Genomic DNA, 57,671 nt, shown 5'->3' on the forward strand with positions numbered 1-57,671 from the left:
CCTTCGGTCTTGCGTTTCCGACTCTATCAGATCTTTTCGATCCGATTTCCTCGGTGCTTTCCAGGTTCCCGCTTCCGCGTTTCCCTTTCCGGCGGCTCCGACTTTATCAGAAGTTCTGAGCCGGAATTCCACCCCGCTCGGGCGGGGCACGAGGCACCCGGGTTCCCTGCGAGGCGAGCCGTAAACGTACTGGAGCGGAGCGCCCCGATGCAAATCGAGGGGCCCCGCTCCGTCGGACCTCAGACCTCCACGACCACCGGGAGGATCATGGGCCTGCGACGGTAGGTGTCGGAGACCCACTTGCCCAGGGTGCGGCGGATGAGCTGCTGCAGCTGGTGAGGTTCGACCACGCCGTCCTGGGCCGAGCGTTCCAGGGTCTCCGTGATCTTCGGCAGGACCACGTCGAAGGCGGAGTCCTCGATGCCGGAGCCGCGGGCCTGGACGTGCGGGCCGCCCGTGATCTTGCCGGTGGACGAGTCCACGACGACGAAGACCGAGATGATGCCCTCCTCGCCGAGGATCTTGCGGTCCTTGAGCGCCGGCTCGCCGACGTCACCGACCGAGAGGCCGTCGACGTACACATAGCCCGCCTGGACCTTGCCGGAGATCTTCGCCCTGCCCTCGACGAGGTCGACGGCGACTCCGTCCTCGGCGATCACGATGCGGTCGTGCGGGACGCCGGTGAGGGCTCCCAGCTCGGCGTTGGCCCGCAGGTGGCGCCACTCTCCGTGGACCGGCATCAGGTTGCGCGGCCGGCAGATGTTGTAGAAGTACAGCAGCTCGCCCGCCGAGGCGTGACCGGAGACGTGGACTTTGGCGTTGCCTTTGTGGATGACGTTGGCGCCCCAGCGGGTCAGGCCGTTGATCACGCGGTAGACCGCGTTCTCATTGCCGGGGATCAGGGACGACGCGAGGATCACGGTGTCGCCGGAGACGATACGGATCTGGTGATCCCGGTTGGCCATCCGCGACAGTGCCGCCATGGGCTCGCCCTGGGAGCCCGTGCAGACCAGGACCACCTCGTGGTCGGGCAGGTCGTCGAGGGTTCTGACGTCCACCACCAGGCCGGGCGGGACCCGGAGGTAGCCCAGGTCGCGGGCGATGCCCATGTTGCGGACCATGGAGCGGCCGACGAACGCCACGCGCCGGCCGTACTCGTGCGCCGCGTCCAGAATCTGCTGGATGCGGTGGACGTGACTGGCGAAGCTCGCCACGATGATCCGCTTGCGGGCGCTGCCGAAGACCTGGCGCAGGACGTTGGAGATGTCGCGCTCGTGCGGCGTGAAGCCGGGGACCTCGGCGTTCGTGGAGTCGGAGAGGAGAAGGTCGATGCCTTCCTCGCTCAGCCGTGCGAAGGCGTGGAGGTCCGTGAGGCGGTTGTCCAGCGGCAGCTGGTCCATCTTGAAGTCGCCGGTGTGGACGACCATGCCGGCGGGGGTGCGGATGGCGACCGCCAGCGCGTCCGGGATGGAGTGGTTGACGGCGACGAATTCGCAGTCGAAGGGGCCGATGCGCTCGCGGTGGCCCTCGGCGACCTCGAGCGTGTACGGGCGGATGCGGTGCTCCTGGAGCTTCGCCTCGATGAGCGCGAGGGTCAGCTTGGAGCCGATCAGCGGGATGTCCTGTTTCTCCTTGAGGAGGAAGGGGACACCCCCGATGTGGTCCTCGTGGCCGTGGGTGAGGACGATGCCCTCGATGTCGTCGAGGCGGTCCCGGATGGACGTGAAGTCCGGCAGGATCAGGTCGATTCCGGGCTGCTCCTCCTCCGGGAAGAGCACTCCGCAGTCGACGATCAGCAGGCGGCCGCCGTACTCGAAGACCGTCATGTTTCGGCCGATCTCGCCGAGGCCGCCGAGCGGGGTGACCCGCAGGCCGCCTGCGGGGAGCGGCGGGGGCGGGCCGAGTTCAGGATGCGGATGACTCAAAAGACTCTCCTCACCACGCGCGCCACGTACCGGTGGGCACGTGGCGCGCGTGACGTTCGTGCATGAGCAGTTGTCAGTGATGGATGCGGACACCGGTGGCCCGCGTATTCAGTTGTGAAGTGTTCACGCCCGGTCGGGCGAAAGTCCGATGTCAGAGCTGTACCCCGCCCGCAGCAAGATCGATCTTGAGTTGCTCGACCTCCTGGGGCGTCAGTTCGACCATGGGCAGGCGCAGCGGGCCGCCGGGCAGGCCCTGGAGGGCGAGCGCGGCCTTGGTGGTCATGACGCCCTGGGTGCGGAACATGCCGGTGTACACCGGGAGCAGCTTCTGGTGGATCTCGGTGGCCTTCTGGACGTCGCCCGTGGTGTACGCCTCGATCAGCTGGCGCAGCTCGGGGGTGACGACGTGGCCGACGACGGAGACGAAACCGATCGCGCCGACGGAGAGCAGCGGTAGGTTGAGCATGTCGTCGCCGGAGTACCAGGCGAGCCCCGACTGCGCGATGGCCCAGCTCGCGCGGCCCAGGTCGCCCTTGGCGTCCTTGTTGGCGACGATCCGCGGGTGCTCGGCCAGGCGGACCAGCGTCTCGGTGTTGATGGGCACGCCGCTGCGCCCGGGGATGTCGTACAGCATGACCGGCAGGCCGGTGGCGTCGGCGACGGCGGTGAAGTGCCGGTACAGACCCTCCTGCGGGGGCTTGTTGTAGTACGGCGTGACGACGAGCAGGCCGTGCGCGCCGGTGCGTTCGGCGGCGCGGGCGAGTTCGATGCTGTGGTGGGTGTCGTTGGTGCCGACGCCGGCGACGACGTGGGCCCGGTCGCCGACCGCCTCCAGGACCGCTCGTACGAGGTCCGATTTCTCCGCGTCGCTGGTGGTGGGCGACTCGCCGGTGGTTCCGTTGACGATCAGGCCGTCGTTGCCTGCGTCCACCAGGTGGGCGGCGAGCCGCTGCGCGCCGTCGAGGTCGAGTGCGCCGTCCGCCGTGAAGGGCGTGACCATGGCGGTGAGGACCCGCCCGAAGGGGGTCTGCGGAGTGGAGGTCGGAGCCATGGGTTACACGCTACTCGTTGCTCAGGGCCTGGTCTTCCCTCGGGGTGCGGGGAAAGTCCTGACATATGCGGAGCCCGGCACTGCCTGCTCGGGGGTTCAAGCAGTGCCGGGTCCGTTTGATCAGGCTAGATGAACTTCTACAAATGCCGCAATACGGACACTTCGTCGGCCCGGCGTGCGCTACGGCGCCACGCGGCCGTTGGCGTTGAAGGCGGCGTGGGTGAGCGGCATGAGCCCGGCCCACTCGGCCTCCATCCGTTCGCCGACCATCTCGATCTCGCGCTGCGGGAAGGACGGCACCTTGGCCAGCTCGTGCTGGGTGCGCAGACCGAGGAAGTGCATCAGCGAACGGGCGTTGCAGGTGGCGTACATCGACGAGTACAGGCCGACGGGAAGGACCGAGCGGGCGACCTCGCGGGCGACCCCGGCCGTGAGCATCTCCTGGTAGGCCGCGTAGGCCTGGCGGTAGGAGTCCTCCATCGTGCGGGTGACCAGCTCGTGCTGCTCCTCGCTGCCCTCGACGAAGACGTACTTGCCGGGGCGGCCCTGCTGGACGAGCTTGCGGGAGGGGTCCGGCACGTAGAAAACCGGCTGGAGCTCCCGGTAGCGGCCCGACTCCTCGTTGTAGGACCAGCCGACGCGGTGCCGCATGAACTCGCGGAACACGAAGATCGGGGCGCTGATGAGGAAGGTCATCGAGTTGTGCTCGAAGGGGCTGCCGTGCCGGTCCCGCATCAGGTAATTGATCAGGCCCTTGGAACGTTCCGGGTCCTTCTTCAGCTCGTCCAGGGACTGCTCTCCGACGGTGGAGACCCGGGCCGCGAACAGTACGTCGGTGTCGGACGCGGCGTGCTTGACCAGCTCGACGGAGACGTCGCTGCGGAGCTCGATCTTGAACTCGTCGGGGGTGGGGGTCACGGTTCGGAGGGTCCTTCCCATCTCGTCGGTCGGACGTCACTCTACGTCCCCGCCCTCGCGCGACCCGACCACCCCTGCGGTTGGGCGAGCGTGCGACGCAGTCGCCCCCGCCCGGAGCTGACGCGCCCAGCGGCGGGCCCGGCGTGCCCGGGCGTCCATTGAGCGGTGAGCGGGGCGAACCCGGACGGACCCCCGAGGGTGGTGAGCCGGGGCGGGGCTCGGTAGCCTCACCGGGCACAGCCCATGCGTGGATTGAGTGAGGACCCGCCGTGCCCCTGCCTTTCCTGACGGCCGACCGAGCCTTCGACGCGGCGGACGACGTCGCGCTGCCGTTCGACGACCGTGACCGCTGGCGGCGGCCCTACCGCCCGGGTCCCTGGCGGGTGGGCGCCGCCGCGATCTGTCTGCTGCTCGCCTCCTACGTGCTGTTCGCCGCAGTGATCATCGCGCTGACCGGGACCGTGTCGTCCGCCGGTGTGGTGTTCGGGATCGCGCTCCTGGCCATCGTGTGCGCCCTGCGGCTGCTGCGGATGGGCGTGTGGGTGAGCGCGGCCGGGCTGCGTCAGGTGCGTTTCCTGAGCACGCGCACGGCGCCGTGGCAGCGGGTCGGCTCGGTGCGCACGGTGCAGCAGCCGGTGCGCTGGCTGGGGCTGCCCCGCGCGGTGCAGGGGCAGGCGCTGATCCACGTACGGGGGCAGGACACCACCATGCTGCTGACCACTCATAACGCGGATTTCCTGGCGCGGCCCGGGGCGTTCGACCGGGCGGCGGACTCGGTGGAGGCGTGGGCCGAGGAGTACCGGCGGCAGGGCTGAGCCGGTCGACGGCGACACGAGAGGGGCCGGTCCGTGGACCGGCCCCTCTCGTGCGTCACGCGTCGGCGGGCTCCCTGCCGTCGTGCAGGGCGATCGCCCGCTGCATCGCCTTGCGGGCGCGCGGGGTGTCGCGGGCGTCGTGGTAGGCGACGGCGAGCCGGAACCAGGTGCGCCAGTCGTCCGGGGCCGCCTCCGTCTCGGCCTTGCGGCGGGCGAAGACCTCGTCTGCCGACTCGCGGTCGATCCGGCCGCTGGGCAGGCGCTTCAGCTCGTCGACGGGCAGGCCGCCCTCCGCCTCCAGCTCCGCGGCGAGACGGTTGGCCCTGCGGACGAACTGGGTGTTCTTCCACAGGAACCACAGGCCGATCGCCGGCAGGATCAGCACCGAGACGCCGAGGGCGACCGTCAGCGGGGTGCCGGCCTCGATGAGCAGGATGCCTCGGCTGCCGACCAGGAGGAAATAGAAGACCAGGACGGCGGCCGTGAGGGCGTAGGTGAGCTTGGCGCGCATGACGGTGTCAGCCCAGGTCCAGGAAGTGTTCCAGGCCGAAGGTCAGGCCCGGGGTCGTCACCACGCGGCGCGCGCCCAGCAGGATGCCCGGCATGAAGCTGCTGTGGTGCAGCGAGTCGTGCCGGACGGTCAGGGTCTCGCCCTCGCCGCCCAGCAGGACCTCTTGGTGCGCGAGGAGCCCGCGCAGGCGCACCGCGTGCACCGGGACCCCGTCGACGTTCGCGCCGCGCGCTCCGTCCAGGGCCGTCACCGTGGCGTCCGGCGCCGGCGCCGTGCCGGCCTCGCGGCGGGCGGCGGCGATGAGCTGGGCGGTGCGGGTGGCGGTGCCGCTGGGGGCGTCGACCTTGTTCGGGTGGTGCAGTTCGACGACCTCGACGGACTCGAAGTAGGGCGCGGCGAGCTGCGCGAACCGCATGGTGAGCACGGCCCCGATGGAGAAGTTGGGCGCGATGAGCACGCCCGTCTCCGGGGACTGGGCCAGCCAGCCCTCCAGCTGCGCGAGGCGCTCGTCGGTCCACCCCGTGGTGCCGACGACGGCGTGGATGCCGTGCCGTACGCAGAAGTCGAGGTTGCCCATGACCGAGGCCGGGGTGGTCAGCTCGACGGCGACCTGGGCGCCGTTCTCGGCGAGGGTCTCCAGCTTGTCGCCCCGGCCGAGGGCGGCGACCAGCTCCATGTCGTCGGCGGCCTCGACCGCCCGTACCGCCTCGGAGCCGATGCGGCCCTGGGCGCCGAGGACCGCCACGCGCAGCTTGCTCATGTTCGTTGCTTCCTTACCGGGTGGGTTGGACCGACGGCGTCACGGTCATGCGACGGCGTCGTGCAGCCGGGCGGCCTGCTTGTCCTTGAGGGGGCCGATGACCGACAGGGAGGGCCGGTGTCCCAGGATGTCGCGGGCGACCGCGCGGACGTCGTCCGGGGTGACCGAGGCTATCCGGGCCAGCATGTCGTCGACGGACATCTGCTCGCCCCAGCACAGCTCGCTCTTGCCGATACGGTTCATCAGCGCGCCGGTGTCCTCCAGGCCGAGGACGGTGGAGCCGCGGAGCTGGCCGATGGCGCGGCCGATCTCGTCGTCGGACAGTCCGTGCTCGGCGACGTGGTCGAGTTCGTCGCGGCAGATCCGGAGCACGTCGTGGACCTGCGACGGCCGGCAGCCGGCGTAGACGCCGAACAGCCCGCAGTCGGCGAAGCCGGAGGTGTACGAGTACACGCTGTACGCCAGCCCGCGCTTCTCCCGGACCTCCTGGAAGAGCCGGGAGGACATGCCGCCGCCGAGGGCGGTGTTGAGCACGCCGAGGGCCCAGCGGCGCTCGTCGGTGCGGGCGAGGCCGGGCATGCCGAGGACGACGTGGGCCTGCTCGGTCTTGCGGCCGACCAGTTCCACCCGGCCGGCGGTGCGCAGGGCGCGCCGGCCGCCGCGCGGGGCGACGGGCACGGCGCTCGGGTCGGTGAGGGCGCCGGCCTTCTCGAAGGCTGCGCGGACCTGCCGTACGACCTTGTTGTGGTCGATGTTGCCGGCGCAGGCGACGACCAGGTGGGTGGGGTCGTAGTGCTTCTTGTAGAAGCGGCGGATGCGGTCGGCGGTGAGGGCGTTGACCGTGTCGACGGTGCCGAGGACCGGGCGGCCGAGCGGGTTGTCGCCGAACATGGTGTGCGCGAACAGGTCGTGCACGCAGTCGCCGGGGTCGTCCTCCGTCATGGCGATCTCTTCGAGGATGGCGCCGCGCTCGACGTCGACGTCGTCCTCGCGGATCAGCGAGCCGGTCAGCATGTCGCAGACCACGTCTATGGCGAGCGGCAGGTCGGCGTCGAGCACGCGCGCGTAGTAGCACGTGTACTCCTTGGCCGTGAAGGCGTTCATCTCGCCGCCGACCGCGTCGATGGCGGAGGAGATGTCCAGGGCGGAGCGGCGGTCGGTGCCCTTGAAGAGGAGGTGTTCCAGGTAGTGCGTGGCGCCGTTGAGCGACGGCGTCTCGTCGCGGGAGCCGACGTGCGCCCAGATGCCGAAGGTGGCGGAGCGCACGGAGGGCAGGGTCTCGGTGACGACGCGCAGGCCGCCCGGGAGGGTTGTCTTGCGGACGGTGCCGATGCCGTTCGTCCCCTTGATGAGGGTTTGGGTACGGGCGACGGCCCGCGCCTCCGAGGAGGGGCGGGCCGTCGCCGTGGAGCTGCGGGACGTCACTGGTCGGCGTCGTCCTTCTGGTCGTCGGCGGCGTCTTCGCCCTCGATCACGGGGATGAGGGAGAGCTTGCCGCGGGAGTCGATCTCGGCGATCTCGACCTGGACCTTGGCGCCCACGCCGAGGACGTCCTCGACGTTCTCCACGCGCTTGCCGCCGGCCAGCTTGCGGATCTGCGAGATGTGCAGCAGGCCGTCCTTGCCGGGGAGCAGGGAGACGAACGCGCCGAACGTCGTCGTCTTCACGACCGTACCGAGATAGCGCTCGCCGACCTCGGGCATCGTCGGGTTGGCGATGCCGTTGATCGTGGCGCGGGCGGCCTCGGCGGAGGGGCCGTCGGCGGCGCCGATGTAGATCGTGCCGTCGTCCTCGATGGTGATCTCGGCGCCGGTGTCCTCCTGGATCTGGTTGATCATCTTGCCCTTGGGGCCGATGACCTCGCCGATCTTGTCGACCGGGATCTTGACGGTGATGATCCGCGGTGCGTTGGGGGACATCTCGTCCGGGGTGTCGATCGCTTCCATCATCACGTCGAGGATGTGGAGGCGGGCGTCGCGGGCCTGCTTGAGGGCCGCGGCCAGGACGGAGGCGGGGATGCCGTCCAGCTTGGTGTCGAGCTGGAGGGCGGTCACGAAGTCCTTGGTGCCGGCGACCTTGAAGTCCATGTCGCCGAAGGCGTCCTCGGCACCGAGGATGTCGGTGAGGGTGACGTAGTGCGTCTCGCCCTCGATCTCCTGGGAGATCAGGCCCATGGCGATGCCGGCGACGGGGGCCTTCAGCGGCACACCGGCGTTCAGCAGCGACATGGTGGAGGCGCAGACCGAGCCCATGGACGTCGAGCCGTTGGAGCTGAGCGCCTCGGACACCTGGCGGATCGCGTAGGGGAACTCCTCGCGCGTCGGCAGGACCGGGATCAGGGCGCGCTCGGCGAGGGCGCCGTGGCCGATCTCGCGGCGCTTCGGGGAGCCGACGCGGCCGGTCTCGCCGGTGGAGTACGGCGGGAAGTTGTAGTTGTGCATGTAGCGCTTGCGGGTCACCGGGGAGAGGGTGTCCAGCTGCTGCTCCATGCGGAGCATGTTGAGGGTGGTGACGCCCAGGATCTGGGTCTCGCCACGCTCGAACACGGCGGATCCGTGAACCCGCGGGATGGCCTCGACCTCGGCGGCCAGGGTGCGGATGTCCGTCAGCCCGCGGCCGTCGATGCGCTTCTTCTCCTTGATCACGCGCTCGCGGACCAGCTGCTTGGTGAGCGAGCGGTACGCGGCGGAGATCTCCTTCTCGCGGCCCTCGAACTCCGGCAGGAGCTTCTCGGCGGCGAGGGTCTTGACGCGGTCCAGCTCGGCCTCGCGCTCCTGCTTGCCGGCGATGGTGAGCGCCTGGGCCAGCTCGGGCTTGACGGCGGCGGTGAGCGCCTCGAGCACGTCGTCCTGGTAGTCCAGGAAGATCGGGAACTCGGCGGTCGGCTTGGCGGCCTTGGCGGCGAGGTCCGACTGGGCCTTGCAGAGGACCTTGATGTAGGGCTTCGCGGCCTCGAGACCGGCGGCGACGACCTCCTCGGTGGGGGCCTCGGCGCCGCCCTCGACGAGCTTGATGGTCTTCTCGGTGGCCTCGGCCTCGACCATCATGATCGCGACGTCGCCGTCCTCCAGGACGCGGCCCGCGACCACCATGTCGAAGACGGCGTCCTCCAGCTCGGTGTGCGTCGGGAACGCCACCCACTGGCCGCGGATCAGCGCGACGCGGACGCCGCCGATCGGGCCGGAGAAGGGCAGGCCGGCCAGCTGAGTGGACGCGGAGGCGGCGTTGATCGCCACGACGTCGTACAGGTGGTCGGGGTTGAGCGCCATGATCGTCGCGACGACCTGGATCTCGTTGCGCAGGCCCTTCTTGAAGGACGGGCGCAGCGGGCGGTCGATGAGGCGGCAGGTGAGGATGGCGTCCTCGGAGGGCCGGCCCTCGCGGCGGAAGAAGCTGCCGGGGATCTTGCCGGCGGCGTACATCCGCTCCTCGACGTCCACCGTCAGGGGGAAGAAGTCGAGCTGGTCCTTGGGGTTCTTGGAGGCGGTGGTGGCCGACAGCACCATGGTGTCGTCGTCCAGGTAGGCCACGGCGGAGCCTGCGGCCTGCTTGGCCAGGCGGCCCGTCTCGAAGCGGATGGTGCGGGTGCCGAACGCGCCGTTGTCGATGACGGCCTCGGCGTAGTGGGTCTCGTTCTCCACTAGTGTTTTCTCCTCGTCTTCGTCCCTCCGTGCCCGTGTGGCCGGGGGACGGTTGCGGAGAAGCGCTCCGTCTGGTGCGGGCCGGTCTTCGATCGAAGCACCCGGGGCTCGCTTCCCCCCGGGGGCCACTACCGAGGACCGGCGGCGGCGAGGTGCGCTTCTCCTCATTCGGTGTACGTGATGTAGGCGTACCCCCGTGGGGCGGGCCTCATCACGTTGTGTCGTGCGTTGTGGTCGTGCGTCGTGCTCTGTACTGGGTCGTGCTCTGTACTGGGTCGTGCGTCGTGCTGGGTCGTGCGTTGTGCTACCACACTACAAAGGGGCGGTGACAGTGCGCACGTACAGCAAAGGGAGCGGTCCCCGATCGTTGGGAACCGCTCCCTTCGCGGCGTCTTACTTGGCGCCCGCCGCACCGCGGCGGATGCCGAGGCGGTCGACCAGCGCACGGAAGCGCTGGATGTCCTTCTTGGCGAGGTACTGCAGCAGCCGGCGGCGCTGGCCGACCAGGATCAGCAGACCACGACGGGAGTGGTGGTCGTGCTTGTGGGTCTTGAGGTGCTCCGTCAGGTCGGAGATCCGACGGGACAGCAGGGCCACCTGGACCTCGGGGGAGCCGGTGTCGCCCTCCTTGGTACCGAACTCGGAGATGATCTGCTTCTTCACTGCGGCGTCGAGCGACACGCGTACTCCTCATGGTCTGAGACGGGCCACCGAGTGCCCCCGGTCTGCATCGCGGGGGAGCTTCCGTTACTCGGGAGGCGGGGATCCGCTGGGCGCGGCCTCCAGAGCGGCGCTCCGGGGGTGCGTACACAAACGGCCGTCACTCAGGGTACCAGCAGGTGGCGGACGTCCCGACCGCGGCCCGGTAACCGCTCGATGGAGCCGCACGCGGCCACTAGGGTGAGCCCCGTTCATCGCGTCCATGGGAGCGCTCGTGGTGTCCGAGGCTGCTCGAGCCGTTCGTCGTGGGCACGCACGGAGCGCAACGTCGGGAAGGGGTCGCTGCGGCATGGCGGAGACGGAAGCGGAGATGAAGGCGCGCAAGGAGCGGGAGCGGGACGAGCTCTACGCGCTCGACATCTCGGGTGTCGAATGGCACTGCGCGCCGGGCACGGAGGAGCACGAGGAGCGGGTGGAGATCGCCTACCTGCCCGGCGGCGCCGTGGCCATGCGCTCGTCGCTCGACCCCGGCACCGTGCTGCGGTACACGGAGGCGGAGTGGCGCGCCTTCGTGCTGGGCGCGCGGGACGGCGAGTTCGACCTGGAGCCGGCGCCGCACAACGGAGGGCTGGAGGCCCAGTAGCCGACGGGGGCGGGACCCCCGGTGGTCGGCAGGGGAGCGGGAGCCCCGCGTGGTCGGCGGTTGTTGGCACCCCGGCGGCCGAGGGGCCCCGTCCGGCTGGATGCGGCGCCGGCGGCTACTTCTTCCGCGGGACGTCGCTCTCGATGCCGAGGGCGAGCCAGGTCCACGCCTTGCCGTCCTCCTCGGACGGCCCGTCCGCGGCCTTCGCGCCGAAGAAGATCCGTCCGTTCTGGACGACGGCGTCGGCCAGGGTCACCGAGGTGAGGTTCCACGCCTCGGAGGGCAGGTCGAAGTAGAGGTACGGGGTCTCCGCCCCGGTCTTCGGATCCAGGGCGACCAGGCCCATGGGCGTGATGTGGTCGCTGCTCTCGCGCAGGGCGAGGAGGCGATCGCCGCTCATGCGCAGCGGGCGGAGCAGGGAGTTGCGGCCGGATTCGAACTTCTTGACGGTCCTGCCGGTCGCCAGGTCGAAGCCGACGACCCAGTTGGCGTTGTTGACGAGGTCGCCCTGCTCCTTGCTGGTGAGGAACACCTGGCCGGCGCCGGCGACGATGGTGGGGCAGTCGTCGGCGGCCACGTGGTCGACCTCGTCGGCGCACTCGGCGACGTACGCGCCGTTCTCCAGGCGGACGGTGGCGCGGCGCTTGCCGTCACCGTCCAGGGAGAGGATCTCGGTGATGCCGACGTCGCCGGCGGCGGTGGCGAGGGCGACCGGGTCGGTGGAGACGATCCGGACGTCGCGGACGCCCTTGGCGGGTTCGTACGTCCACCGGGTCGCGCCGGTCTCCGGGTCGAGGGCGCGGATCTTGTACGTCAGCGCCTCGGACGAACCGAGCGGCGCGTCGGGGTCCGGGCAGGAGTACCGCACGAGCAGGGCGGGGCCGCCGCCCGCGCCGTCCGACCCGCACGCGCCCGCGTCCTCGCCCTCCACGCGCCAGCGCCGCTTGCCGGTGTCCATGCTGTACGCGTCCGTGCCGCCGCCCCAGGTCACCGCGACGGTGCCGGAGATCAGCGTGACGCCGGGATCCCGCTGGACGGCGGCGTTGGCGGGAGCGTCGTCGCTCTGGCCGGCGACGGGTATTTCCGCCTGCCACACCTTGGTGCCGTCGTCGAGGTCGACGAAGGCGACGCGGTTGCAGTGCGCGTCCTCGCTCCGGCTCTCGCGGAACAGCACGGCCGTGCGGTTCTCGCCGGTGACGTGCCGGGTCTTGCCGCAGATCGGTCCGTCGAGGGGGAGTTTCCACGCCTCTTCGCCGGGTGCGGCGTCGGTGCCGATCCCGATGCCGACGAGGGTGCGGTTGATGCCCTTGGCGAGGATCTTGTCGGTGGCCCACAGGCCCGGCATCTCGTACCGCTCGCCGGGGCTCATGTCGTCGACGGAGAACCGTACGGCCATGGCGCCCCGGTCGCTGGCCGGCCGCCGCTCGACCGTTTCCCTGACGTCCAGCCTGCCCTGCTTCGCGGTCGGCGTGGCGTCCTCGGCCGCGGTGCGCTCGCCGTCCTCGTCGGGGGCGAGCAGGAGGGCGCCGCCGACGCCGAGCGCCGCGACGAGGGCGACCGCGACGAGGCCGCCGAACAGTCGCTTCGTTCGGCGCTTCTTCTGCCGGGTCTCGGCGGTGAGGGCGGACTGGGTGTAGACGGAGGGGGGTGGGCCGAAGCTCACGCGAAAGGGTCCTTTTCTCCGGGCCGTTGGGGGCGTTGTGGTGCGCCGGCGCATCGGTGCGCTGGTGCGTTGGTGGCGTCGCGGGGGCGGGTGCGTTGGTGGCGTCGCGGGGGGGGGCGGGTGCCGGGGCGGGCGCCGTCGGGCAGGCAAAACGCGCCCCCACTATGCCTGTTGGGCCGGAGGAAGGTGACCGGGGGGTCAGCTCCGGTGGGCGGCGGTCCGGTTGCCGGTCGTGGAGCGCGCCGAGGCGTGGACGTCGAACAAGGCGAGGACCAGGGGAGCGGGGGTCAGCAGGACGAAGCCCTCGGCGTTTCCAGGAAGCGGCCCCGGAAGGGCGGCGGTCAATGGGCGGTGTGCTCGCGTCCGCCGCCTGCCGCCTGCCGTCCGCCGAGTACGAACCCTTGCCCACGCTCGCCGACGGGGTGACCCTGTGGTGCGCGCACGCGATCGGCAGTACGTGCTGACCCGGCCCACGGATGCGGAGGCCGGGCTGCCCGGGGTGGCACGGCGGCCGGCTTGACCGAAGAGGAACGCGCCCGGCGGGTCCCTCGCCTCGTTGATTAGGCTGGGCGGGGGGTTGCGTGTTCCAGGGTGACCCGGGGAACAACCCACTGACTCCCACTGACTCGTACGACGGCAATACGGTCGCCCCAGCACGGCATGAGGGTGCTCGACCACACCAGGAGGAACTGTGAGCAGCGATCGGGACGGGATCCGCGGGGGCTGGGCGACGCCCGGCGACGACCAGCCCGACGCGGAGTCCGCCGTCGAGGCGACGGGCGAGTTCACCATCGACTATGCGCCGCCTGCCTGGTACACGCAGAACGCGGCGGGGAGTTCGGGGGCCGGCGGGTCGTCGGGTTCGTCCGGGGCATCGAGTCCGTCGGGGGCGGGGCCTTCGTCGGGTCCGGCCGACGCGTCGGGTTCGGCGGATGCGCCGGATCCGGCCAATGTGCCGGGTTCTGACGGGGACTACGGCTCTGATGCCGGTTCCGGTGACTCCGGCGGGGCATCCGCCGGCCGGTCCGGTTCCACTGGTTCCTCCGGTTCGTCCGCGGCTTCCCCGCCGCTGGCGCCTCCGGAGTTTCTGCCGGGGCTGACGCCGCCGCCCCATTCGATGCAAGGGGCGGCGGGGACGGCAGGGACGGCTCCTCGGATCGCGCCCGGCGCTCCCTTCACGCCTCCGCCGCCGGCGCCCGCTCCGGGCGCTCCGTTCACTCCACCTGCCCCCGCGCCGGCGCCGGGGGCCCCTTTCACTCCGCCGGTTCCGGCTGCCGGGGCGCCGTACACGCCGCCGGCGCCGCCCACCGGGGCGCCCATCGCCGTGCCGAAGTTGCCGGTGGGGAGCGGCTTCGAGCCCCAGCGGCAGGAGCCGACGTCCCCTGCGGCTGTGCCGAGCATTCCGGTGCAGGGGTTCGGGGCGCCTCCGGTTGCCGAGGAGACGGCGGTGGAGGAGACCGACGCGGACCCTTCGAAGGGGGCCGAGACGGAGGTCGAGGCCGACACCGGGAACGGTGATCTGGAGAGCGGCGCCACGATGCGGTTCTCGGCCGTCGCGCTGAAGCGGGAGATCGCCGAGCGGGCGGCTGGCGGCACCGCCGGCGGTGAGGTGCGCGAGGACTCGTACGACGACGCCGAAGAAGAGGACGAGGACGGCGGCGAGGATGCCGTCGTGGCCTCCGAGGACGACGAGCCGTCTTCCGACGCCGACTTGGAGAGCGGGGAGCCGGAGGAGGACGCCGAGCCCACCGACGCCGAGCCCGCCGCCGGTCAGCCCGCCGCCGGTGAGGCGTCCGAGGACGAGCCCGGGAGCGACGAGCCCGCCGACGCCGTTCCCGCCGACGCCACGCCGCAGGACGATGTGCCCGAGGACAGCGTCCCCGAGGACGCCGAGCCCCAGGACGCGCTTCCCGCGGTCACTCCCCCGCCGGCTCCGCAGGCCGGGGTGCCCCCGCTTCCGCCGTCGTACCAGCCCGCGGCTCCCGCGCCGGCGGCCCAGTGGCCCGTGCAGCCACACGCCCGGCCCGACGCCGGTGCAGCGAACCCGCCGCACCAACAGCAGCCGCAGCAACCGCCCTTCCAACCGCAGCCGCCACAGCCCGCGCCGACCGCCTGGACCCCGCAGCCCCCGGCGCCCGCCCCGGCTTCCCCTCAGCCCCAGCCCCAGCAGCCCGGTTACGGCTTCCCCCACCCCGGCGCACCGGCCCCCGCCCAGCAGGCGCCGCATGCCACCCCCAACCCCCCTGCGCCCCAGCCCGGTTACGGCTTCCCGCAGCACAGCGCAGCGGCCCCCACCCCGCCGCAGGCGCAGCCCGCCCAGCCGGAAGCCACCACCGCACCGCCGCAGATTCCCGACAACGCCCTCGGCCCCCAGCCCGGTTACGGCTTCCCCAACCAGGGCGCCCCCGCGCAGCCCGGCGCCTACGGCTTCCCGCAGTCCCCCGCCCCCACGACGCAGGCCCAGCCGCAACCCCCGACACAGCCGCAGCCGCAGCCGCAGCCGGACCAGCACCCCCAGCCGCAGCCCCAGGCGCAACCCCCCATCGACCCCCGTCTGGGCACCGCCTGGCCCCAGCCCATGCAGCACGACCAGCGGCAGCCCACCAACCCCGGTGCCGCGCCGCTCGGTTACACCGCCGCCGTCGAGCTGTCTTCCGACCGGCTGCTCAACAACAAGAAGCAGAAGGCGAAGAGCGGTCGCCCCACCGCCTCCTCCTCCCGGTTCAAGATCGGCGGGAAGAAGGAGGAGGCCGAGCGGCAGCGGAAGCTGGAGCTGATCCGCACGCCCGTGCTGTCCTGCTACCGCATCGCCGTCATCAGCCTCAAGGGCGGCGTCGGCAAGACCACGACGACCACCGCCCTCGGTTCCACCCTCGCCAGCGAGCGGCAGGACAAGATCCTCGCGATCGACGCCAACCCGGACGCCGGCACGCTCGGCCGCCGGGTGCGCCGCGAGACCGGGGCCACCATCCGCGACCTGGTCCAGGCGATCCCGTACCTCAACTCGTACATGGACATCCGGCGGTTCACCTCCCAGGCCCCGTCCGGCCTGGAGATCATCGCCAACGACGTCGACCCGGCCGTGTCCACGACGTTCAACGACGAGGACTACCGGCGCGCGATCGACGTGCTGGGCAAGCAGTACCCGATCATCCTCACCGACTCGGGCACCGGCCTGCTCTACAGCGCCATGCGCGGCGTGCTCGATCTCGCCGACCAGCTCATCATCATCTCGACGCCCTCGGTGGACGGCGCCAGCAGCGCCAGCACCACGCTGGACTGGCTCTCCGCGCACGGGTACGCCGACCTGGTCTCCCGCTCCCTCACCGTGATCTCCGGGGTGCGGGAAACCGGCAAGATGATCAAGGTGGAGGACATAGTCGCGCACTTCGAGACGCGCTGCCGGGGCGTGATCGTCGTCCCCTTCGACGAGCATCTCGCCGCCGGCGCCGAGGTCGACCTCGACATGATGCGGCCCAAGGTGCGGGAGGCGTACTTCAACCTCGCGGCCATGGTCGCCGAGGACTTCGTACGGCATCAGCAGATGCACGGGCTGTGGACCAGCGACGGCAACCCGCCGCCGGTCGCCGCGCCGCCGCTCCCGGGCCAGCCGCTCCCCGGCCAGTCCCCGGCCCCCGGCCGGCAGCACTACCCGCCCCAGCAGCAGCCCTACGCCCCCCAGCAGCCCGGCCCCTACCCCCCGCAGCAGCCCGGCCAGCCCTACGCCCAGCCCCAGCCGCCGTACTCGCAGCAGCCCGGCCAGCAGCCCTACTCCCAGGGCGGTTACGCCTACCCGCAGCAGCCCCAACAGACCCAGCCGCCTCAGCAGCCCCCACACCCCCACCAGCCGGGACAGCAGCCCTCGCCCCCGGAGCAGTAACCAGCAGCCATCGCCGAGCCGCCCGCACAGGACGGCACAGCACAGCACGGCGTGCTGCACAGCAACGCCACGGCACGCAGAAGGCGGCCGGCGCCCCCAAGGGGTGCCGGCCGCCTTCCTCGTTCGTACCGCCCACGCGCCTACGGCGACGGCTGCTCCGCCGCCCCGATCAGCTCACGGCACTGCTTCACGTCCTCGGCCATCTGCTCCAGGAGTTCCTCCAGCGACGCGAACTTCGCCTGCCCGCGCACGAACGCGAGGAAGTCGACGGCCACATGGAGCCCGTACAGCTCCAGCCCTTCGCGGTCGATGGCGTACGCCTCCACCGTGCGCTCGGTGCCGTCGAACTGCGGGTTGGTGCCCACGGAGATCGCGGCCGGCATCGCCTCGCCCTGGGCGTGCAGCCAGCCGGCGTAGACGCCGTCGGCCGGGACCGCGGTGTGCGGGAGGGTGTCCACGTTGGCGGTGGGGAAGCCCAGTTCGCGACCGCGCTGGGCGCCGCGGACGACCACGCCCTCGACGCGGTGCGGGCGGCCCAGGATCTCGGCGGCGCCGGCCACGTCGCCCTCGGCCACCAGGCGGCGGGTCAGCGTGGAGGAGAACGGCTCGCCGCCCCCCGCCTCGCCCGACACGTACAGGTCGACGACGTCGACGTCGAAGTCGTAGACCTCGCCCTGCTCGGCCAGGAAGGCGACGTTGCCCGCGGCCTTGTGACCGAAGCGGAAGTTGGGGCCCTCGACGACCGCCTTGGCGTGCAGCTTGTCGACGAGGACCTTGACCACGAAATCGGCCGGCGACAGCTTCGAGAACTCCGCCGTGAACGGCAGGATCAGGACCGCGTCCACGCCCAGCCCGGCCATCAGCTCGCAGCGGCGGTGGTGCGGGGCCAGCAGCGGCGGGTGGCTGCCGGGGCGGACCACTTCGCTGGGGTGCGGGTCGAAGGTCACGACGACCGCGGGTACGCCCAGCTCGCGGGCGCGTTCGACCGCGTGCCGGATGATCAGCTGGTGCCCTCGGTGGACGCCGTCGTAGGAGCCGATGGTGACGACGCTGCGTCCCCAGTCCTCGGGGATGTCCTCCAAGCCACGCCAGCGCTGCACTGTGACCGCTCCTCCGAACCCAAGCCGGTACTTGCCCGTCTGCCTCTTACGCAGGTCTAAGAGTGCCATGCCGGGACGGTGCGGCCCGCATCGGCATGGTCGCTGTGACCCGGTGCACGCGACCCGGCCGTCGTGGGCGGAGTTTCACCGGGGGCGTCGCGGGCGTCGGGAGCGCCGAAGCGGGGCAGTACGTCGGACAGCGCGGCCCGTAGTGCGGGCGGGCCTGTGTCCTTGAGGGCGGTGACCAGGGCGAATGCCGCCGTGCGGGCCGCAGGGCCCTGCGCCGGGCGGCTGTCGGCCCAGCGGGCGACGCAGGCGGCGGTCTCCGGGCGCTGCGTCACGCACTCCGCGATCAGGGCGGCGACCCTGTGGGCGAGCGGGGGCATGGCGGCGTCGGCGAGGGCGAGCAGCGCGGCCTGCGGGTCGGGGCGGGCCAGCCGGGTGCGGAAGGCGTCGAGGACGGGTTCGGGGTGCGTGGCCAGGGCGGCGGCCGCTGCTTCGGGCGGGAGGCCGGGGTCGCAGGCCACGAGGCGTTCCAGCGCGCGCGGGAGGTGACGGGCGCGGGTGTGGGGATCGTGGAGGAGGATGCCGAGGGCGCCGCCGTGCAGGCCGGTCTCGGCGGGGCGGGCGAGCACGGCGAAGGCGGCGTGCTGGAGCAGGTCGCGGTCGGTCTCGGTGCGGGCGTGCGCCGCGGCGCGCAGGCCGTACGTCACCGCTGCCGCCCGCCGCGCGGGGCGCTCGTCGTGCGCCCACCGGTCCACGGCCCGGCACAGGGCGGCGGGCTCCTCCTGGGCGAGGACGGCGAGCAGTTCGTCGGCGCGCCGGTGCCCGCTGTCGGCGAGGGCCTCGGTGAGGGCGTCGGGGGCCCGGTGCCGGTGGGTGTGCAGCAGTGCCTGCGCGGCCGTCGCCACGGTCGCGTCGGGCGCCGAGGGCAGCGGGCGGTCGTCGTCGAACCAGCGGGTGAGCAGCGGCTGTACGGCGGCGGGGTCGGCGACGAGCAGACGTGCGGCCGCGTCCAGGTACCGGCCCTCGGCATGTCCTCGGTGCCGGGCCGCGGGGGCGCGGTATGCCCCGGCGCACGTCGGGGAGTCGGCGAGCCCTCGGTGCGGTGCGTCCGCGGGCATCCGGAGTGGTGCGTCCGCCAGGAGGCGGTGCGGCGGGTCGGCCGGGAGCAGGCGGCGCAGCAGGTCGACGCGCTCGGCGCGGGGCAGGGGCAGGCCGGTCCAGAAGTCGGGGGCGAAGTCCTGTGCATGGGCGACCCGTTGGCGCAGTCTGCCGGCCAGGGCGTCGGCGAGCAGGCGCAGGACTCCGACGTACGGTGTGGCGTCCGGTACCCGGCGCAGGACCTCGGCGAGCAGGCGGGCGGCCCACCAGGAGTCCGGGTCCGCCTCCAGGGCCCCGAGCAACTCCAGAAGGCGGGAGGCGAGTTGGTGGGTGCCGTGCTGCCGGGCGACGAGGAGCAGGGCCTGGACGACGGGGCCGATGCGGTGGTGCGGGACGGGGAGCGGGTGCGGGACGCCGCCGTGGACGAGGGTGCGCAGGGCCTCGTCCAGGTCGAGGTGGGTACCGTGGAGCCAGTCGGCGAGTTCCTCGTGGGCGAAGCGGTAGCCGCCGCCCGCGGGGACGAGGAGGCCCTCGGCGAGCACGGCGGAGGCCCAGCCGGTGCCGCCGCCGAGGGTCGCGGGTGCGGGGCCCCAGGGGAACAGCGTCTCGAACGTCTCGCGGTCGAGTTCGCCGTGGCCGGGGCCCAGGCTGCGCCGCGCGGCCTGGTGGACCTGTCCGGCGACCTTGGCCGCGAGCCGTCGTACGGCGGTGCCGCGCAGGCCGTTGCCGGCGGCGAGCCGGACGGCGACGCGCAGGCAGAGCAGGTCGAGGTGGGCCGCGAAGACCTCGTGCCGGTCGAGGCGGGCGGCGCCCGCGGGGGCGTCGGGGAGGGCGGCGCGGACCTCGGCGAGGAGGCGGAGGGCGAGGGGGTGGCGGGCGTCGGAGGCGGTGAGGGCGTCCTCCGGGAGGCCGAGGCGGGCGCGCGCCTCTCGGGCCTCGCCGGGGTTCAGGTCGCCGAGGCGGAGGCAGGGCGGCAGTCCGCCGGCCCCGCCGTCGGGGCGGCGTGCGGTGTGCAGCGTCCCCGCCGGGAAGTGCGCGCCCGCGACCTCCCAGTACTCCTCCCGGCACGCCACCACCAGCCGCGCGCCCGTTTCCGTCAGCCAGGCGGCCGTGCCCGCGGTCCACTCCGCGAGCCGGTGGGCGAGGAGCGGGGGCATCTCCTCGGGCGAGTCGAGCAGGAGCAGCAGGGGCCGGCCGGCCTCGTGGGCGAGCGTCGCGAGACGTTCAGGGCCGGTGTCGCCGAGGTCGTCGGGGCAGGCGGATGCGGAGGCGGCGACGATGCGGGCCGCGCGGGTGAGCGCCCGGCGGGCGGCGTCGGCGAGCGAGGCGTCGGCGTCCGCGAGGTCGGCGCCGCGCAGCCAGAGCGTGGGGGCGGGCCGGTCGCCGCGGGCGCGGCGGTCGGCGAGGGCCGCGAGTTCGGTCGTACGGCCGCTGCCGGGTGGGCCGACGAGGCCGAGCACGGCGGCCGGGCCGGCCGTGAACGCGGTTAGTTCGCGTGCGACGTCCGCGCGCTCGACGGGCTCCGTTCCCCCGGCGGGCGGGCCGTCCTGCCCGACCGAGGTGGCGGTCAGTTCGAGGACGCCCGCGAGGTTGAGGTCGGCGCCGTAGGCGGGCACCGTCGCGGCGTTGCGGGCGAGCAGTTCGGCGAGGGGGCCGGCGCCCGGGGCGCGGCGCAGCGGCACGGCGAACCCGGTGTCGCGGTCGCCGCAGCGCAGGCCGGTGGCCAGGACGGCGACGACCGCGCCGGTCGCGGCGTCGACGACGGGTCCTCCGGCCGCGCCGCCGCCCCTGCGCAGGGCGTCCCGGCCGGCCGTGCCGATCGCCAGCTCCAGGACGCCGTCGAGGGCGTGGCTGCGGCCGCCCGCCGTGTAGGTCGCGCCGGTCGTGCCGAGCACGCGGGCCTCGCGCCAGCCGTCGGCGGCGATGCGCACGTAGGCGCCGGCCGTGATCGCCTCCCGCGCGGTGAGCGCAGCCGGGTCCGCGTCGAGGCCCTCGGTGCGCACGATCGCCAGGTCCAGCTCGGGCAGGAGGGTGACGGCGTCGGCGGCGGCGACCCGGCAGTGCCGTCCGGTGGCGGTGTGCAGGACGATCCGGTCGAGGCCCTCGACGGTCTCGTGGCTGGTCAGGACCGTGCCGTGGTGGTCGGCGACGATGCCGGCGCCGCGTGGGCGGCCGGCCTCGTCGTGGACGCGGACCAGGGCATGGTCGCCGCGCCCTCCGCGTCCCGCCATGATCGAACCTCCCCGCCGTGCCTTACGGGCGTCCCCGTGCCCTGGCTCCGACCGTAGGGCGGGGATGATCGGGCGGAAAGATCACTCGGCCAACGCGCCCCCCTGCGCTCCCCCGGTTCACTCCGAGCGCCCGTCCGGACGGGTGAATGCGGGGCGGCCGTTGGACAGCTCCTAGGGGTGGGGGAACCGAGGGGGACCGTGGAGCGGCGGGAGTGACTCACCCCGTGACCGCCGCTCCACGGGCGGACGGACCGGTAGCGCTCCCGGGGGCGTCCACCGGAAGAGGCGGCGCCCGCTCTGCGGAGGCGTCCGGACACGGCCCGGCAGGGCGGCGGGCCGCCGCCGACAGCGCCGCCTCCCGGGTCCGGACCCGGCGGCCCGGACCCCACCGGCAACCCACCGACGACGGCGACGCGCCCCCGCTGGGCTGCGGGGCTGCGCGGCTCCGGACGTCCCCCGGCGGTCAACCGAATACGGCCACGCTCTTCGCCTTGCCCCGCTGCTCCTCCACCAGCGCGAGGAAGCGGCCCTCGGGATCGAAGACGGCCACCGGGCCCGCGCCCGCGTACTCCTCGGGAATGTCGAGCCGGACGCCGTTGCCGAGCAGCCGGGCGCGCCGGGCGTCGATGTCCCAGCGCGGGAAGGCGGCGGCCGCCGCGTCGGCGATCGGCATGACGGTCAGCTCCTGCTGGAGCTGGTCCAGGGTGCGGGCCGCGTCGAGCCGGTACGGTCCGACGCGCGTGCGGCGCAACGCCGTGAGGTGTCCGCCGACGCCCAGGTCGGCGCCCAGGTCGCGGGCGAGGGCGCGGATGTAGGTGCCGGAGGAGCAGACCACGGAGACGACCAGGTCGAGCACGGGGATGCCGTCCTCGGCGACGGCGTCCCGGACGTCGTACACCCCGAAGGAGGAGACGGTGACGGGCCGGGCGGGGATGTCGAAGTCCTCGCCGTCGCGGGCGCGCTTGTAGGAGCGCACGCCGTTGATCTTGATGGCGCTGACCTTGGACGGCACCTGCATGATGGTGCCGGTGAGCTTGGCGATGCCCGCGTCGATGGCGTCGCGGGTGACCTTCGAGGCGTCCGCCGACCCGGTGATCTCGCCCTCGGCGTCGTCGGTGACGGTGGTCTGGCCGAGGCGGATGGTGCCCAGGTACTCCTTCTCGGTCAGCGCGAGGTGGCCGAGGAGTTTGGTGGCCTTCTCGACGCCGAGGACGAGGACGCCCGTCGCCATCGGGTCGAGGGTGCCCGCGTGGCCGACGCGGCGGGTCCTGGCGATCCCGCGCATCTTGGCGACCACGTCGTGCGAAGTGAAGCCCGACGGCTTGTCGACGATGACAAGGCCGTCGGGCGTGGTGGTGTCGCGGCTCATTCGGCGATGTCGTCCTCGTCGTCGCCCGGCTTCTTGTACGGGTCGGGCTCACCGGCGTACTTGGCCTGGGAGGCCGCCTCGCGCACCTTCTCGTCGGAGGCGCGGGCCTTGTCGAGGAGGTCCTCGATGGTCCGGGCGGTGTCGGGGAGGGCGTCGGCGACGAAGGTGAGCGTCGGCGTGAACTTCACCCCGGCGGCCTTGCCGACCTCGGAGCGCAGGACGCCCTTGGCGCTCTCCAGTCCGGCGGCGGCGGCGGCCCGCTCCTCCTCGTCCCCGTACACGGTGTAGAAGACGGTCGCCTCCCGCAGGTCACCGGTGACCCGGGTGTCCGTGATGGTGACGTGCGAGCCGAGCCGCGGGTCCTTGATCCCGCGCTGCAGCTTCTGGGCCACCACCTCTCGGATGAGGTCCGCCAGCCTCTTGGCACGCGCGTTGTCGGCCACTGGTCCGTCTCCCGTTCTTTCTCTTCGTTCGTGGTTCAGTCGTCGTCGCCGTGGAAGCGCCGTCGCACGGACAGCAGTTCCACTTCGGGGCGCGCGGCGACCAGCCGTTCGCACCGGTCCAGTACGTCGGTGAGATGCCCCGCGTCGGCGGACACCATCGCGAGGCCGATGCCGGCCCTGCGGTGGAGGTCCAGATGGTCCACCTCCGCCGCGCTCACGGAGTACTTCCGCTGCAGCTCGGCGACGATCGGGCGGACGACGGAGCGCTTCTCCTTCAGCGACCGTACGTCGCCGAGGAGGAGGTCGAAGGACAGCGTCCCCACATACATGTGTGCAGCCGGTTCACCCGCCGGTACGGGATCGATGGCCCCGCCATCCGCGTGGCAGGGACATCAGAACCGTACAACGAACGGCCGGGGCCGATCGACGGAAATTACTCTCCGTCGACCGGCCCCGGACCGGACCGCCTCGGAAACCGTGCCCGTTACGAGCGCGGCTTCTCGCGCATCTCGTACGTCGCGATGACGTCGTCGACCTTGATGTCGTTGAAGTTTCCGAGGTTGATACCGCCCTCGAAGCCTTCGCGGATCTCGGTGACGTCGTCCTTGAAGCGACGCAGACCCTCGATGTTGAGGTTCTCCGCGACGACCTTGCCGTCGCGGATGAGGCGCGCCTTGGTGTTGCGTCGCACCTCGCCGGAGCGGATGAGGACACCCGCGATGTTGCCCAGCTTGGAGGAGCGGAAGACCTCGCGGATCTCCGCCGTGCCCAGCTCGACCTCTTCGTACTCCGGCTTGAGCATGCCCTTGAGGGCCGCCTCGATCTCCTCGATCGCCTGGTAGATGACCGAGTAGTAGCGGACGTCCACGCCCTCGCGCTCGGCCATCTGCGCCGCGCGGCCGGCCGCGCGGACGTTGAAGCCGATGACGATGGCGTCGGAGCCCATCGCCAGGTCGATGTCGGACTCCGTGACCGCACCGACGCCGCGGTGCAGGACGCGGATGTCGACCTCTTCGCCGACGTCCAGCTGGAGCAGCGAGGACTCGAGGGCCTCGACGGATCCGGAGGCGTCACCCTTGATGATCAGGTTCAGCTGCTGGACCTCGCCGGCCTTGAGGACCTTGTCCAGGTCCTCGAGCGAGACGCGGCGCGTGCGCTTGGCGAAGGCCGCGTTGCGCTCGCGGGCCGCGCGCTTCTCGGCGATCTGGCGGGCGGTGCGGTCCTCCTCGACGACGAGGAAGTTGTCGCCCGCGCCCGGGACGTTGGTCAGGCCCAGGACCTGGACCGGCGTCGACGGGCCGGCCTCGGCGACGTTGTTGCCGTTGTCGTCGAGCATGGCGCGCACGCGGCCGTAGGCGTCGCCCACCACCATCGTGTCGCCGACCCGCAGGGTGCCGCGCTGCACGAGGACCGTCGCCACGGCGCCGCGGCCGCGGTCGAGACGGGACTCGATGGAGATGCCCTGCGCGTCCTGGTTCGGGTTGGCCCGCAGGTCGAGCGAGGCGTCGGCCGTGAGGATCACGGCCTCCAGCAGCGAGTCGATGTGCAGACCCTGCTTGGCGGAGATGTCGACGAACATGGTGTCGCCGCCGTACTCCTCGGCCACCAGGCCGTACTCGGTCAGCTGACCGCGCACCTTGGTCGGGTCGGCGCCCTCGACGTCGATCTTGTTGACCGCGACGACGATCGGGACGTCGGCCGCCTTGGCGTGGTTGAGCGCCTCGACCGTCTGCGGCATGACGCCGTCGTTGGCCGCGACGACCAGGATCGCGATGTCGGTCGACTTCGCACCGCGGGCACGCATGGCGGTGAACGCCTCGTGACCCGGGGTGTCGATGAAGGTGATCTTGCGCTCTTCGTCGTTGACCTCGGTCGACACCTGGTAGGCGCCGATGTGCTGGGTGATGCCGCCGGCCTCGCCCGCGATGACGTTCGTCTTGCGGATGGCGTCGAGGAGGCGGGTCTTGCCGTGGTCGACGTGACCCATGACGGTGACGACCGGCGGACGGACCACCAGGTCGTCCTCGTCGCCCTCGTCCTCGCCGAACTCGATGTCGAACGACTCGAGCAGCTCGCGGTCCTCCTCCTCGGGGCTGACGATCTGAACCGTGTAGTTCATCTCGCCCGCGAGGAGTTCCAGCGTCTCGTCGGAGACGGACTGGGTGGCCGTGACCATCTCGCCGAGGTTCATCATGACGGCGACGAGCGACGCCGGGTTGGCGTTGATCTTCTCCGCGAAGTCGGTGAGCGAGGCACCGCGCGACAGGCGAATGGTCTCGCCGTTGCCGCGAGGCAGCATCACGCCGCCGACCGACGGGGCCTGCATGGCCTCGTACTCCTGGCGCCTCTGCCGCTTCGACTTGCGGCCACGACGGGCGGGACCGCCGGGACGGCCGAAGGCGCCCTGCGTGCCACCGCGGCCACCGGGACCGCCGGGACGGCCGCCGAAGCCGGGACGGCCACCGCCGCCCGCTCCGGGAGCACCCGGACGGCCGGCGAAGCCGCCGCCACCGCCGCCGCCGGGACCGGCCGGACGGCCGGCGAAGCCGCCACCGCCGCCACCGGGACGGCCGGCGAAGCCGCCGCCGCCGGGACGACCGCCGCCGGCACCGCCGGGACGACCGCCGCCACCGGGTCCGCGGCCGCCGGGGCCGCCGCCGGGACGCGGGCCGGCAGCGGGACGCTGCGGCATCATGCCCGGGTTCGGACGGGGACCGGCGGGACCGCCGCCGGGACGGGGACCGCCCTGCGGACGCGGCATCGAGCCCGGGGTCGGGCGGGGGCCGCCCGGAGCCTGGGGACGAGGACCGCCGCCCTGGGCGCCGGGCGCCTGGGGACGGGGACCGGCGCCGGGAGCGCCGGGGCCGCCGGGACGCGCGCCCTGCGGACGCGGCGCCTGCGGACGGGCCATGCCGGTGGAGCCGCCGGAGGTGAAGGGGTTGTTGCCCGGACGCGGACCGGCCGGACGGGCGCCCGGACGCGGCGCGCCGCCGCCGGGACGCTGACCCTGGCCTGCCGGACGGCCGCCGTCGCGCTGGCCCTGGGAGGGACCGGCGGGACGGGCGCCGGGCTTGGGGGCGCCGGGACCCGGACGGGCGCCCGCGGGGCGCTGGCCCTGGGCGGCCGAGGCCGCGGGCGCCGCCGGAGCGGACGGCGGGGCCGTGAACTCCGGGGTGGTGGGCGCCGCCGGGGCGGGACGCGGGGCGGGCTTCGGACCCGGCGTCGGACGCGGACCGGGAGCGGCCGGCGCGGGCGCCGACGGGGCCGCGGGCTGCTGGGCCGCGGCCGGCTTGGGGGGGGCCGGCGGCTTGGGAGCAGCCGGACGGGCCGCCTGCGCCGGGGACGGCGCGGGGGCGGGCTTGGGGGCGGCCTTGCGCGGGGCGGGCTTCGCGGCGGACTTGCCGCTGCCACCGCCCTGGAAGGCATCTGTCAACTTGCGCACTACGGGCGCCTCGATCGTCGAAGACGCCGATCGGACGAATTCACCGAGTTCCTGGAGCTTGGCCATGACGACCTTGCTCTCCACACCGAACTCCTTGGCGAGTTCGTATACCCGGACCTTAGCCACTTCGCTCCTTTGAGGTCCGGGTTGCGGCCGGACCGTCGCTAGTTCATGGGCGTACTCATCGCGTACTCATCGAGTGCTCATCGCAATCTCGACCTGCTTTCGACTCGCGAGGTACCAGGGCCGCGCGGGCGCTCCCGTGCGGCACGTCTTACGGTGTTGCCTGCTCGGCAACTGTTGTCTGCTCGACGTATCGGCGCAACGCCTTTGTGTCGAGCGCTCCCGGGGCGCGCAGTGCCCTCGTGAACGCCCGACGGCGTACCGCCTGGTCGAGACAGACCAGGGCGGGGTGTACGTACGCACCCCGGCCGGGCAGCGTACCGCGAGGATCGGGGACGCATGCGTCCTCGATCGCCACGGTGCGCAGCAGCTCCGTCTTGGCCGCGCGCTCCCGGCACCCCACACAGGTGCGTTCAGGGCATGATCGGGCGTGCGTCCGGCCAGACACTCTTCAGTCTACCTCCCCGTAGCGACCTCACCCCTTTGGGGCAGGGATCGAACGGTTGTTGTCGTGATCTCAGCGACCTGCGGCTTGGATCTATTCCCGCGGGCGTCCCGGAGGCGCCCCCGGGGAATGCCCCGGGGAACTCCGAGGCGGCTTCGAGGGGACCCCGAGCCGCCGTCGAGCGGCTACTCGGACGGGCGGTCGGACGGCTGCTCGGTGTCCGGGCGGATGTCGATCCGCCAGCCGGTCAGCCGGGCGGCGAGGCGGGCGTTCTGGCCCTCCTTGCCGATCGCCAGCGACAGCTGGTAGTCCGGCACCGTCACGCGCGCGGAGCGGGCCGCCATGTCGACGACCTCGACCTTGGACACCCGCGCGGGCGACAGGGCGTTCGCCACCATCTCCGCCGGGTCGTCCGACCAGTCGACGATGTCGATCTTCTCGCCGCTCAGCTCGCCCATGACATTGCGCACCCGGCCGCCCATGGGGCCGATGCAGGCGCCCTTGGCGTTCAACCCCGACCGGGTGGACCGGACGGCGATCTTGGTGCGGTGGCCGGCCTCGCGGGCGATGGCGGCGATCTCGACGGAACCGTCGGCGATCTCCGGCACCTCCAGGGCGAACAGCTTCTTCACCAGATTGGGGTGGGTGCGCGACAGGGTGACCGAGGGGCCGCGTACGCCCTTCGCCACCCGGACGACGTACGACCGCAGCCGCATGCCGTGCGGGTAGGTCTCGCCGGGCACCTGCTCCTGCACCGGCAGGATGGCCTCCAGCTTGCCGATGTCCACCAGCACGTTCTTCGGGTCGCGGCCCTGCTGCACCACGCCGGTGACGATGTCGCCCTCGCGGCCGGCGTACTCGCCGAGCGTGGCGTCGTCCTCGGCGTCGCGCAGCCGCTGGAGGATGACCTGCTTGGCGGTGGTCGCGGCGATCCGGCCGAAACCGGACGGGGTGTCGTCGAACTCGCGGGGCTCCTGGCCCTCCTCGAGGTCCTCGGGGTCCTCCTTCGCCCACACGGTTACGTGACCGGTCTGCCGGTCGAGCTCCACGCGCGCGTGCCGGCGGCTTCCCTCGGTGCGGTGGTAGGCGATGAGGAGGGCCGCCTCGATCGCTTCGACCAGCAGGTCGAAGGAGATCTCCTTCTCCCGTACCAGGCCCCGCAGGGCGCTCATGTCGATGTCCACGGCTACGCCTCCTCTTCCTTCTTGTCCTTGCGGCCGAACTCGACCTGGACGCGCGCCTTGGCGATGTCCCCGTGGGCGAGTCTGCGCGCCGTGGGCTTGCGCCCCTTGACCCCGGGTACCTCGACATCGACGCCTTCGTCGTCGACGCCGAGAATTCTGGCCACCAGTTCCTCGCCCTCGGCGAGCTGGAACTTCACCAGCCGGCCGGTGGCGCGCACATAGTGCCGCCGCTCGGTGAGGGGGCGCTCCGCGCCCGGGGTTGTGACCTCGAGGGTGTACTCGCCCTCGCCCATCGCGTCCGTCTCGTCGAGCTTCGCCGAGAGCGCACGGCTCACATCGGCGATCTGGTCCAGGTCCGCCCCGGTGTCCGAGTCGACGACGACGCGCAGCACCCGCTTGCGTCCGACCGAGTCCACCGCGATCTCCTCGAGGTCCAGCCCCTGGGAGGTGACGAGGGGTTCCAGCAGTTCTCGCAGCCTCTCGCGCTGGGTGGTGCTCATCCGGGTGACTCCTCGGCCGCGTGTGCTGTTGTGGGATGGTCGCGTGTCTGGTCAAAGGGTATCCGGTCGCGGAGGGTGTTGCCGTCCACCCGCGTGTCCGCCGGCCGCCGTACGCCCTGCCGTTTGCCGGGTCGGACCGGTGCCGATGAGCGGTTTCGCACGGATGCGCGGGTACCGTGATCACGGGCGTGCCGCCCGGTCCCTTCGTACGAGTCTTCGAGGACGTCAGCCGTGCCGTTTCCCCTGTCGCCGCGCATGCCCCCGGGGCCGCGCAGAAGGAGCCTGCTCGCCTCGGCGGCGGGCGTCGCACTCGTCGCGGGCTGTTCGGGTCCGCCCGGGGAGGCGGGGGACGAGCGCTCCGCTCTGTCGGCCGCCGAGCGGGCACGCGCGCGTGCGGCACGGGACAGCGCGGAGCTGGCCGCGCGGTACGACGCGGTGATCGCCGCCCATCCGGCGCTCGCGGGGCGGCTGGTACCGCTGCGGGACGAGGTCGTGGAGCACGCACGGGCGTTCGGGGGCGGGAGCGGCGGCCGTGCGTCCGCGACTCCCTCGGCCTCGGCGTCGGGTTCCCCCGCCCCCGCCGTCCCCGTTCCGGCGGACGAGAAGGGCGCCCTGGCGGAACTCGCCCGGGCGGAGCGGGAACTCGCGGACCGGCGGGCCGGGATGCTGACGGACCTGCCCGGCGAGTCGGCGCGGCTGCTGGCCTCTGTGGCGGCGTCCGGGGCGGTGCACGCGTACCTGCTGACGGAGGGCGAGGGATGAGGGCGGCCGGGGACCGGGAGCCGGCCATGGGCGGGCGCGTGGCGGCCTGCGGCGGGGAACGGCGCGCGGCGGGGCGGGCGGCGTACGACGCCCACCGCGTACGGCGGGACACGCCGGCGCGCGGGTTCCGGTGCACCGGGGGCGAGCCGGTGGCGGCCGGGTACGCGCCGGCGGGCGGGTGCCGGGGCCCCGCGGGGGAGCCGGTCGCCGCCACGGCCGGGTACGGGTTGACGGAAGGTGAGCGATGAGCAAGGCGAAGGACCGGGAGCTGGCGGCCCTGCAGGCGGCGCTGGCCGCCGAGCACGCGGCCGTGTACGGCTACGGGGTGGTCGGCGGGCGGATCGGCGAGGAACGGCGCACGGAGGCGCGGGCGGCGTACGACGCCCACCGCGCGCGGCGGGACGCGCTGGCGCGCGAGGTCCGGGACCTGGGCGGCGAGCCGGTCGCCGCGGCGGCCGGATACGCGCTGCCGTTCCCGGTGGCGGACGGCCCGGCGGCGGTCCGGCTGGCGGCGGAGGTGGAGGACCGGGTCGCCGGGGTGTACTCCGACCTGGTGCGTGCGGCGGACGGGAAGCGGCGGGCCGCCGCGGCGGCGTCGTTGCGGGAGGCGGCGGTGCGGGCGGTGCGGTGGCGCGGCGAGAGCGTAGCCTTCCCTGGGCTCGCCGAGCGGGGAGCCGGGTCGTCGTCGGACACGGGCGCGGCCGGGGCTTCGCCGAGGGCATCGGCGTCAAGCCGCTCCTAGGAAGGGAACGACTCGCGTATGGCTTTCGAACCGCCGCGGCGTCTGGTGAGGGCGCTCGGTGAGACGGCACCGGACGGTGACGGCTGGTTGGAGAGGCTGCCGGAGGCGGTCGAACAGGCCGTCGTTCTACGCGAGTTGACCGTGGAGCGGGTGCAGGTGCCCGGCGGCCGGAGCAGCCTCGTGCTGCTGGTGCGGCGGGCGGACGGCACGCCCGCGGTGCTGAAGCTGGCGCCGGCCCGGTTCCGGCCGGAGAGCGAACGGGCGGCGCTGGCCCACTGGGGCGGTCTCGGCGCCGTACAACTGCTCGATCCGGAGGCGTCGGACGGGGCGTTGCTGCTGGAGCGGCTGCATCCGGACGTGTCGGTGCGGTCGTTGCCGGAGGCGAAGGCGCTGCTGGAGGCGGCGGGCACGCTGCGCCGGCTGTGGGTGGAGCCGCCGGGGACGCACGTGTTCGAGACGGTGGCCGAGCGGACGGGCCGGCAGGCGGAGGCGATGCGGGCGAGCGCGGCGGCGGACGACCAGGCCGCGCCGCTGGTCGACGCGGCGCTCACGGCCCGGGCCGAGCTGCTGGCCGAGGCGCCGGAGCGGCGGCTGCTGCACGGCACGTTCCGGCAGAGCAAGGTGCTCGCCGGGGACCGGACGCCGTGGCTGGCCGTGGGGCCCGACCCGGTGGTCGGCGAGTGCGCCTTCGATCTGGCCCGGCTGGTCCGCGACCGGGTGGAGGACCTGATCGCCTCTCCGTCGGGTCCGGCGACGACCCGTCGCCGGATCAAGCGGCTCGCGGAGTCGCTGGACGTCGACCAGGACCGGCTGCGCGGCTGGACGCTGTTCCGGGCGGTGGAGTCGGGGGTGCGGGCGCGGCGCGTGGGCCGGCCGCGGGACGCGGAGCTGCTGCTGGAGTTCGCGGGCTGGCTCTGAACGGGACGCTGCCGGGCGGCCGGGACGCCTGCCGGGCGGGGCGACGACGTAAGGGACGCCCGCCCTGGCGGACGCCCCTTACTGACGCTGCCGGTCAGGCGGTGAGGCGGGCGATGGCCTCCTCGACGGGAAGCTCCTCGCGCTCGCCGGTGCGGCGGTCCTTCAGCTCCACGACGCCCTCACCGGCGCGCCGACCGGCGACGAGGATCTTCGGTACGCCGATCAGCTCCGCGTCGGTGAACTTGACGCCCGGCGAGACGCCGGCCCGGTCGTCCACCAGGACGCGGGCGCCGGCCGCGGCGAGCCTCCCGGCGACGTCGAGGGCGAGCTCCGTCTGGAGGGCCTTGCCGGCGGCGACCACGTGCACGTCGGCCGGGGCGACTTCCGCGGGCCAGCACAGGCCCTTGTCGTCGGCGGTCTGCTCGGCGAGCGCGGCGACGGCGCGGGAGACGCCGATGCCGTAGGAGCCCATGGTGACGCGGACGGGCTTGCCGTTCTGGCCGAGGACGTCGAGCTTGAGGGCGTCGGCGTACTTGCGGCCGAGCTGGAAGATGTGGCCGATCTCGATGGCGCGGTCCAGCTTGAGGCCGGTGCCGCACCTGGGGCAGGGATCGCCCTCCCGGACGACCACGACGTCCACGTACTCGTCGACCTCGAAGTCACGGCCCGCGACGACGTTCTTCGCGTGCGTGTGCTCCTTGTTGGCGCCGGTGATCCAGGAGGTCCCGGGCGCCACGCGGGGGTCGGCGATGTACTTCACCTTGGCCAGGCCCTGCGGGCCGACGTAGCCGCGGACCAGGTCGGGGCGGACGGCGAAGTCGGCCTCGGTGACCATCTCGACGGTGGCCGGCGCGAAGTGGGCCTCGACCTTGTCCAGGTCGACCTCGCGGTCGCCGGGGACGCCGACGGCGACGATCTCGCCGTCGACCTTGACGAGGAGGTTCTTCAGGGTCGCGGAGGCCGGGACGCCGAGGGAGGCGGCGAGGGTCTCGATGGTGGGGGTGTCCGGCGTGGGGATGTCCTCGGCGGCGGGCACGGCCGAGCCGTCGACGGGCTTCAGCTCGAAGGAGATGGCCTCGGTGTTGGCAGCGAAGTCGCAGTTCGGGCAGTCCGCGAAGGTGTCCTCGCCGGCCTCGGCGGGAGCGAGGAACTCCTCCGACTTGGAGCCGCCCATGGCGCCGGCGGTGGCGGCGCAGATGCGGTAGTCGAGGCCGAGGCGCTCGAAGACCTTCTGGTAGGCCTGGCGGTGCAGCGCGTAGGACTGGGCGAGGCCCTCGTCCTCGGTGTCGAAGGAGTACGAGTCCTTCATCAGGAACTCGCGGCCGCGCAGGATGCCGGCGCGGGGGCGGGCCTCGTCGCGGAACTTGTTCTGGATCTGATAGAGGATCACCGGCAGGTCCTTGTAGGAGGACGCCTGGTCCTTCACGATCAGCGTGAAGATCTCCTCGTGGGTGGGGCCGAGCAGGTAGTCGCCGCCCTTGCGGTCCTTGAGGCGGAACAGCTCGGGGCCGTACTCGTCCCAGCGGCCGGTGGCGTCGTAGGGCTCACGCGGGAGCAGCGCGGGCAGCAGCACCTCCTGGGCGCCGATCGCGTCCATCTCCTCGCGGACGATCCGCTCCACGTTGGCGAGGACCCGCTTGCCGAGCGGCAGCCAGGTCCAGACGCCGGCGGCGGTACGGCGTACGTAGCCGGCGCGGACCAGCAGCTTGTGGCTGAGGACCTCGGCGTCGGCCGGGTCGTCGCGCAGCGTCTTCGCCATCAACTGGGACATGCGCTGGACCGGTGCGTTCGCCATCGTTCTCGTACTCCTGCCGGATGGGGGTCCCCCGCTCGGGCGGGGCCCGGCGCGGGGGAGGGTGATGGCAAGGAGGTTAACCGGGGGGTGCGGGGCGGCGGAAATCGGTTATCGGCGGCGCAGCGGGAGCGGCGCGCCCATGACGGCGTACGGCTTGGGGGCGCTGGGGAACAGGACGCGGCGGGCCAGATCCTGGTAGCCGAGGGAGTGGTAGAGGCCGCGGGCCGGGCTGTCGGTGTCGATCGCGGAGAGGATCGAGCGGGGTTCGTCGGCGGTGTCGGTGATGGTGGTGATCAGGGCGCGGCCGACGCCGCGGTTCTGGAAGCGCGGGTGGACGTGCAGCTCGGTGATCACGAAGGAGTCGTCGAGCCAGGCCTCGTGCCCCTGGGCGCGCAGATACGGTTCCACGACGGTGGACCACCAGTGGGCGCGGTCGTTGGGCATCCCGTAGACGAACCCGACGAGGTCGCCGCCGGCACTCGCGCCGAAGGCCCGGGCGCCCGGGTACGTCATGTGGCGCAGCACGATCTGGCGCCGTACGGCCACTTCCTCGGCGCCCAGCCCGAAGGCGACGGCTTGCACCTCGAGGGCCTCGTCCACGTGGGCGGGGAGGTCCAGAGGGCCGATCACGGGGTCCATGCCGGGGAGCCTACAGGGGCGTCGGTCCCGCCCTCAGAAGAGAACGCTCATGAACGCTCCGACCTCCTGGAACCCGACCCTGCGGTAGGTGCGCCGGGCCGCGGTGTTGTAGTCGTTCACGTAGAGGCTGGCGACGGGGGCGAAGTCGGCGAGGGCGTAGCGCAGGACGGCGGCCATGCCGGGGGCGGCGAGGCCGCGGCCGCGGTACTCGGGGGCCACCCAGACGCCCTGGATCTGGCAGGCGCGGTCGGTGGCGGCGCCTATCTCGGCCTTGAAGACGACCTTGCCGTGCTGGTCCAGGCGGGCGAAGGAGCGGCCGGAGCCGACGAGTTCGGCGACGCGGGCCTGGTAGAGCAGGCCGCCGTCGCCGGCGAGGGGGGAGACGCCGACCTCCTCGGTGAACATCGCCACGCAGGCAGGCATGATCGTTTCCATCTCGTCCTTGCGGACGCGGCGGACGTAGGGGTCGGGGGCGACGCCCTCGGGCATCCGGTCGGTGATCATGAGGGGCTGGTGGCCGCGGACGTCGCGGGCGGGGCCCCAGTGCGGTTCCAGCAGGCGCCAGAGGAGGGCGGTGGGCTCGGCGGGGCCGACGATGGAGGAGCAGCGGCGGCCGGCGCGACGGGCGCGGTCGGCGAAGGCGCGCACCGCGCGGGGGGTGGCGCAGAGGGGGACGAGGTTGGCGCCCGCGTAACAGAGGGACGTGAGCGTGCCGTCCTCGTACCATCCCCACATTTCGCCGCCGAGCCGCCACGGGTCGAGGCCGGCGACCCGGACCCGTGAGGTCACGAAGGCGTTGGCGACCGGGTCGCGGTCGAGGACGGCGAGCGCGGCCTCCAGGTCGCTCGGTTCGAGGACCCGGGAGGAGGTCTGGGTCAACACGGGCGGGGCCTCCCGGTGGGAACGTCTGGTCTCCGCACTGTACCTGGCGGTGTGGTGGCGGTCCCCTGGTGCGCGGGCCTGCGGCCGGGCGCGGTGGGGCGCCGCCGTGTTCCGGTGCCCGTCCTTCCGGGGGCTACGCCCCGGACCCGCGACGGCCTGAACGGCCTCGTCCTCGAACGCCGGACGGCCTGGACATGGGCACCCGGCGTTCGCGACGGCGCCGTCCGGCACGCTCGAAGGGGCACCATCCTCGGGGTGCCCCCCCCCCCGGGACGGCGCCCCTTCGGCCGGTTTCTCGGCCGCCCCGTGTCAGTCCGCCACCGACACCGACGGCTCGCCGGACGGGACGCCCGCCGCCTCCATCTGCTCGGCCAGCTTCATCGCTTCCTCGATCAGGGTTTCCACGATCTTGGACTCGGGGACCGTCTTGATGACCTCGCCCTTGACGAAGATCTGGCCCTTGCCGTTGCCGGAGGCGACGCCGAGGTCGGCCTCGCGGGCCTCGCCGGGGCCGTTGACGACGCAGCCCATGACGGCGACGCGGAGGGGGACCTCCATGCCGGTCAGGCCCGCGGTGACCTCCTCGGCCAGCTTGTAGACGTCGACCTGGGCGCGGCCGCAGGACGGGCAGGAGACGATCTCCAGGCCGCGCTCCTTGAGGTTCAGGGACTCCAGGATCTGGATGCCGACCTTGACCTCCTCGGCGGGCGGCGCGGAGAGGGAGACGCGGATGGTGTCGCCGATGCCCTGGGAGAGCAGGGCGCCGAAGGCGACGGCGGACTTGATCGTGCCCTGGAAGGCCGGGCCCGCCTCGGTGACGCCGAGGTGGAGGGGGTAGTCGCACTGGGCGGCGAGCTGCCGGTACGCCTCGATCATCACGACCGGGTCGTTGTGCTTGACGGAGATCTTGATGTCCCGGAAGTCGTGCTCCTCGAAGAGGGACGCCTCCCACAGGGCCGACTCGACCAGCGCCTCGGGCGTCGCCTTGCCGTACTTCTGGAGCAGCCGCCGGTCCAGGGAACCCGCGTTGACGCCGATGCGGATCGGCGTGCCGTGGTCCTTGGCGGCCTTGGCGATCTCCTTGACCTTGTCGTCGAACTGCTTGATGTTGCCCGGGTTGACCCGCACCGCCGCGCAGCCGGCCTCGATCGCGGCGAAGACGTACTTCGGCTGGAAGTGGATGTCGGCGATGACCGGGATCTGGGACTTGCGGGCGATGGTCGCGAGGGCGTCGGCGTCGTCCTGCGTCGGGCAGGCGACGCGCACGATCTGGCAGCCGGAGGCGGTCAGCTCGGCGATCTGCTGGAGCGTGGCGCCGATGTCGGACGTGCGCGTGGTCGTCATCGACTGGACCGAAACCGGCGCGTCCCCGCCGACCGCCACGGACCCGACCTGGATCTGCCGGCTCTTGCGGCGCTCGGCGAGCTTGGTCGGAACGGACGGCATGCCGAGAGAAATCGCAGTCATCTGCTGTGCAACCCCAAGTCGTGGATCAAGGTCCGGTCCCGTCAGCGGCGGGCTCCAGGCTTCGAGATTACGGTACGCGCCCGGGCGCGAGGACATGACGTCGGTGAAGCCGCTCGAAGGAAGCGGCCCGGCACATCACCGTGCCGGGCCGCGGGTAACGCCCGTGTGGCTAGGAGATTCTCACCGGGTTGACCACGTCGGCGATCAGCACCAGGACGGTGAAGCAGATGAAGATCCCCGCGACCACGTAGGCCACCGGCATCAGCTTCGCCACGTCGAACGGGCCCGGGTCCGGCCGGCGCAGCACCTTCGCGACGTTGCGCCGCAGCGACTCCCACAGCGCGCCCGCGATGTGCCCGCCGTCCAGCGGCAGCAGCGGGAGCATGTTGAACAGGAACAGGGAGAGGTTGAAGCCGGCGACCAGCATCAGGGCCATGGCCAGCTGCTGGGTGGGCGGTATGTCCAGGGTGAAGATCTCGCCGCCCACGCGGGCCGCGCCGACGACGCCCATCGGGGAGTCCGGTTCGCGCTCGGCGCCGCCGAAGGCCGCGTCCCACAGGGCGGGGATCTTGCCGGGCAGCGCGGCGAGGGAGTCGACGGCGTCGCCGATGCGGTCGCCCATCCAGGTGAGGGAGTCGTCGAAGTCCTGGCGGACGACGCCGGTGGCGGCGCTGAAGCCGAGGAAGCCGGCGGTGACGTACTCGCCCTCGACGACCTGACCGCTGGAGTCCTTCTTGGCGACCTGGTTGGTGGCGATCGTCGCCTCCAGGGGCACCTCACGGCCGTCGCGCTCGACGACGATCGGCACGGTCTCGCCGGGGTGGGCGCGGATCAGGTCGGAGAGCTGGTTCCAGGTCTCGGTGCGGACGCCGTCGAAGGCGACGATCCGGTCGCCGGCCTGGAGTCCGGCCGCGGCGGCCGGGGAGGGCTCGTCGGACCCGCGGCACTTGTCGCGGTTCTCGCTCTGCGCGATGACGCACTGGGAGACCGAGCTGACGGTGGTGGTCTGCTGGGAGATGCCGAAGCCCATGAGCACGATCAGGAACAGCGCCACCGCGAGGACGAGATTCATGAAGGGGCCCGCGAACATCACCACGACCCGTTTCCAGGGCTTGCGCGTGTAGAACAGGCGGGTCTCGTCGCCGGGGCGCAGCTCCTCGAAGGCCGCCGAGCGGGCGTCCTCGATCATGCCGCGCCAGGGCGAGGTGGAGCGGGCCTCCAGCTTGCCGTCGGGGCCGGGCGGGAACATGCCGATCATGCGGATGTAGCCGCCCATGGGGATGGCCTTGACCCCGTACTCGGTCTCGCCCTTCGTGCGGGACCAGATGGTCGGGCCGAAACCGACCATGTACTGCGGCACGCGGATGCCGAACATCTTGGCCGTGGACAGATGCCCCAGCTCGTGCCAGGCGATCGAGATCAGCAGGCCGACCGCGAACACGACTATGCCGAGGATCATCATCAGGGTCGTCATGCACGCGCCTCCGCGCTCGCCGTCGGGACTGTGAGTTCCCGGGCCCGTGCCCGCGCCCAGGTCTCCGCTTCGAGGACGTCCGGCACGGTGAGCGAAGTTCCCGTCCGCGGGACGCCGTGTTCCTCGACGACCCGGGTGACGGTCTCCATGATCCCGTTGAACGGCAGTGCGCCGGCGCGGAAGGCCTCGACGCACTCCTCGTTGGCCGCATTGAACACCGCCGGGGCGGTGCCCGCGAGCTCGCCGACGTGCCGGGCGAGGTTCACGGAGGGGAAGGCGTCGTTGTCCAGGGGGAAGAACTCCCAGGTCGACGCCGTGCTCCAGTCGAACGCGGGGGCCGCGTCGGGCACCCGTTCGGGCCAGCCGAGACCGATGGCGATCGGCCCGCGCATGTCCGGGGGGGTCGCCTGGGCCAGGGTGGACCCGTCCATGAACTCGACCATCGAATGGACGTACGACTGCGGGTGTACGACCACCTCGATGCGGTCGAAGGGAATGTCGTAGAGCAGGTGCGCCTCGATGACCTCCAGGCCCTTGTTGACCAGGGTCGCGGAGTTGATCGTGATCACCGGTCCCATGGCCCAGGTGGGGTGGGCGAGGGCGTCCTCGACGGTGACGTGGGCCAGCTCCGCCTTCGTACGGCCGCGGAAGGGGCCGCCGGACGCGGTGACGACCAGCTTGCGGACGTCGGCGCGGGTGCCGGCGGCGAGGGCCTGGAAGAGGGCGGCGTGCTCGGAGTCGACCGGGATGATCTGGCCCGGCTTGGCGAGCGCCTTGACCAGCGGGCCGCCGACGATGAGCGACTCCTTGTTGGCGAGCGCGAGGGTACGGCCCGCCTCCAGGGCGGCGAGGGTCGGGGCGAGGCCGATGGAGCCGGTGATGCCGTTGAGGACGGTGTGGCAGTCGGAGGCGGCGACCTCGGTGGCCGCGTCGGGACCGCCGAGGATCTCGGGCAGCGGCTCCCCGGCGCCGTACCGCGCGGCGAGGGCCTCGCGCAGCTGCGGTACGGCGTCCTCGCGGGCGACCGCGACCGTCCGCACCCGCAGCCGGTGCGCCTGCTCGGCGAGAAGGGCGACCTGGCCGCCGCCTGCGGACAGGGCGGTGACCCGGAAGCGGTCGGGGTTGCGCAGCACGAGGTCGATGGCCTGGGTCCCGATCGACCCGGTGGAGCCGAGGATCACCACGTCCTTCGGGCCGTCGCCCGCGACGGGGTCGTACACCAGGTGCGGGTCGGCGAGGGGGGCTGGACTGTCGCTCATGGACCCATTGTGGCCGCACCGCGCGCCCGGGAGGACAGCGGCGTCGTTGTGGCGAAGGGGGATCGCCGCAGCCCGCCGTCGGGCCGGGCCGAATGCGCTCGCGTCGGTCACCGGCCGGCCCACGCGGTGGCCGATGCCGCCCGGCAGTCCGCAGCCCGCGTCACTCGATGCGGCGGTGCACGTTCTCCCGTTCGCTCTCCCCCGGCGTCGCGTCCGCGATCCACGGCCCCTCCCCCGACGGGTCGACGATGCCGTGTTCCAGCCACTCGTACGCGCCCGCCAGGACGTCCTTGACGACCTTGCGGTCCAGGTCGTCCGTGTTGGCCCACAGGCGGGTGAAGAGGGCGTCGACGCGCAGGCGGGACTGGTGGCAGAAGGCGTCGGCCAGTCGGTATGCCTCGCGGCCGTGGTCGCCGCGGGAGCGGAGCAGTTCGGCGCGGACGCAGGCGGCGCTCATCGCGAAGAGTTCCGCGCCGATGTCCACGATCCGGCCGAGGAAGCCCTGCTTGGTCTCCATCCGGCCCTGCCAGCGGGACATGGCGTAGAAGGTGGAGCGGGCGAGTTTGCGGGCGTGCCGTTCGACGAAGCGGAGGTGGCCGGAGAGGTCGACGCCCTGGTGTCGGAACTGCGCGTAGGACGTGGGCAGTTGGCCCGGTCCGGCGATGAGTTTCGGCAGCCACTTGGCATAGAAGACGCCCGCGCCCGCGCCGGCCCGCGCCTTGTCCTGGAGGGACTTGTCGGGGTCGATCAGGTCGCCCGCCACCGACAGGTGGGCGTCGACCGCCTCGCGGGCGATGAGCAGGTGCATGATCTCGGTCGAGCCCTCGAAGATGCGGTTGATCCGCAGGTCGCGCAGCATCTGCTCGGCGGGCACGGACCGTTCGCCGCGGGCGGCGAGCGACTCGGCGGTCTCGAAGCCCCGGCCGCCGCGGATCTGGACGAGTTCGTCGGCCATCAGCCAGGCCATCTCGGAGCCGTAGAGCTTGGCGAGGGCGGCCTCGATGCGGATGTCGTTGCGGTCCTCGTCGGCCATCTGGGAGGACAGGTCGAGGACCGCCTCCAGGGCGAAGGTGGTGGCGGCGATGAAGCTGATCTTCGAGCCGACCGCCTCGTGCAGGGCGACGGGCTTGCCCCACTGCTCGCGGACGGCCGACCACTCGCGGGCGATCTTCAGGCACCACTTCCCGGCGCCCACGCACATCGCGGGCAAGGAGAGCCGCCCGGTGTTGAGGGTGGTCAGGGCGATCCTGAGACCGGCGCCCTCGGGGCCGATGCGGTTGGCGGCGGGGACGCGCACCCGGTGGAAGCGGGTGACGCCGTTCTCGATGCCGCGCAGGCCCATGAAGGCGTTGCGGTTCTCGACGGTGATGCCCTCGGAGCCGGCCTCGACGACGAAGGCGGTGATGCCGCCCCGGTGCCCCTCGGACTTCGGGACGCGGGCCATGACGACGAGGAGGTCGGCGACGACGCCGTTGGTGGTCCAGAGCTTCACCCCGTCGAGGACGTAGTCGTCGCCGTCGGGGACGGCGGTCGTGGCGAGGCGGGCCGGGTCGGAGCCGACGTCGGGCTCGGTCAGCAGGAAGGCGGAGATGTCGTGGCGGGCGCAGCGGGGCAGGAAGGCGTCCTTCTGCTCCTGCGTGCCGAACATCTTCAGCGGCTGCGGCACGCCGATCGACTGGTGGGCCGACAGCAGCGCGCCGACCGCCGGGCTGGCGGAGCCGACCAGGGCGAGGGCCTTGTTGTAGTAGACCTGCGTCAGGCCCAGGCCGCCGTAGCGGGTGTCGATCTTCATGCCGAGGGCGCCGATCTCCCGGAGTCCGGCGATGACCTCGTCGGGGATGCGGGCTTCGCGTTCGATGCGGGCCGAGTCGATGCTCGTCCCGCAGAAGTCGCGCAGCCGGGCGAGGAACTCCTCGCCGCGCCGGGCGTCCTCGTCGGCCGGGAGCGGGTGGGGGTGGATGAGGTCGAGGCGGAAGCGGCCGAGGAACAGCTCCTTGGCGAAGCTGGGCTTGCGCCAGGTCTGTTCACGGGCCGCCTCCGCCACTTGGCGGGCCTCACGTTCGGTGACGGTGGGACGGGGGGCAGCTGCGGGCTCTGCGGACATGAGGGTCACCTCGCCGCGAATCGGGATCGGGGTCCATGCGGTTGCCGACGGGTGCTACTCGATCGTTCGTACCCGATCCGGGGCAAAGCCACCACCCTTCGCGCGGCCGTTCGGCCGATGCCGGCGGAGTGCGCAGGGCGCCGCCGAGGCCGACGCCGCCGTACGGCGGGGTTGACGCTGTCGCACGTCGACCCCCGCCGGGGCGGTGGCAGCGCGTCGACGGTCCGGGCCCGCTTGGACATACGGGGCCTGCGGTGTTGCATGGGGTCCTGCCGGGGACGGGCGGTTCGCGTACGCCCCTTCGGCCGCCGCCGGACGGGGTCGTCGGGAGGGCCGGAAGGCGGACGGCGGACGGTTCCGGCACCGCCCGGCACGAGGTTCCCGGCAGAAAGTGTCGAAGCGCTTCGACGGCCTATGGACACCCACCCCCGCTGGAGCTACTGTCGAACCACCCTCACCCGCCGTTGTTCGCAATGCGCACTGTCGAAGCGCTTCACAAAGCTTGGAGAGCTGGATGGTCACCCTCGCCGAGGTCGCCCAGCACGCCGGAGTGTCGGCGAGCACGGTGAGCTATGTCCTCAGCGGCAAGCGGTCCATCTCCGCGACCACCCGGCAGCGGGTCGAGCAGTCCATCCGGGAGCTGGGCTACCACCCGAACGCCGGCGCCCGGGCCCTGGCGAGCAGCCGGTCGAACATCATCGCGCTGATGATCCCGCTGCGCACGGACATGTACGTGCCGGTGATGATGGAGATCGCCATCGCCGTGGCCACCACCGCCCGCACGCACGGGTACGACGTCCTGCTGCTCACCGGCGAGGAGGGTCCCGACGCGGTGCGCCGGGTCACCGGCAGCGGCCTCGCGGACGCGATGATCCTGATGGACGTCGAGCTGGAGGACGAGCGGCTGCCGCTGCTGCGCGGCACCGACCAGCCCTCCGTGCTGATCGGTCTGCCGACCGACACCAGCGGCTTGACCTGCGTCGACCTGGACTTCGCGGCCACCGGCGCGCTGTGCGTGGAGCATCTGGCGGACCTCGGTCACCGTGACGTCGCCGTCATCGGCGAGGCGCCCGCGGTGTACGAGCGGCACACCGGCTTCGCCGAGCGGACCCTGCACGGCGTCCGCGCCCGCGCCCGCGAGCTGGGTCTGCGGGTGCTGCACCGGCCCTGCGAGGGCGGGTACGACGCGATGGCGGCAACGCTCGCCCGGGTCTTCGACGAACGTCCGGCGACCACGGGTTTCGTCGTGCAGAACGAGTCGGCGGTCGAACCGCTGCTCGCGCTGCTGCGCCAGCAGGGCCGGGCCGTCCCCGAGGACGTGTCGGTCGTCGCGATCTGCCCGGACCAGGTGGCGACCCAGGCCTCGGTGCGGCTGACGTCGGTCGCCATCCCGGCGCAGGAGATGGGCCGGATCGCCGTGGCCCGCCTGATGGCCAAGCTGGACGGCCGGGGCGCGGACGACGTGGTCCTGATCGCCCCCGAGTTGACGGTCCGGGCCAGCACGGGACCGGCGCCCGCCGGGTCCTGACGCCCCGCTCCCCCGTGCCCCACGCCGGGGCACGCCCCTGTCTCCACTCCTCACAGGAGCACCCCACGTGAATCAGCCTGCCGAAACCCAGTCTGCCGGAAGCCAGTCGGCCGAGAACAAGTCGGCCGGGATCCAGTCGGCCGGGGACCAGCCGGTCGCGGACCGCTCGGCCGGGAACGGGTCCGCCGACCGGCCCGCCGGCCTCCCGGCCCACGGCCCCTCCGACGTCCAGCCCAAGGTCAGCCTCGCGCAGTCCTCCCCCACCGTCGGCACGTTCCGTGAGCGGGACGGCGGGCTGGAGTGGAGCGGCCGCCAGGAGACCGTGCGGATCGAGCCGTGGGGTCCGGACGCGGTCCGGGTCCGGGCGCGGCTCGGCGGTCCGGTCCTGGACGCGCTGCCCGGGGCGCTGCTGGACGAGGCCCCGGCGACCGCGAGCACGGTCAAGGTCGGCGACGGGGAGGCGCGGCTGATCGTCGGCGCGCTGACCGTGCACGTCGACGCCGAGGGGATGATCCGGTTCCTGCGCACGGCCGACGGGGAGGAACTGCTCTCCGAGGAGCGCGCCCACTTCTGGTGGCCGGGCCCGCGCCTCTACACCGCCGTGGGCAACGGACACCACCGCCTGGAGCAGCGGTTCGCCGCCTACGAGGGCGAGAAGCTGTACGGGCTGGGCCAGCACCAGCACGGCCGGCTCGACCAGAAGGGCCTGGTGGTGGACCTGGTCCAGCGCAACGCCGAGGTCGGCATCCCGGTGCTCACCTCCAGCCGCGGCTACACGCTGCTGTGGAACAACCCGGCGATCGGCCGGGTGGAGCTGGCCCACAACGGCACCCGCTGGGTCGCCGACTCGGCCCGCCAGATCGACTACTGGATCACCGCGGGCGCCCCGGCCGACGCCCAGCGCCGCTACAGCGCGGTCACCGGCCGCACCCCGATGCTGCCCCAGTGGGCGGCCGGGTTCTGGCAGTGCAAGCTGCGCTACCGCACCCAGGAGGAACTCCTCGCGGTGGCGCGGGAGTACAAGCGGCGGGGCCTGCCCATCGACGCGATCGTGTGCGACTTCTTCCACTGGACGCATCTGGGCGAGTGGAAGTTCGACCCGAAGGAGTGGCCCGACCCGGCCGCGATGGTCCGTGAGCTGGACGAACTCGGCATCAAACTGGTCGTGTCGGTGTGGCCGTCGGTCTCCCCGCTGTCGGAGAACCACTCCCTGATGGAGCAGCGCGGCTACTTCATCGGCACCCAGTACGGCCCGATGGCGCACGCCGACTGGCCGGACAAGGAGGTCGCCTCCACCGTCCAGGTCGCCTTCTACGACGCCACCAACCCGGAGGCCCGCGCCTTCGTGTGGTCGCGCGTCCGGGACAACTACCTGCTCCCGTACGGCATCACCGCGTTCTGGCTGGACGCCTGCGAGCCGGAGCTGAAGCCGGGCTTCGCCGAGAACCTGCGCTACTGGGCGGGCCCCGGCCTGGAGGTCGGCAACCTCTACCCGGCCGAGAACTCCCGCACCTTCCACGAGGGCCTGACCGCCGCCGGCGAGACCGAGGTCATCACCCTCAACCGCTCGGCGTGGGCGGGCAGTCAGCGCTACGGCGCCGCGCTGTGGTCCGGCGACATCGGCACCGACTTCCCGACCCTGCGCCGCCAGATCGCGGCCGGCCTCAACACGGCCCTGTCCGGCATCCCCTGGTGGAACACGGACATCGGCGGCTTCCACGGCGGCGACCCGGACGACCCGGCGTACCGGGAGGTGATGGTGCGCTGGTTCCAGTTCGGCACGTTCTCCCCGCTGATGCGCCTGCACGGCTTCCGCGACCCCGGCATGCCGCTCGGCCCGGACATGACCGGCGGCCCCAACGAGGTGTGGTCGTACGGCGAGGAGGCGGGCGCGATCCTGGAGCGGTACCTGCGGCTGCGCGAGCGCCTGAAGCCGTACGTGCTGCGGGCGATGCGGGAGGCGCACGAGGAGGGGCTGCCGGTGATGCGGCCGCTGTTCCTGGAGTTCCCGGACGACCAGGGGGCCTGGTCGGTCGACGACGCCTACCTCTTCGGCCGGGACCTGCTGGTGGCGCCGGTGCTCACGGCGGGCGCGACGGCCCGCACGGCGTACCTCCCGGCGGGGGCGCGTTGGACGGACGCGTGGACGGGGCGGTCGTACGAGGGGGGTGCGGCGGTGACGGTGGACGCGCCGCTGGACCGGATCCCGCTGTTCCTGCGGGACGGGGCGAGCCTGCCGGTGCGGGAGCCGTAGGCCGCGGGTGAGTCGGGGCCCGCGCACCGCCCTTCGACGAGCATCGCGCGCGGGCCCCGCGGTCCTCGTCGAAGGACCGCGGGGCCCGCGCGGCGGTTCACTCGCGGCGCCAGAGGGCGGGGACGTTGGGCGGCTCCCAGCCCGGCATCGAGGTGTGGGCCTGGAGGCAGCGGTAGCCGACCGCGGCGTACGCGACCCGGTCGCCGGCGGTGTAGGCGCGGCCCGGCGCCCAGCTGCCCGACGGGTCGGGGGACGGGTCGGTGGGGTCGCCGAGCACGTCCAGCACGAAGTCGAAGACGCCCGCCCGGGCGCCCCCGCCCGCGTCGCGGACGTTCATGAGCAGCTCCGGGTCGAACAGCGCGTCCGTGCTGTTGCGCGGCTCGCCGGGGAAGTAGAGCTGCGTGGTGAGCACGGGCTCGCCGGGCGCCTGCGCCTTGACGTGGATGTGCCGGGTGCGGCCGGGGTACAGGCCGGGGACGATCGTGTGCAGCACGAAAGCGCCGGCGCCGTTGGTGAACTGGTGCCCGCGGAAGGCGTGTCCGGCCATGTCGTAGGCGCCCGCGTTGTCGGCCTGCCAGAAGTCGAGCAGGACTCCGGGCAGCGGGGCGCAGTCGCGGCCGAGGACGTGGCCGGTGACGGTGAGCCGGGCGCCGGGGACGCCCGGCGTGACGAGGCTGGTGCGTAACGGGGAGTTGGGTTTGAAGTAGGGGCCCTCCATCTGGTCGGGCGTGGGGTCGTCGCCGTCGTCGCAGAAGGGCGTCGGTGTGAGGGTGCGCGATCCGGCGTCGCGGGCGAGCGCCGCCGTGCCGGTGGCGAGCAGCGGGACGGCGGCGCCCGCGGCGACGGCCGCACGGAGCAGGTTCTTGCGGCTGATGCCGGACGCTCCGGTCTCGTCGGGCGGGGGCGGGGAGGGGGTCATGGCGGCTCCTCGGTGGGGGTCGCCGGTCACCGTATGCGCGGCGGCCCCCACCGGGGCAGCTGTCGTTCCGCCCCCTTGCCCGGGGTTATGGAACCGTGCGGGAGCGGCTAACTCCCGGAGACCGTCAGGTTGTTGGTGGTGAAGTTCAGTCCGCCCGACGACGAGGTGATCTCGTAGCCGAACTGAACGTCGCCGATGGTCTCGTTGCCCATCCAGCCCTTGGTGTCCTTGATCCACTTCAGGATCGGGAGGATGTCGACGGTGCCGGAGTTGGAGTCGGAGGTCCGCAGGAACGAGAAGACCTCGTTGTGGCCGTTGCTGCCCTTGTAGACGTTCCAGGTGTGGCCGCCGAGGCTGACGGTGCCCTGCGAGCTGCCCAGCGGGCCGACGGCTCCGTGGTGGTTGACCCAGAGCATGATCTCGTAGTCGTAGTCGGTGTCCCAGATGTCGTACGACGTGTTGTACGCGCCGGACGACGGGACGGTGACGTTGTAGCTGCTGGTGAGCGAGCCGATCGAGGTGATCGGCTTGTTGATCACCTTCTTGGAGTTGGGGTACGACTTGATGCCGCCGGTGTTGGGGTGGTTCGCCCACACGCCCCAGTTGGTGCCGGAGTTGGCCCACACGCACTGGCTGCCGGCGCCGGAGCCCCAGATGTTGTTGTAGAGCGTGTAGCCGTTCAGGGTGGTGTTGCCCCACTGGTCGCAGGAGTTCCATACGGCCGCGTGGGCGGGGGCGGAGGCGAGGCCGACGGTCGCGCCGAGCGCGAGCGCCGGGGCCAGCAGGGCCTTGGCGACCCTGCCGAGGGTGGTCGTTGCCATGGTGTCCCTTCCATGGGTGGGGGGAATTGCTGGGGAATTGCGGGGAGTCACCGCGCCCCCAGGGTGAGGACGCGGTCTTCTCCGGCGACGAGGTCGAGCGGCTCGGAACCGGAGGAAGTCCACAGGTCGATGCGGCAGGTGCGGTGCGGTCGCAGCACGGCCCGCACGCCGTCGGGCGACCACGTCAGGTCGATCCGTGCGCCGAACCGGGTCCGCACGCCCCGCAGTTCGCCCGCCGCGAGCGTGGGCGGGAGCGCGGGCAGCAGGACCAGCCGGGCGGGCGTCGACTGGACGAGCGCCTCGATGAGCACGGCGGGCAGGGCGTGCGCGGCGTCGGCGTTGTAGACGTCGCGCTTCGGGTAGTGCGCGCTCATCAGGGAGGCGTGGAAGTAGTCGCCGGTCAGCACCCGGCCGAGCGCGTGCGCGACCCGTTCGCCGTCCCGCAGCCGGGCGGCGACCAGGGCGTGGTGCAGGTGGCCGTGGGCGGAGTCGTTCTCGCAGCCGCGCAGTTCGAGGGCGCGGTGGGCGGCGCGGGCGAGGTCCGGGGTGTCGTAGGGGTTGATCTCGTCGAGCGGCCAGACGCCGTAGAGGTGGCTGAGGTGGCGGTGGTCGTAGGTGTCCTCCAGGTCGGGGCGGGCCCATTCGGCGAGGGCGCCGTCCTCGTTGACCCGGTGGGGCGGGACGCGGTCGGCGAGGGCGCGCCAGCGGTCGGCGTGCGGGGTGCCGGGGTGGTAGTCGGCGGCGGTGCGCAGGGCGTGGCGGGCGGCGGAGAGGTCCATCGCCGCGTCGACGGCGCCCCAGCTCGCGTTGGCGGGCCGGTTCTCCGGCGAGTACGACGGCACGACGACGACCCTGCCGTCGGCGTCGGTGCGGCTGAGGAAGTCCTCGTAGAACAGGGCGGCCTCGGCGAGCGCGGCGGCGGTGCGCGGGTCGCGCTCGCCGCGGATCTCGTCGTGGTCGACGAGGGGCGCCAGCAGCCAGTCGGCGCCGGCGGTCCACAGGTGCAGCGGGTACTCGCGGCTGAAGTGGTAGGTGTGCCCGGACTCGCCGTCGGTGTGCGAGGGCGCGACGACGCCGCGGGCGCCGAAGATCGCGCGGGCGTTGTCCCGCCAGTCGGGCAGCTGGCCGTGGATCAGGGCGGCGTGCGCCTCGGTCACCTCGGGGAGGGCGGCGCAGGCCGCGGAGGCGGTCTGGAGGTTGAGGTTGGCGTTGGTGGTGAACGCGCCCGACCAGGCGGTGTCCCAGTCGCCGGTCCACAGTCCGGGAAGCCGGGGCGGCAGCATCCCGGAGGCGGACAGGAGGTGGTAGCGCCCGGCGGCGAAGAGGCGTTCCAGGAGCGCCGGGCTGTCCGGCCGCCCGAGCAGGTCCGAGCCGGGCAGCGCCCGTTCCGCGGGGTCGGCGGCGAGGTCGAGGGTGACGCGCGCGTAGGCGGTGCGGTGGCGGCCGAGATGCCGGGCGAGCAGGACGTCGTACGGCGTGGCGTCCCGGGGTGCGTCGCCCGGTGTCCCGTCGTCGCCGAGGTCGTCGTACGGCGTCCCGTGGAGCAGGTCGGCCAGGGCGCGGGCCTCGGCGACGACGTCGGCCTCGCCGGTGTGCCGGCGCACCCGGGTGAGCAGCAGCACGGAACGGGCGCCCCGGATGCGGACGCCGGGGGGCGCGAGGGTGGTGGCGCCGCCGGTGACGGCGAGCAGGGTGACGCCGGTGTAGCCGAGGTCGCTGCCGGGGTAGCGGGCGCGCAGGCTCAGCAGGGCGCCCTCGGAGGTCAGGGCGGCTCCGTGGCCGAGGCCCAGGGCGGCGGGGGCGCCGGGGAGGCGGGCGTCCTGGCGGACGTCGAGGGTGAGGTGCCGGGCGGCGACCCGCTGGACGATCACGTCGTCGGCGCGGGAGACGAAGACGCGGCTGCTCCAGTCGCCGCGTTCGGCGACCGCCTCGCCGGTGGTGAAGTCGACGGCGCGGCGGTAGCGGTGGCCGGCGTGGTCCGGGGCGCGGTCCAGGCGGAGCTGGAAGGCCGGGTGGAAGGGCCGTACCCATTGCAGCGGCCGGCCGTCGGTGAAGCCCTCGGCGGCGGCGCGGTCGCCGGCCAGCAGCCGGTCCTGGACGGCGGCGAGTTCGGCGGCGAGCCGGGGCGGGGTGCGGTTCTCGTCCTGGCCCGGACGGACGAGCGTGTGATGCGTGACGACGACCCGGTCGACGTTCGGATCACCGAACACCAGGGCGCCGTGGCGGCCGTTGCCGCTGAGGAAGGCGTCCTCCCAGCGGGCGGCCGGGGCGGGCTCCCAGGTGCCGTGCACGGGTGGGGTCGTCGTCGGGTCCGTCATGGGCGCAGCACCGCCACGCCGTAGCGGTCCAGGCGGACCTCGCCGCTCACCGTCGTGTCCGTGAGCAGGTCCCGGTGGCTGCCCGGGACGGGGACGACGACCGGCTCGCGGCGGTGGTTGAGCAGGAACAGCAGGTCACCTCGGCGGACCGCCTCGACGCCCTCGGGGACGCCGCCGAGGACCGGGCGGACTCCCGCGCCCTCGGCGACGCGGGCGAGCAGGGCGCGCAGGGCGTCCGGCTCGGGCAGGGTCGAGACGTACCAGGCACGGCCCCTGCGCAGTACGGCGGGCATGCCGTCGAGTTCGCCGCCCTTGTAGGGGACGGTCTCGTCGGCGTCGTCGGCGGGCTCGATCTCCTCCGACCACAGGGTGCCGCGGAAGCCGTCGCACTCGACGGTCTCCCCCGCCGCCAGCGGCCAGCGCTCGTGCAGGACGCGGATGCCGAACAGGTCGCGCAGCCGGGCGTCCATGCCGCCGGGGCGGATCCGGTCGTCCTCGTCCGCGGCTCCGGTGAGGAAGCCGCAGACGAGGACGCCCCCGCCGGCGACGTACGCGATAAGGCCGTCGACGGCGGTGTCGGTGAGGAGGTACAGCTGCGGCGCGACCACGAGGCGGTAGCGGCTCAGGTCGTGTGCGGGATGGGCGAAGTCGGTGGCGAGGCCGGCCTCCCACAGGGCGCGGTGCCACGCGGTCAGGATCCGCGGGTGGTCGGCCTCGGCGGAGAGCCGGCCCTCGTGGTCGCCGGCCCACCAGGAGTGCCAGTCGTGCAGGATCGCCACGTCGCCGGGGGTGTGGGCGCCCGAGACGTGCGGGGCGATCCGGGCCAGGTCGGCGCCGATGCGCACGACCTCGCGGAAGGCGCGGCCCTGTTCTCCCGCATGGCCGAGCATCGCGGAGTGGAACTTCTCCGCGCCCTGCCGGGACTGCCGCCACTGGAAGTAGCAGACGGCGTCCGCGCCCCGGGCGACGGCCTGCAGCGACCACAGGCGGTTGAGCCCGCGCGGCTTGGGCCGGTTCACCGCGCGCCAGTTGACCGACCCGGCGGCCTGCTCCATCAGCATCCACGGGCCCCGCGCCTGCGAGCGGGTCATGTCCTGCACCAGGGCGCCGTGCTGGGCGCCGAGGGGGTCGTCCGGGTCGGGGTAGAGGTCGACGGAGACGACGTCCTCCTCCTCGGCCCAGCGCCAGGCGTCCTGGCCCTGCCACAGCGGCATGAAGTTGGTGGTCACCGGGGTGTGCGGGGTGTGCCGGCGGACGATGTCCCGCTCGGCGAGGAAGCACTCCAGCAGCATGTCGGAGGTGAAGCGCCGGAAGTCCAGCACATGGGCGGGGTTCTTCATGTAGTGGGCGCGGCGCGGGGGCAGGATGCCGTCCCAGGTGTCGTACGCCTGGCTCCAGAAGGCGGTGCCCCAGGCGGTGTTGAGGGCGTCGAGGGTGCCGTAGCGGTCCCGGAGCCAGCCGCGGAAGCGTGCGGCGGCCTCGTCGCCGTGGTCGAAGGTGCAGTACTCGTTGTTGATGTGCCACATCGTGAGGGCGGGGTGGCCGCCGTAGCGGGCGGCGAGGTCCTCGGTGACGGCGGCGGCGTGGCGGCGGTAGGTGGCGCTGGAGTGGGAGAAGTGCTGGCGTCCGCCCCACAGTTCGACGCGGCCGTCGGCGTCGCGGGGCAGGGTGTCGGGGTGCAGCCGGCCGAGCCACGGGGGCGGGGATGCGGTGGGGGTGGCGAGGACGACGCCGATGCCGTGGTCGTGCATCAGGTCCATCAGCCGGTCCAGCCAGCCGAAGTCCCGCTCGCCGGGGCGGGGTTCGAGCTTCGCCCAGGAGAAGACGCCGAGGGTGACCGAGTTGACGCCGGCCTCCCGCATCAGACGGACGTCCTCGTGCCAGGTCTCCTCGGGCCACTGCTCGGGGTTGTAGTCGCCGCCGAACAGGAGCCCGCCGCGGGTCGCGTCCCCGAGGCCCGGCCGGGCGGTCATCGGACGGGCTCCCCGTACTGGATGCCGCGCCCGTTGGTGGCGACGTACACCCGGCCGTACACGCGCGGGTCGCCGGTGATGGTCTCGCCGGTCCAGCCCCACTGGTGCGCGTCGTCGTTGATCCGCGTCCAGGTCCTCGCCCCGTCGTCGGAACGGTGGATCGCGGTGATCGTGTCGACGGCGCCGACCTGGTAGAGCGCCGGGTAGTCCGCTCCCTCGGCGGCCTTGCCGAAGCCGAGGGCGTACGACGCCCAGCAGCTGTCGACCTTGGTGAAGGCGGCCCCGCCGTCGGTGGACCGGTACAGCCCGTTCCACTTGGCGCTCAGCCACAGGTCGCCGGAGCGGCCGGGGGCGGCGACCACCTTGAACTGGGTGTCGCCGGAGGGCAGTCCGGTGGCGCGGGCGGTGAAGGTGAGGCCTCCGTCGGTGCTGGCGAACAGGGTGCCCGTGTCGGTGTCGTACGCGTAGAAGAGCTGCGGGTCGGCCGGGTCGGCGACCGGTGTGGCGCCCTTCGGGAAGGAGGGGACCTCGCTCCAGGTGGCCCCGTTGTCGGCGGAGCGGTGCGCCGGGTGCCTGGTGCCGTCCCAGTGCACGAAGGACCACAGCAGCACGCTGCCGTCGGCGTTGGCCGCGATCGGCCCCGGCGCGTCCTTGGCGAGGGACGGCTGGGCGGCGAAGGGGGCCCAGCTGCGCCCGCCGTCGTGCGAGTACGCCCCGTTGCCGTGGTCGCCCCAGCCGGCGCGGACGACGTACGCCGGCCTGGCCGCGGCCTGCGCGAGCCCCGTCGACGTCCCGGTCACGGGGTTGGAGGCCATGCCGCGGGACGGGGAGGCGGTGAGCCGCTCGTGGTACATCACGCCGAGGTCGCCGAGCCCGCTGATCAGGTGCGCCTCACCGGTGGGCGGCGAGATCAGCTGCCGTACGGAGGCCTCCTCCAGGCCGCGGATCTGCGGCGCCCAGTGCTCCAGGTCCCGGGTGCCGTAGACGGTGGCGCCGGTGCCGAACACGATGTGCCGGGAGTCGTACGGGTCGACGGCGAGGGCCTGGATCCACCAGCCGAACTTCGGCTCCGCGCCCCACTTGAGGTAGGGCGTCTCCGACACGTCGAGGACGGCGGCGTCCTTCAGGGACGTCCAGTTGCGTCCGCCGTCCGTGGAGCGGTACAGGGTGTCCACGGCGGCCCAGCGGTTGTTGGTGGAGACCACGACGGTCCCGGGCCGGCGCGCGTCCACGGCGACGCCGCCGTAGCCGAAGGAGTCCCCGGCGCCGTCGGGCTTCGCCGGCGTGACGTCGGTCCAGGTCCCGCTCGCCGTGGCCAGCCGGTGCACGCTGCCGTCGGTCTGGCCGTTGGGGCCGGGTGCGTCGGCGTAGGTGACGTACAGGGCGCGGGTGTGCCGGTCGTAGGCGGCCCTGACCGGCACCTTGGCGAAGCTGCCGGACGGCTGTCCGGGCACGGCCTGCCAGGTGGCGCCGTCCAGCGTGCGGTAGAGGTTGGCGTCGCCGCCGTCGCCCCACCCGGCGTACACGGCCCGCCCGGCGGCCACGAGCAGGGTGATCCCCTGTCCGGTGGCGCTCGGCGTCGCCGGGAATCCGGACACGGGCGCCCAGGTCGCGCCCCGGTCGGTGGACCTGAGCAGCCCGTCGTGCCGGGTGCCGAGCCACAGGGTGTCGCTGTCCCGGGGGTCCACCAGCAGCCGCTCGCCGCAGCCGCGCCCGTCCTCGTTGGCCCCGAGCTTGACCGTGAGGTCGGTGCGCGCCCAGGTCCGGCCCCGGTCCTCGGACCGCAGCACGGCGCCGTTGCCGGCCCAGGGCTGCGCGTAGGTGCCGAGCGCGAGGTAGAGCCGGTCGGGATGCGCCGGGTCGACGGCCATGGCCTCGACGCCGAGGAGGTTCCAGTCGTCCCATCCGAGGTGGTCGGTGAGCGGGATCCAGCGCGCCCGCCGCTCGTCCCACCGGTAGGCCCCGCCGATGTCGGTGCGGGCGTAGGCGAGCCCGCGCACGGAGGGGTGGAAGAGCAGGCCGGTGACGAATCCGGTGCCGCCGATGACGACGTTGCGCCAGCGGTAGGCGGGGGCGTCGGCGGCCGCCTCGGCGGCGTGCGCCCGCAGCGGGAGGGCGCTGGCAGCGGCGACGGCGGCGGACCCGGCCAGGACGGCGCGCCTGCTGAGGTTGGACGTGCGCATGACATACCTCGCTCTACGGATGGGGAAAGTGGACGTACCTCTGGGGCGCGGGCCCGTGCCGGCGCCCGCGCGGGCCTCAGCCCTTGACCGCGCCGGTGAGCATCCCCTTCTTGAAGTGCCGCTGCACGAACGGCGACAGCACGGCGACCGGCAGCAACGCCATCACCATGACCGCCATCTGCACCGCCAGCCCCGACAACTGCCCGGTCTTGATGGCCTGTCCCAGTCCGACCGGCGCCTCCTGCTTCTGCACCAGCTGGATCATGACGTTCTGCAGCGGCATCATGTCCTGGTCGTTCAGGTACAGCGACGCGTTGAACCAGGCGCTCCAGTACCCCACCGCGTAGAACAGCGTGATCACCGCGATGACCGCCCGCGACAGCGGCAGGACGATCTGCCACAGGATCCGGAAGTCGCCGGCCCCGTCGATGCGCGCGCTGTCCACCAGTTCCTGCGAGATGCCCATGAAGAACCCGCGCAGGACCAGGATGTTGAACACGCTCACCGCGCTCGGCAGGATCAGCGCCAGGTAGGTGTCCGTGAGGCCGAGCGTCTGCACCAGGAGGTAGGTGGGGATCAGGCCGGCGCTGAAGAACATCGTGGCCAGCAGGAGCATCAGGATCCAGCGGTGCCCGAGCGAGCCGCTGCGCGAGAGCCCGTAGGCGCACAGCACCGACACCGTCATCGAGAACGCCGTGCCGACCAGCGTGACCAGCACGCTGATGATCGCCGCACGGGTGACCTGGCCGCCGCTGAGCAGCTCCTGGTAGGCCACGAAGGTGATGTCCTTCGGCACCATCACCAGGCCGCCGGCCTCGTCGATGGTCTTGCGGGTGGAGAGGCTGGTGACCACGACGATCCACAGCGGGAAGAGGATCGCCAGGCACGCGATCCCGAGCACCAGCCCCTTGGCCGCGAGACCGGCCGGCTTCGGCCGCTCCTCCCACACCGGCCGGGGCGGTGCGGCCCAGCGGCGCCGTACCTGCTTGTCGATGACCGCGGTCACTTCTTGTACACCCCCTGCTCGCCCATCAGATGGGCCACCTTGTTCGCGGCCAGGACCAGTCCGATGCTGATGACGCCCTTGACGAGCCCCGCGGCGGCCGCGTAGCCGAAGTCCTGGTTGCGCACGCCGTTCCACCACACGAAGGTGTCGAGCACCTCCGCCGCGCCCGGTCCCACGGCGTCGCGCTGCAGCAGGATCTGCTCGAAACCGACGGTGAGGGCGTCGCCGACGCGCAGCACGAGCAGCAGGGCGATCACCGGGCGCAGCGCGGGCAGCGTGACGTGCCACATCCTGCGCCAGCGCCCGGCGCCGTCCATCGCGGCGGCCTCGTACAGGTCCGGGCTGACGGAGGAGAGCGCGGCGAGGAAGACGATGATCCCCCAGCCGGCGTCCTTCCACACCGTCTCGGCGGTGACCAGGAACTTGAAGGTGCTCGGGTCGGTCATGACGTCGAGCCCGTCGTAGCCGTGGGCGCGCAGCAGCTGGGACAGCAGCCCCGCGCCGCCCAGCAGCTGCTGGAAGACCGCGATCACCAGCACCCACGAGAAGAAGTGCGGCAGATAGAGAACGGCCTGGGCGAACGCCCGCACCCGGGGCCTGACCACGCTGTTGATGAGCAGCGCGAGCAGGATCGGGATCGGGAAGAACAGCACGAGCTGGAGGAAGAACAGCACCAGCGTGTTCCGGACCGCCTGCCAGAAGGCGGAGTCCTCGAAGATCCGCTGGAAGTTCTCCAGGCCCACCCAGGGGCTGTTCAGGATGGACACGACCCCGTTGTCGCTGATGTAGGGGTCGTAGTCCTGGAAGGCGACCACATTGCCCAGAATCGGCACGTAGTTGAAGAGCAGGACCAGGGCGACGGCCGGCAGGGTCATCAGGAGCAGGACGCGGTCGCGCCCGAACCTGTGCCGCAGACTCAGCTGCCCCGGCGTCTTCTTCCTCCGGCGGGCCCCGCCGGCGTCGTCGGACGTCGTCGGGGACTCCGCCGTCGTGTCGGCCTCGGTCCTGCTCCGAGGCACCGTGCTGTGGGACACGGCGTTCTCCTTGCCTCGGTAGTCGGTCAGTTGGCCGCGGAGCCGTTCTCGTCGAGGATCTTCTTGTACCAGTCGCGCAGTTCGTCGCCGCCCTTGCTCTTCCAGTCGGAGACGGCCTGCTGCATGTCGCTGATCTTCTTGCGGCCCCGGACGATGTCGTCCTCCAACTGCTCGAAGTTGTTGGAGAGGTTGGTGTAGCGGCTCGGCTCGGTGATCTGCATGCCGTAGAACGACGACTTCCTGGTGAAGGCGCCCATCCGCTGCTGCCACTCGACCTGGCCCCTGGCGACCTCCGGGAAGTCGGGGTGGGCGATGGTCGGGGCGGGGCTCGCGACCATGACGTAGGCGTTCATCACGTCGATGTTGCCCTGGTCGGTCTTGGCAGGGACGCCGTCCTCGACGGTGTAGTGGGTGCCCTCCACGCCGTAGTTGGTCATCATGTACTCCTTGGTGCCGTACGGCGCCGCGGTGACGTTGGCGACGGCGAGCACGTCGCGGACGACCGCCTCGGAGGCCTTCTTGTTGACGAAGGCGAAGATGCCGGCGGGCTGGTCGGCCCACATCGTCGGGTCGCCGCCGTCGTGTCCCCACACGTCCATGCCCCAGATCTTGAACTCGGGGTTCTGGGTGGCCTGTTCGGCGGTACGGCCCCACCACTGCGAGATGTTGTTCGGGTAGACGAGGAACTCGCCCTTGGCGAACTTGGGGCCCGGGTCGGGGGCGGTCTTGCCCATCTCGGAGTCGGGGTGGACGACGCCCGCCTCGAAGAGCTTGCGGGACCACTCAAGCGCCTCGAGGTACTCCTCGGTCTCGACGCGGTTGACCAGCTTGCCGTCGACCAGGTTCCAGTGGAGCGGCTTCTCGCTGCCGTTGAACACGCCGAACGCCTGGAAGGCCGTCCACTTCATGTCCAGGCAGGCCCAGCGCTTGGCCCTGGCGTTGGTGATGTCCTTGGCCAGCGCCATGAACTCGTCGCACGACTTGGGGACTTCGTAGCCCTCCTTGTCGAAGATGTCCTGGCGGTACAGGGGCACCATGCTGGGGGCCCACGGCGACGGCATCGGCAGGCCGCGCAGCTTGCCGCCGAAGATGGAACGCCGCCAGGCGTCCGTGGGGATCGCGGCGAGGTTCGGGTACTCCTTGACCGCGTCACCGGACAGGTACGGGCCCAGGTCGGCGAACTTGCCGATGATCGCCGAGGGTATCTTGCCGTTCATGTTCCAGCCGGGCACGACGACCACGTCGGGCACGTCGCTGGAGGCCAGGACCGCGCCGAGCTTCTGCTCGTAGGTGTTGCCGTCCTGGTTCTGCCACCGGACGTCGACGCCGATCAGGTCGTTCATGCCCTGGTAGTAGGGGTTGTCCCCCTTCGGCGGGGAGCCCCAGAACGGCGACATGACGGTGACCTTGCCGCCCTTGCCGAGCTTCTCGGGCACGGAGGTCTTCAGGTCCGCGAGGTCGAGCTTGCGGGTGAAGCCGGCCGCCGAGCCGTTCTTGGCGGGGATGTCGGGGGCGACCACGTTGCTGGCCACGTACGCCGGCAGCAGCTTCTTGGCGTCCTTGCCCGAGGTGGTGCCCTCGCGCGAGCCGCTGTCCGAACCGCCGCAGGCGGCGAGCAGCGGCATCCCGCCGGCCACGGCCGCGGTGGCGACCGCCGTGGAGGCGAGGAAGCTTCTCCGGCTGGGCGCGGAGGAGGAGGCGGCGTTCGGCGTCATTGCGTCAACCCTTCGTGGCGCACCAGGACACCCGGCGGTGGAGCCGTCGGCTGCGGTGTCTCGTAGTGGAACTGGCTGAGCTGAAGCGGTTCGCGGATCCACGGGCACGGTGCCGGGACCGGCTAGTCGAAGCGCTTCGATGTTGCTGCGAGGTTAAGTGAACACCGGGGGGTGCACAAGGGTCGCTTCCAAGATTCCTCCGGGCTCCGGAGGTTTCGGCCCTGCTCATCTGCGGCTTGCTATGTCGGCGAACTGCCGCAGTTGTTGCGGTGGGATGCCTTGACACCCGAGGGCGCGTCGATCGAGCATCGAAGCGCTTCGAAAGCGCCGCGCCGCTCCATCGCTAGGGGAACCCCACGTGACCGCACACACGCCGCCCGCACCGCCCTTCCGTGACGCGAACCTGCCGTTCGCGAAGCGCATCGACGACCTGCTGTCCCGGCTGTCCCTCGACGAGAAGGTCGCCTTCCTCCACCAGTTCGCGCCCGCCGTGGAACGGCTCGGCGTCGCCGCGTTCCGCACCGGACAGGAGGCACTGCACGGGGTGGCGTGGATGGGCCCGGCCACGGTCTTCCCGCAGGCGGTGGGGCTGGGCGCCACCTGGAACCCGGAACTGGTCCGCCGCGTCGGGGACGCCGTGTCCAAGGAGGTGCGCGCGATGCGGGCCCGCGACGAGCGGGTGGGCCTCAACGTCTGGTCGCCGACGGTGAACCTGCTGCGCCATCCGCTGTGGGGCCGCAACGAGGAGGGCTACTCGGAGGACCCGAGGCTCACCTCGGCCATCGCCACCGCCTACACCCGCGGACTGCGCGGCGACCACCCCGTGTACTGGCGCACCGCGCCGGTCCTCAAGCACTGGCTCGCCCACAACAACGAGACGGACCGGGCCACTTCGTCGGCGTCGGTGCGTCCGCGGGTGCTGCACGAGTACGACCTGCGCGCCTTCCGGGACACGGTCGAGGCGGGCGCGGTGGCCGGGGTCATGCCGGCGTACAACCTGGTCAACGGCCGCCCCAACCACCTCTCGCCGTACCTGGAGGAGCAGCTGCGGACCTGGACGGACGACGACCTGCTCGTCTGCTCGGACGCGGGCGCGCCGACCAACCTGGTCGACCACGAGCACTACTTCGACACCCACGAGGAGGCCACGGCGGCGGCCCTGACCGCCGGCGTCGACAGCTTCACCGACCACGGCACCGACGGCTCGCAGATCACCGCGCGGGTGCACGGCGCCCTGGAGCGGGGCCTGCTGACGGAGGCCGACGTGGACACGGCCGTGCGCCGCCAGTTGTCGGTGCGGTTCCGGCTCGGCGAGTTCGACGGCTACGACGAGGCCGGCGCCTTCGACACCCCCGGACACCGCGCGCTCGCACGGGAGGCGGCCGAGCAGGCGATCGTGCTGCTGCGCAACGACGGCGTCCTGCCGCTCGCCCCCGGGACCCGGATCGCGGTGACCGGGCTGCTCGCCGA

At 72.6% G+C, this 57,671-nt stretch carries 42 protein-coding genes (1 of these 42 running past the window's edge); 9 read left to right on the top strand and 33 right to left on the bottom strand.

The window, feature by feature from the left end; genetic code table 11:
- Window positions 1-239: 239 nt before the first annotated feature.
- The 3 genes from ABZY13_RS13070 to thyX all read right to left on the bottom strand — a co-directional run bounded on the left by ABZY13_RS13070 (window position 240) and on the right by thyX (window position 3,915).
- Complete coding sequence (locus tag ABZY13_RS13070) at window positions 240-1,925, bottom strand: ribonuclease J (RefSeq protein ID WP_356629880.1); 1,686 nt, start codon at window positions 1,923-1,925, stop codon at window positions 240-242.
- A gap of 151 nt (window positions 1,926-2,076) precedes the next feature.
- Window positions 2,077-2,976: a 4-hydroxy-tetrahydrodipicolinate synthase gene (dapA, locus tag ABZY13_RS13075; RefSeq protein WP_356629882.1), complete on the bottom strand. Its 900-nt coding sequence runs from the start codon at window positions 2,974-2,976 to the stop codon at window positions 2,077-2,079.
- Window positions 2,977-3,156: 180 nt separating this feature from the next.
- Window positions 3,157-3,915 carry an FAD-dependent thymidylate synthase gene (thyX, locus tag ABZY13_RS13080; protein WP_356629884.1) on the bottom strand — a complete coding sequence of 253 codons (759 nt, stop codon included), beginning with the start codon at window positions 3,913-3,915 and terminating at the stop codon, window positions 3,157-3,159.
- Between the two features lie 248 nt (window positions 3,916-4,163).
- On the opposite strand from thyX, the gene ABZY13_RS13085 reads away from it, so the two are divergent.
- Complete coding sequence (locus ABZY13_RS13085; RefSeq protein WP_356629886.1) at window positions 4,164-4,709, top strand: hypothetical protein; 546 nt, start codon at window positions 4,164-4,166, stop codon at window positions 4,707-4,709.
- Between the two features lie 55 nt (window positions 4,710-4,764).
- On the opposite strand, the gene ABZY13_RS13090 is transcribed toward ABZY13_RS13085, so the two are convergent.
- The 5 genes from ABZY13_RS13090 to rpsO form a co-directional block, all read right to left on the bottom strand.
- Window positions 4,765-5,220 (bottom strand): hypothetical protein, encoded by a 456-nt coding sequence (locus tag ABZY13_RS13090; RefSeq protein ID WP_356629888.1) that lies wholly within the window; start codon window positions 5,218-5,220, stop codon window positions 4,765-4,767.
- Window positions 5,221-5,227: 7 nt separating this feature from the next.
- Complete coding sequence (gene dapB / locus ABZY13_RS13095) at window positions 5,228-5,980, bottom strand: 4-hydroxy-tetrahydrodipicolinate reductase (RefSeq protein WP_356629890.1); 753 nt, start codon at window positions 5,978-5,980, stop codon at window positions 5,228-5,230.
- Window positions 5,981-6,025: 45 nt separating this feature from the next.
- Window positions 6,026-7,405 (bottom strand): pitrilysin family protein, encoded by a 1,380-nt coding sequence (locus ABZY13_RS13100; RefSeq protein ID WP_356629892.1) that lies wholly within the window; start codon window positions 7,403-7,405, stop codon window positions 6,026-6,028.
- Window positions 7,402-9,621 carry a polyribonucleotide nucleotidyltransferase gene (locus ABZY13_RS13105; RefSeq protein ID WP_356629894.1) on the bottom strand — a complete coding sequence of 740 codons (2,220 nt, stop codon included), beginning with the start codon at window positions 9,619-9,621 and terminating at the stop codon, window positions 7,402-7,404. Before ABZY13_RS13105 ends, ABZY13_RS13100 begins: the two co-directional genes overlap by 4 nt.
- Window positions 9,622-10,014: 393 nt before the next feature.
- Window positions 10,015-10,302, bottom strand: coding sequence for a 30S ribosomal protein S15 (gene rpsO / locus ABZY13_RS13110; protein ID WP_004924725.1), 288 nt, complete (start codon window positions 10,300-10,302; stop codon window positions 10,015-10,017).
- A gap of 328 nt (window positions 10,303-10,630) precedes the next feature.
- Between rpsO and ABZY13_RS13115 the strand changes: the two genes are divergently transcribed.
- Window positions 10,631-10,924 (top strand): DUF397 domain-containing protein, encoded by a 294-nt coding sequence (locus ABZY13_RS13115; RefSeq protein WP_356629897.1) that lies wholly within the window; start codon window positions 10,631-10,633, stop codon window positions 10,922-10,924.
- A 115-nt stretch (window positions 10,925-11,039) separates the two neighbouring features.
- Here ABZY13_RS13115 and ABZY13_RS13120 read toward each other — a convergent pair whose 3' ends face one another.
- Window positions 11,040-12,587, bottom strand: a complete 1,548-nt coding sequence (locus ABZY13_RS13120) for a PQQ-binding-like beta-propeller repeat protein (protein ID WP_356629899.1) — start codon at window positions 12,585-12,587, stop codon at window positions 11,040-11,042.
- A 691-nt stretch (window positions 12,588-13,278) separates the two neighbouring features.
- Between ABZY13_RS13120 and ABZY13_RS13125 the strand changes: the two genes are divergently transcribed.
- Window positions 13,279-16,467, top strand: a complete 3,189-nt coding sequence (locus ABZY13_RS13125; RefSeq protein WP_356629901.1) for an SCO5717 family growth-regulating ATPase — start codon at window positions 13,279-13,281, stop codon at window positions 16,465-16,467.
- 140 nt (window positions 16,468-16,607) lie between these two features.
- On the opposite strand, the gene ABZY13_RS13130 is transcribed toward ABZY13_RS13125, so the two are convergent.
- The 9 genes from ABZY13_RS13130 to rimP all read right to left on the bottom strand — a co-directional run bounded on the left by ABZY13_RS13130 (window position 16,608) and on the right by rimP (window position 28,408).
- Window positions 16,608-17,567 carry a bifunctional riboflavin kinase/FAD synthetase gene (locus ABZY13_RS13130; RefSeq protein ID WP_356629903.1) on the bottom strand — a complete coding sequence of 320 codons (960 nt, stop codon included), beginning with the start codon at window positions 17,565-17,567 and terminating at the stop codon, window positions 16,608-16,610.
- A gap of 56 nt (window positions 17,568-17,623) precedes the next feature.
- A complete protein-coding gene (locus ABZY13_RS13135; RefSeq protein ID WP_356629905.1) occupies window positions 17,624-20,902 on the bottom strand; it encodes a trypsin-like peptidase domain-containing protein in 3,279 nt (1,092 codons plus the stop codon).
- Between the two features lie 463 nt (window positions 20,903-21,365).
- On the bottom strand, window positions 21,366-22,271 hold the full coding sequence (truB, locus tag ABZY13_RS13140) for a tRNA pseudouridine(55) synthase TruB (RefSeq protein WP_356629907.1): 906 nt from the start codon (window positions 22,269-22,271) through the stop codon (window positions 21,366-21,368).
- Window positions 22,268-22,714 carry a 30S ribosome-binding factor RbfA gene (gene rbfA / locus ABZY13_RS13145; protein ID WP_356629909.1) on the bottom strand — a complete coding sequence of 149 codons (447 nt, stop codon included), beginning with the start codon at window positions 22,712-22,714 and terminating at the stop codon, window positions 22,268-22,270. Before rbfA ends, truB begins: the two co-directional genes overlap by 4 nt.
- 35 nt (window positions 22,715-22,749) lie before the next feature.
- Window positions 22,750-23,043: a DUF503 domain-containing protein gene (locus ABZY13_RS13150; protein WP_356629911.1), complete on the bottom strand. Its 294-nt coding sequence runs from the start codon at window positions 23,041-23,043 to the stop codon at window positions 22,750-22,752.
- A gap of 155 nt (window positions 23,044-23,198) precedes the next feature.
- Window positions 23,199-26,282 (bottom strand): translation initiation factor IF-2, encoded by a 3,084-nt coding sequence (infB, locus tag ABZY13_RS13155; RefSeq protein ID WP_356629913.1) that lies wholly within the window; start codon window positions 26,280-26,282, stop codon window positions 23,199-23,201.
- Window positions 26,283-26,430: 148 nt separating this feature from the next.
- On the bottom strand, window positions 26,431-26,727 hold the full coding sequence (locus tag ABZY13_RS13160; RefSeq protein WP_356629915.1) for a YlxR family protein: 297 nt from the start codon (window positions 26,725-26,727) through the stop codon (window positions 26,431-26,433).
- A gap of 182 nt (window positions 26,728-26,909) precedes the next feature.
- On the bottom strand, window positions 26,910-27,908 hold the full coding sequence (gene nusA / locus ABZY13_RS13165) for a transcription termination factor NusA (RefSeq protein WP_356629917.1): 999 nt from the start codon (window positions 27,906-27,908) through the stop codon (window positions 26,910-26,912).
- A 2-nt stretch (window positions 27,909-27,910) separates the two neighbouring features.
- Window positions 27,911-28,408 (bottom strand): ribosome maturation factor RimP, encoded by a 498-nt coding sequence (rimP, locus tag ABZY13_RS13170; protein ID WP_356629919.1) that lies wholly within the window; start codon window positions 28,406-28,408, stop codon window positions 27,911-27,913.
- Between the two features lie 231 nt (window positions 28,409-28,639).
- On the opposite strand from rimP, the gene ABZY13_RS13175 reads away from it, so the two are divergent.
- From ABZY13_RS13175 to ABZY13_RS13185, 3 genes are all read left to right on the top strand, one after another.
- Window positions 28,640-29,170, top strand: a complete 531-nt coding sequence (locus tag ABZY13_RS13175) for a hypothetical protein (protein WP_356629921.1) — start codon at window positions 28,640-28,642, stop codon at window positions 29,168-29,170.
- A 244-nt stretch (window positions 29,171-29,414) separates the two neighbouring features.
- Complete coding sequence (locus tag ABZY13_RS13180) at window positions 29,415-29,912, top strand: ferritin-like domain-containing protein (protein WP_356629923.1); 498 nt, start codon at window positions 29,415-29,417, stop codon at window positions 29,910-29,912.
- 18 nt (window positions 29,913-29,930) lie between these two features.
- Entirely contained in the window at window positions 29,931-30,830 is a 900-nt protein-coding gene (locus ABZY13_RS13185; RefSeq protein ID WP_356629925.1) for an aminoglycoside phosphotransferase family protein, read from the top strand.
- Window positions 30,831-30,924: 94 nt separating this feature from the next.
- Here the strand turns inward: ABZY13_RS13185 and ABZY13_RS13190 are convergent, their stop codons facing one another.
- The 7 genes from ABZY13_RS13190 to ABZY13_RS13220 form a co-directional block, all read right to left on the bottom strand.
- A complete protein-coding gene (locus tag ABZY13_RS13190) occupies window positions 30,925-32,625 on the bottom strand; it encodes a proline--tRNA ligase (RefSeq protein WP_356629927.1) in 1,701 nt (566 codons plus the stop codon).
- A 108-nt stretch (window positions 32,626-32,733) separates the two neighbouring features.
- Window positions 32,734-33,264 carry a GNAT family N-acetyltransferase gene (locus ABZY13_RS13195; protein ID WP_356629929.1) on the bottom strand — a complete coding sequence of 177 codons (531 nt, stop codon included), beginning with the start codon at window positions 33,262-33,264 and terminating at the stop codon, window positions 32,734-32,736.
- Between the two features lie 33 nt (window positions 33,265-33,297).
- Window positions 33,298-34,146 carry a GNAT family N-acetyltransferase gene (locus ABZY13_RS13200; protein ID WP_356629931.1) on the bottom strand — a complete coding sequence of 283 codons (849 nt, stop codon included), beginning with the start codon at window positions 34,144-34,146 and terminating at the stop codon, window positions 33,298-33,300.
- A 309-nt stretch (window positions 34,147-34,455) separates the two neighbouring features.
- Window positions 34,456-35,613, bottom strand: coding sequence for a flavodoxin-dependent (E)-4-hydroxy-3-methylbut-2-enyl-diphosphate synthase (ispG, locus tag ABZY13_RS13205; protein WP_356629933.1), 1,158 nt, complete (start codon window positions 35,611-35,613; stop codon window positions 34,456-34,458).
- A gap of 169 nt (window positions 35,614-35,782) precedes the next feature.
- Window positions 35,783-37,075, bottom strand: coding sequence for a site-2 protease family protein (locus tag ABZY13_RS13210; protein ID WP_356630146.1), 1,293 nt, complete (start codon window positions 37,073-37,075; stop codon window positions 35,783-35,785).
- Between the two features lie 8 nt (window positions 37,076-37,083).
- Window positions 37,084-38,346, bottom strand: coding sequence for a 1-deoxy-D-xylulose-5-phosphate reductoisomerase (gene dxr / locus ABZY13_RS13215; RefSeq protein ID WP_356629935.1), 1,263 nt, complete (start codon window positions 38,344-38,346; stop codon window positions 37,084-37,086).
- 160 nt (window positions 38,347-38,506) lie between these two features.
- Entirely contained in the window at window positions 38,507-40,450 is a 1,944-nt protein-coding gene (locus ABZY13_RS13220; protein ID WP_356629937.1) for an acyl-CoA dehydrogenase family protein, read from the bottom strand.
- 514 nt (window positions 40,451-40,964) lie between these two features.
- On the opposite strand from ABZY13_RS13220, the gene ABZY13_RS13225 reads away from it, so the two are divergent.
- Both ABZY13_RS13225 and ABZY13_RS13230 read left to right on the top strand, forming a co-directional pair.
- Window positions 40,965-41,978: a LacI family DNA-binding transcriptional regulator gene (locus ABZY13_RS13225; RefSeq protein ID WP_356629939.1), complete on the top strand. Its 1,014-nt coding sequence runs from the start codon at window positions 40,965-40,967 to the stop codon at window positions 41,976-41,978.
- Window positions 41,979-42,045: 67 nt separating this feature from the next.
- Window positions 42,046-44,232, top strand: a complete 2,187-nt coding sequence (locus ABZY13_RS13230; RefSeq protein ID WP_356629941.1) for a glycoside hydrolase family 31 protein — start codon at window positions 42,046-42,048, stop codon at window positions 44,230-44,232.
- Between the two features lie 97 nt (window positions 44,233-44,329).
- Here the strand turns inward: ABZY13_RS13230 and ABZY13_RS13235 are convergent, their stop codons facing one another.
- The 8 genes from ABZY13_RS13235 to ABZY13_RS13270 form a co-directional block, all read right to left on the bottom strand.
- Complete coding sequence (locus tag ABZY13_RS13235) at window positions 44,330-45,151, bottom strand: carbohydrate-binding protein (RefSeq protein WP_356629943.1); 822 nt, start codon at window positions 45,149-45,151, stop codon at window positions 44,330-44,332.
- Between the two features lie 107 nt (window positions 45,152-45,258).
- The gene (locus ABZY13_RS13240) at window positions 45,259-45,972 is read right to left on the bottom strand and encodes a hypothetical protein (RefSeq protein WP_356629946.1); all 714 of its coding nucleotides are present in this window, start codon (window positions 45,970-45,972) and stop codon (window positions 45,259-45,261) included.
- A 47-nt stretch (window positions 45,973-46,019) separates the two neighbouring features.
- Window positions 46,020-48,290, bottom strand: coding sequence for a glycoside hydrolase N-terminal domain-containing protein (locus tag ABZY13_RS13245; protein WP_356629948.1), 2,271 nt, complete (start codon window positions 48,288-48,290; stop codon window positions 46,020-46,022).
- Window positions 48,287-50,263, bottom strand: coding sequence for a beta-galactosidase (locus ABZY13_RS13250; RefSeq protein ID WP_356629950.1), 1,977 nt, complete (start codon window positions 50,261-50,263; stop codon window positions 48,287-48,289). The genes ABZY13_RS13245 and ABZY13_RS13250 overlap by 4 nt, the downstream gene beginning before the upstream one ends.
- A complete protein-coding gene (locus ABZY13_RS13255) occupies window positions 50,260-52,446 on the bottom strand; it encodes a 1,4-beta-glucanase (protein WP_356629952.1) in 2,187 nt (728 codons plus the stop codon). Before ABZY13_RS13255 ends, ABZY13_RS13250 begins: the two co-directional genes overlap by 4 nt.
- A gap of 76 nt (window positions 52,447-52,522) precedes the next feature.
- Window positions 52,523-53,452 (bottom strand): carbohydrate ABC transporter permease, encoded by a 930-nt coding sequence (locus tag ABZY13_RS13260; protein ID WP_356629954.1) that lies wholly within the window; start codon window positions 53,450-53,452, stop codon window positions 52,523-52,525.
- Window positions 53,449-54,486: an ABC transporter permease subunit gene (locus ABZY13_RS13265; protein ID WP_356629956.1), complete on the bottom strand. Its 1,038-nt coding sequence runs from the start codon at window positions 54,484-54,486 to the stop codon at window positions 53,449-53,451. The genes ABZY13_RS13260 and ABZY13_RS13265 overlap by 4 nt, the downstream gene beginning before the upstream one ends.
- Before the next feature lie 26 nt (window positions 54,487-54,512).
- Window positions 54,513-56,201 carry an extracellular solute-binding protein gene (locus ABZY13_RS13270; RefSeq protein ID WP_356629958.1) on the bottom strand — a complete coding sequence of 563 codons (1,689 nt, stop codon included), beginning with the start codon at window positions 56,199-56,201 and terminating at the stop codon, window positions 54,513-54,515.
- A gap of 358 nt (window positions 56,202-56,559) precedes the next feature.
- Between ABZY13_RS13270 and ABZY13_RS13275 the strand changes: the two genes are divergently transcribed.
- A protein-coding gene (locus ABZY13_RS13275) for a glycoside hydrolase family 3 C-terminal domain-containing protein (RefSeq protein ID WP_356629960.1) crosses the window boundary here: on the top strand, window positions 56,560-57,671 show its beginning. The gene runs 1,708 nt beyond the window's last position; only the first 1,112 of its 2,820 coding nucleotides appear in the window; the start codon lies at window positions 56,560-56,562; its stop codon lies beyond the right edge, outside the window.

The sequence above is a fragment of the Streptomyces sp. NPDC006610 genome (assembly GCF_040611575.1).
Classification (GTDB): Bacteria; Actinomycetota; Actinomycetes; order Streptomycetales; family Streptomycetaceae; genus Streptomyces.

Coding starts and splice junctions, on each gene's coding strand:
- dapA (WP_356629882.1), bottom strand. CDS start 2,976: ATGGCTCCGACCTCCACTCCGCAGACCCCCTTCGGGCGGGTCCTCACC.
- thyX (WP_356629884.1), bottom strand. CDS start 3,915: ATGGGAAGGACCCTCCGAACCGTGACCCCCACCCCCGACGAGTTCAAG.
- ABZY13_RS13090 (WP_356629888.1), bottom strand. CDS start 5,220: ATGCGCGCCAAGCTCACCTACGCCCTCACGGCCGCCGTCCTGGTCTTC.
- dapB (WP_356629890.1), bottom strand. CDS start 5,980: ATGAGCAAGCTGCGCGTGGCGGTCCTCGGCGCCCAGGGCCGCATCGGC.
- ABZY13_RS13115 (WP_356629897.1), top strand. CDS start 10,631: ATGGCGGAGACGGAAGCGGAGATGAAGGCGCGCAAGGAGCGGGAGCGG.
- ABZY13_RS13135 (WP_356629905.1), bottom strand. CDS start 20,902: ATGGCGGGACGCGGAGGGCGCGGCGACCATGCCCTGGTCCGCGTCCAC.
- truB (WP_356629907.1), bottom strand. CDS start 22,271: ATGAGCCGCGACACCACCACGCCCGACGGCCTTGTCATCGTCGACAAG.
- ABZY13_RS13150 (WP_356629911.1), bottom strand. CDS start 23,043: ATGTATGTGGGGACGCTGTCCTTCGACCTCCTCCTCGGCGACGTACGG.
- rimP (WP_356629919.1), bottom strand. CDS start 28,408: ATGAGCACCACCCAGCGCGAGAGGCTGCGAGAACTGCTGGAACCCCTC.
- ABZY13_RS13180 (WP_356629923.1), top strand. CDS start 29,415: ATGAGCAAGGCGAAGGACCGGGAGCTGGCGGCCCTGCAGGCGGCGCTG.
- ABZY13_RS13185 (WP_356629925.1), top strand. CDS start 29,931: ATGGCTTTCGAACCGCCGCGGCGTCTGGTGAGGGCGCTCGGTGAGACG.
- ABZY13_RS13190 (WP_356629927.1), bottom strand. CDS start 32,625: ATGGCGAACGCACCGGTCCAGCGCATGTCCCAGTTGATGGCGAAGACG.
- ABZY13_RS13195 (WP_356629929.1), bottom strand. CDS start 33,264: ATGGACCCCGTGATCGGCCCTCTGGACCTCCCCGCCCACGTGGACGAG.
- ispG (WP_356629933.1), bottom strand. CDS start 35,613: ATGACTGCGATTTCTCTCGGCATGCCGTCCGTTCCGACCAAGCTCGCC.
- ABZY13_RS13210 (WP_356630146.1), bottom strand. CDS start 37,075: ATGATGATCCTCGGCATAGTCGTGTTCGCGGTCGGCCTGCTGATCTCG.
- dxr (WP_356629935.1), bottom strand. CDS start 38,346: ATGAGCGACAGTCCAGCCCCCCTCGCCGACCCGCACCTGGTGTACGAC.
- ABZY13_RS13220 (WP_356629937.1), bottom strand. CDS start 40,450: ATGTCCGCAGAGCCCGCAGCTGCCCCCCGTCCCACCGTCACCGAACGT.
- ABZY13_RS13225 (WP_356629939.1), top strand. CDS start 40,965: ATGGTCACCCTCGCCGAGGTCGCCCAGCACGCCGGAGTGTCGGCGAGC.
- ABZY13_RS13235 (WP_356629943.1), bottom strand. CDS start 45,151: ATGACCCCCTCCCCGCCCCCGCCCGACGAGACCGGAGCGTCCGGCATC.
- ABZY13_RS13240 (WP_356629946.1), bottom strand. CDS start 45,972: ATGGCAACGACCACCCTCGGCAGGGTCGCCAAGGCCCTGCTGGCCCCG.
- ABZY13_RS13245 (WP_356629948.1), bottom strand. CDS start 48,290: ATGACGGACCCGACGACGACCCCACCCGTGCACGGCACCTGGGAGCCC.
- ABZY13_RS13250 (WP_356629950.1), bottom strand. CDS start 50,263: ATGACCGCCCGGCCGGGCCTCGGGGACGCGACCCGCGGCGGGCTCCTG.
- ABZY13_RS13255 (WP_356629952.1), bottom strand. CDS start 52,446: ATGCGCACGTCCAACCTCAGCAGGCGCGCCGTCCTGGCCGGGTCCGCC.
- ABZY13_RS13270 (WP_356629958.1), bottom strand. CDS start 56,201: ATGACGCCGAACGCCGCCTCCTCCTCCGCGCCCAGCCGGAGAAGCTTC.